Source organism: Duncaniella muris (assembly GCF_003024805.1).
Taxonomy (GTDB): domain Bacteria; phylum Bacteroidota; class Bacteroidia; order Bacteroidales; family Muribaculaceae; genus Duncaniella; species Duncaniella muris.
In genome coordinates, this window is sequence record NZ_PUEC01000026.1 from 1 (window position 1) to 48,611 (window position 48,611).

Below are 48,611 nucleotides of genomic sequence, written 5' to 3' on the forward strand. Positions count from 1 at the left end.
CACCACGGCACCGGTCCCAAGATCCGGAAAATAAGTTATATTTTTCGGAGTCGAGCAAGACCCCAACAGCAACGCAGCTGCAAGAAAACATGATGAGATGAATCGTATGCGCATATGTAAAGTTTTTTCATTCCGCCAGCTCCAAGCTGGAGCGGCATTAATTACTTGTCAACAAGTTCTATATCAACAGCCTCTATCACAACCTTCGCACAGCCAAGAATATCAATCCTGACTATCAGCTCGCTATGTCCGTCATCCGTAGTGACAACCTCACCCTCAAGACCGCAAAGCTTCCCGCGGGCCACTCTCACCCGATCGCCCTTCTGAAAAGAACGCTCGGAAATCGTAACCGGCACATCAGACTGACCAAGCATAAAGCGCAAAGTCTCGATCTGCCGGTCAGGAATGACAGCCAGCGGCTTGGCAGAGGAATTACCCGAAGCCTTGTTGGTCATAAACCTGTTGATATACGGCAGCGCCACAATCTGCATACGCTCCCGCTCCGAACATCTTACGAAGACCAGAGTAGGAAGCACAACATGCTCGATCTTAGCACGTCTGCCGTTTTTCCATACACGATAGAGGGTTTGTGTAGCGAGATAGCTCTCATAGCCGGCTTTCGCCAGCCGCTCATGAGCCATTTTTTCGGTATTATTCTTCACAATAGCCACAAACCAGCAACGTCGCTCCACGCCTACGGCGCCGCCAACGCCCGAAGGCACCGTCGTAACGCCCTTTGTCACTACATCAGCACTCATTGTAAAGAATTGTCAATAAAGGCTTATAGCGAAATCACTCTTAATAAGAGATGATTTATCGGGTGCAAAGTTAAGAAATAATTCTGAAATAGAGCGAATTAAAGAGCTTAAATCAAATCTGAAAATTACATAAAATTTCAATCTGTTTAAACGCGCATCGTCAACCATTAACGTAACATTTTGGATCACAATTAATTGGCGTAAATTATTATCTCTTATTAAGAGATAATTCCTCCCCCCTCTCCCCGCCCGTCCAAAACAGCCACAACGCAAAAAGAGCCGATCTTGCAACTGCAAAATCAGCTCTTCTCTTTTTGAACCGTGCGCATGAAGGGACTCGAACCCCCACGTCCTGAGACATTAGATCCTAAGTCTAACGCGGCTACCAATTACGCCACATGCGCATTCAGTTAAAGTTATGGCCAAACCGCCCGCAGAATTACACCTTTCAGACGATTTACCCCGCAAAGTTACAACATTCCCCCCAAATCTCCAAACAAACGCACTGCTAAGAAACAAAAATCGTCAAAATCCCCCTCCCCCTCACTCCACATACAAATCAGACCAGCGTCAGCCGCGAAAGCGAAGCCAGCGGAGCCGCAGCCTCACGCAGATCAGCCGCACTCACAGCCCGCAGCGCCTCAACAGTCTCATCAAACCCCACAGCACGGCCGCGATAAAGCACACTCCGCCCCATCGAAATCGCCACCTGCTCCGAATTCATCGACCCAACCGTCAGCTGACCTATCAGCTGCCTCCTCGCAGCCTCAAGCCGCCGCTCCGACATAAGACCGCCGGCAAGCGCATCGACCACACCGCCCACAACCCGCAGACAGCGGCTGACATCCGCCGGATCACACCCGAAATAAATAGTCAGCAAACCATTATCACTCATCAGCGACGTCGAAGCGTCAGTCGTATAGACCAGCCCGCGCCGCTCCCTCAGCGCCACATTCAGAAGCGAATTCATCCCCGGACCGCCGAGCACATTCACCAGCAGCGCCAGCGCCGTACGCCTCTCGTCAAGCATCCCCGGCACCCTCGCCCCCAGCAATGTATGCGCCTGATACGACCCCACCTTATCATTCACAACCTCAAAGCGCTCCACCGTCGGCGGCACCACCCTCTCAAGCGCCACACCAGCCCTGCTCAGCCCGCCTAACCGGCGCTCAGCCATCCTGAAAACCCTCTCGGCCTCCATCGGACCCGAATAAAACAACACCATTCGCCCAGGCGTAAACCGCTCCTCAAGCCAGCGCCGACACACCCCCTGATCAAACCCCGCCAGCGTCTCGCGCGTACCTAATATATTATGCGCCAACGGCGACCCCGCATAGATCAGATCCTCGAAATCATCAAACACCGCATCTGACGGCGTATCCAGATAAGTATCAATCTCCTCAGCCACCACCTGCTTCTCACGCCCTATCTCAGCCTCAGGAAACACAGCGTCATCCACCATCTCCCCCAGCAGCGCCATAGCCCGCGCCAGATTCCCCGCCGGAAAAGTCGAATAGACCACCGTCTCCTCCTTCGTAGTATAAGCATTCAGCTCACCCCCCACAAGCTCCATCCGATCCCTCACATAAGCCGCCCTATGGCTCGAAGTACCCTTGAAAATCGTATGCTCCACAAAATGCGCCAGCCCGTGCAGACCCGCCGCCTCATCACGGCTACCCGCATTCACCGCCACACCGCAATGCTCCACAGGCATCGCAACCCGCCGCGCCACAATCCGCAGCCCGTTGCCGAGCCTATGATATTGAATCATCTCGTCAGACATAAAAATAGAGAATATTTAAAAGGTAGTTTAAAAACAAATTCCGGCTGCAAAGATACACAATTGCCCCGACATCCCCCACCCCCGCCACACACCAAAAAATCCATGCCGCAAAACCAAAATTGCCAATTCACAAAAAAATTGTAATTTTGCACCTCTAAGAATAATAACAACCACACATCGACCAATCAATTATGGAAGAATTAGCAACCAAATATGACCCGCGTGCCGTCGAAGACAAATGGTATGCCTACTGGATGCAGCACCGCCTGTTCCACTCCGAAGCCGACGCCCGCGAGCCCTACACCATCGTAATCCCCCCGCCAAACGTCACCGGAATCCTCCACATGGGCCACATGCTCAACAACACCATCCAGGACATCCTCATCCGTCGCGCCCGACTCATGGGCAAAAACGCCCTCTGGGTACCCGGAACTGACCATGCAGCCATCGCCACTGAAGCCAAAGTCGTAGGCAAGCTCGCCGCCGAAGGCATCAAAAAAAGCGACCTCACACGAGAGGAATTCCTCGCCCACGCATGGGAATGGAAAGAAAAACACGGCGGAATCATCCTCGAACAGCTCAAAAAACTCGGAGCATCATGCGACTGGGAACGCACAGCATTCACAATGGACGACATCCGCTCCCGCTCAGTAATCAAAGTCTTCGTCGACCTCTACCGCAAAGGTCTCATCTACCGAGGAAAACGCATGGTCAACTGGGACCCAAAAGCCAAAACCGCACTCTCCGACATCGAAGTAGTCTACAAAGAAGAACACTCAAAACTCTACTACCTCCGCTACAAAATCGTCGGCGAAGAAGGCTATGCCATCGTGGCCACCACACGCCCTGAAACCATCATGGGCGACACCGCAATGTGCATCAACCCCAACGACCCCAAAAACCAGCACCTCCGCGGCAAACGCGTCATCGTACCCCTCGTAGGCCGTGAAATCCCCGTCATCGAAGACGACTACGTAGAGATCGACTTCGGCACAGGCTGCCTCAAAGTCACACCCGCCCATGACATGAACGACAACATGCTCGGCGAAAAACACAACCTGGAGACAATCGACATTTTCAATGACGACGCCACCATCAGCGAAGCCGCCGGAATGTACATCGGCATGGACCGCTTCGCCGTCCGCGAACAAATAGCCAAAGACCTCGCCGAAGCAGGACTCATCGAAAAAATCGAAGACTACGAAAACAAAGTCGGCTACTCCGAACGCAACCCCGACACCGCAACCGAACCCCGCCTCAGCGACCAATGGTTCCTCCGCATGGAATCCCTCGCCGCACCCGCCCTCAAAGCATCCGAAGACGGCGTCATCCGCTTCGTACCTGAGAAATTCAAGACCACCTACAACCGCTGGATGACCGAAATCCGCGACTGGTGCATCTCGCGTCAGCTCTGGTGGGGCCACCGCGTACCCGCATGGTACCTCCCCGGAAGCGAGACCTTCGTCGTAGCCGAAACCGCCGACGAAGCCCTCACACTCGCCCGCGAGATCAACCCCGACCTCACCGCCGACGACCTCCGTCAGGACGAAGACTGCCTCGACACATGGTTCTCATCTTGGCTCTGGCCCATCTCCCTCTTCAACGGCATCCTCGAACCAGACAACGAAGAAATCCGCTACTACTACCCCACATCCGACCTCGTCACAGGCCCCGACATCATCTTCTTCTGGGTAGCCCGAATGATCATGGCCGGCTACGAATTCCTCGGCAAACAACCCTTCAACAACATCTACTTCACAGGCATCGTCCGCGACGAAATCGGACGCAAGATGTCAAAACAGTTCGGCAACTCACCCGACCCCCTCGAACTCATAGCCGACTACGGAGCCGACGGAGTACGCATGGGCATCATGCTCGCCGCACCCGCAGGCAACGACATCTTCTTCGACAAAAAACTCTGCGAAAACGGCCGCAACTTCTGCAACAAGATCTGGAACGCCTTCCGCCTCGTCAAAGGCTGGGACGTAGACCCGGCCCTCGAACAGCCCGAAAGCTCACGCAAAGCCGTCGAATGGTTCAGCGCCAAACTCTCCGAAGCAATAGCCGAAATCAACGACTCCTTCGAGAAATTCCGCATCTCCGAAGCCCTCATGACAGCCTACCGCCTCTTCCGCGACGAATTCTCTTCATGGTACCTCGAAATGGTCAAGCCCGACTATCAGAAACCGATCGACCGCGCAGGCTACGAAGCCACAATCAGCTTCTTCGACAGCCTCCTGCGCCTGCTCCACCCCTTCATGCCCTTCATCACCGAAGAACTCTGGCAGCACCTCGCCACCCGTCGCGAAGGCGAATCAATCATGTACGCATCCATGCCCCAGGCATCCGCACCTGACACCGCCATCCTCGCCGACATGGAAACCGTCAAGGAAATCATCAACGGCATCCGCGGAGTCCGCGCACAGCGCAACATCCCCTCGCGCGACACCCTACAGCTCAACATCATCGGCGCCGACATCCCCATGCAGGCCGTAGCCATCCGCCTCGGCAACCTCTCAGGCATCGCCACCGTAAGCGAAAAAGACCCCGCAGCAGCCTCGTTCATGGTAGGCACAACCGAATTCAACATCCCCCTGCTCAACAACATGGACGTTGAAGCCGAGCTCGCCAAACTCACCAAAGAACTCGACTACCTCCGCGGCTTCAAAACCTCAGTCGAAAAGAAACTCTCAAACGAACGCTTCGTCAGCAACGCTCCCGCAGCCGTAGTCGAAGCCGAACGCAAAAAACTTTCCGACGCCACAACCAAAATCGAAGCCATCGAGCAGACAATCGCCGCACTCAAAGCCTGATAGCCACACAGGCCACGCCCCACACACCGCAACGCCAGGAGAGACAAGCCCCGCGCCTGTCACCCCTGGCGTTTCCTTCACCACTCCCACACCCTCCTCCAGACCCGATTTTATAATTATTAAGGAGAAAAATACCCGCATTATGCAGGAATTTTGCTACTTTCGCTTGTTTATTCAACGAGGCAACTCACTTTCGACTATCGCAACCGTCTACTTATGGAAAGAATCAAGGTAAAAATCATCAATGAATCAGGCCACGACCTCCCAGCCTATGAAACCCCATCCTCAGCAGGAATGGACGTCCGCGCCAAACTCGACACCCCCCTGACCCTCCAGCCCCTGCAGCGGGCACTCATACCAACCGGACTGCGCATACAGCTGCCTCACGGCTACGAATGCCAGGTGCGACCCCGCTCAGGCCTCGCCCTCAAACACGGCATCAGCCTCGTCAACACCCCCGGCACAATCGACGCCGACTATCGAGGCGAAATCGGCATCATAGCCATAAACCTCTCAGACACCCCCTACACCATCTCTGACGGCGAACGCATAGCCCAGCTCGTAATCAAAGAATACGTCCGTGCGGAATGGCAACCCGTCAGCACCCTCGACCACACCGAGCGAGGCGACGGAGGCTTCGGACACACCGGAGTAAACTGACAACTAATCTGACTAATTGGACTAATTAGCCCAATTGGCCTAATCCACCCAACCCCGCCCCAAATGAAAAAGCTACCACTGCTCATCCTTGCCATACTCGCCCTCGGCGCCCTCTCGGCCATCGCCGCCGGCCGCCAAAGGCAGGCGGGGTCTGAAACCGAAGACACCCGCAAGGCCGACTACATCTACCTCGAAGCCCTGCGAGCAAAATCGCAGAGCAACCACGACGCAGCCTTCGCCCTCCTCCAGCGCGCCCACGAGCTCAACCCCGCCGACCGCGAAATCGGAGTAGAACTCTCCACCTACCTCCTCAGCCTCTCCCAGACCGACTCAGCACTCCTCACAAGCTCAATGGCCCTCCTCCGCGACTACTGCGAAGCCAACCCCACCGACATCTACTACGGCGGACGCTACGCAATGCTCAACGAACAGCTCCTCAACCGCGATGAAGCCCTCCGTACCTGGAAGCGGCTCCACACCCTCTACCCCGACCGCCTCGAAGTCACCTACCGCTACGCAGGAGCCCTCGCCCAGGGAGGCACTCAGGCCGACCGCGACAAAGCCATAGCCGTCTATGACTCCGTCGAGATAGCCGAAGGCAAAAGCATACCACTCTCCTCAAAGAAAATACAGCTCTACTACTCCCTCCAGGACACAGCCTCGATCCTCGCCGAAGCCGACCGCCTCCGCAACTCCGCCCCGCGCAACGTCGACTTCCAGGTATTCTCAGGCGACATCTACTCCATGTTCGGCCTAAACGACCAGGCCAAACAGTTCTACGACAGCGCCTGCATCCTCGACCCCTCAAGCGGCCTCGCCTACTACTCGCGCGCTCAGTTCTACCACACCCTCGGCGACAGCGCAGCCTTCAACCGCGAAGTCTTCCAGGCACTCGAACAGAAAAACCTCGACGTGGAGACCAAGCTCGTCATCCTCCGCAGCTACATCCAGGAGATGTTCAACGACTCCGCAAACTTCCCCCGGATCGGACAGCTCTTCGACGTGCTCATCGACCAGCACCCCCACGAACATGACATCCACGACCTCTACTCACGCTACCTCATCGTAACCAAAGACTACTCCAAAGCCGCCGAGCAGACCGAACGCGCCCTCGACCTCGACCCCGCCGACAGCGAAGGCTGGGAAATGCTCACCTCGCTCTATCTGCAGGTCGACCGCCTCGACGACGCCCGCCAGGCCATCAAACGCTCCCTCCGCTACTACCCCGACAACAGCCGCCAGTATCTCGTGCTCGGCTCAATCTACGACCAGGAAGGCCAGCGCGACAAAGCAGCCGCGGAATACCGCCACGCACTCTCACTCACCGACTCGACTGACGTAAGCCAGCTCTCGCGCATCTACGGAGCGATGGGCGACAACCTCTACGCCAGCGAGCAAGCCGACAGCGCATTCGTCTACTATCAGAAATCACTCCTCTACGACCCCGACAACACCCTCGCCCTCAACAACTGCGCCTACTACCTCGCCTGCGAAGGCCGCGACCTCGACCGCGCCCTTGAGATGATCGAAAAAGCCGTAGGCGCAGAACCCGAAAACGCCACCTCGATGGACACCTACGCCTGGGTCCTCTTCAAACGCAAAGACTACGCCAAAGCCCGCGAGATCATTGACCGCACCCTCTCACTAACCGACGAGCGCAGCGAAGAGATCCTCGAACACGCCGGCGACATCTACTTCATGGACGGCGACCCCGACGGAGCACTACGCTTCTGGAAAGAAGCCCTCGAACTCGCCCCTGACAACCAGCTCCTCGCAAAGAAAGTCAAACACAAGACATACTTCTTCAAATGACCCACCAAAACCGCCGCCGCCTCCCGCGGCTCCAAACTCTCGGCCTCCTTCTGATAACACTCACAGCCCTCCTGGCCTCATCATGCCGCTCCGGCCGCAACGCAGCCGGAAGCAACACCGGCGACTACAGCCAAAACACAGGCAAAACCCTCTCGCAGAGCCAGCTGAAAACCATGCTCAACAGCCTCAGCGACAGCTACGGCACCTGGAGTGACGTAAAAATTCCACTAACCCTCCGCCTCAAAAGCCCCAAAAAGATCAGCATCGGAGGCACCCTCACCATGCAGCGCGACCGCAGCGTCCACCTCTCCCTCCGCTTCCTCGGCATGGAAGTAGCCTCACTCATGGTCACCCAGGACAGCATCTTCGCCCTCTACAAACTCGAAAGGCTCTACTTTGCCGAAAGCATCTCCGACCTGCTCGGAGGCTTCCCTGCCACAGTCGGCAACGTCCAGGACCTCCTGCTCGGACGCGCCTTCATCCTCGGCGACACCCCCCTGGCACCCTCACGCTGCACCCTCGCCGGCACCCCCGAAAACTGGACCATCACCCCATCAGGCACCCCCTCAGGCATAGCCTACACCTTCACCATCTCCACCCCCACAGGCAATCTTGAAAGCCTGACAGTCACCCCCGCCACCCGCAAACCGCTCACAGCCGAATACACCGACTTCGCCACCGGCCCCGTCGGCCCCTTCGCCGCCACCACCCTCCTCACCGCTGCCGGAGGCAAAACCACCCTCAGCGCCCAGCTTGAACTCAACGCCCGACGCGCCGAATGGAACACCGGAGCCACCAAAAACTGGTCCACACCCAAAGGCTACACCCGCATCAAAGCCGCCGACATCCTCAAAATAGTCACCAAAATGGCCAATTAGCCTAATCAGACCCATCTCAGTCTAATTAGCCCAATCCAATCAAAACCCGCCACCCAGTGCCCCATTCATCACCATCCGGAAACCTTCTGAAACTGTGCCGCAGCCTCGCGGTGCTCCTGCTTGTCGCCATCATAGGCGCAGGCAGCCCTGCCGACGCCCAGACCCGACACAAGAACACCAAAACCACCATTCGCAAAACCGCCACAAAACAGAAAACCGCCACCCGCACCCTCGAATCAGTCAGAAAAGACAAAAGCACCACCGAAAAAAAAATCTCCGAAACCGCCACCAGACTCAACACCAACACCAAAGAGCTCCAGCGGCAGATCAACCGCCTCAACTCCCTCAACGGCGACATAGAAGCCAACCGCAGCAAAGTCCGCGACCTCCGAAGCCACATCGACTCGCTCGGAACAGCTATCAGCACCACCGCCGACTCCATCAAGATCCTCGAAGACGACCTTGAAGCCATGCGCCTGGCCTACGCCAAAGCCCTCCGCGAACTCCAGCCCCACGCAGCCAGCACCGGAGAACTCAGCTTCATCTTCTCAGCAAAAAGCTTCTCCGAAGCCTACAGCCGCATCCGCTACCTGCGCCGCTTCTCCGCATGGCGCGAACGCAGAGCCGAAAACATCCGCCGGGGGATAGACCGCATAGCAGCCCAGCGCGCCCGCCTCACATCGCTGCGCCACTCCCAGGACCTGGCCTACCGCAAAGCCGAAGAAACCCAGACCACACTCTCACGCCAGCAGGCCGAATCTGAAAAAATGGTCACATCCCTGCGCAAAGAAGACTCAGCCCTGCGCGCCATGCTCAAAGAGCAGAAACGCAAATCGGCCGCTCTCGACCGTGAACTCGACCGCCTCATTGCCGCCGAACAGGCCCGCATAGCCCGCGAGGAAGCCGAAAGAGCACGCCGGGAGAAAGAGAAAAACAAAGCCAAAGGCACCAAAGCCTCTGATACCGGACGCTCGGCCAAAGACGTAGCCTCGGCCAACGCCCCGACCCGCACCGCAGCCTCCACCTCTGCCTCGGCACTGACAGGATCATTCGAAGCAAACAAAGGCCGGCTCCTCTTCCCCGTAGCCGGATCATACAAGATAGTACGCCGTTTCGGACGCCAGCCACACCCCACCCTGCGCCATGTCGAAACCGAAAACTCCGGCATCGACATCGAAGTCAGCCCCGGCACACAGGCCCGATCTATCTTCGCCGGAAAAGTCTCGGCCATCTTCAGGCAAGACGGCTTCAACTCCATAGTAATGATACGCCACGGACGCTACATCAGCATCTACGCCAACCTCTCGGCCGTCACCGTCAAGCAAGGAGACAGCGTCAAAGCCGGACAGAACATCGGCACCGTCTTCTCCGACCCCGACGACTCAAACCGCACCACCCTCCACTTCGAGATCCGCAACGAGCGCCAGAAACTCAACCCCTCGCAGTGGGTCAGATAACAGCCCCGCCGACCGGAGATCAGACTTCCGGCGGCATCTAACAGATTGTTTAAGAGTCCGTTTAAAAACCGGCTTTTAAAACAACGCCTCTAAACCAAACCTGTCTCTGACAGGTTATAATCACAAAACCGTATATATGACAACATTTGAAGAACTCGGCGTCAGCCAGCCGCTGCGCAAAGCCGTTGAAGAGCTCGGATTCGAATATCCTATGCCCGTTCAGGAACGCGTGATCCCGCGCCTGCTCGGCGACGCCAATGACATAATCGCCCTCGCCCAGACCGGCACCGGCAAAACCGCAGCCTTCGGACTGCCTCTGCTGCAGCGCATCGACCCCGCCGACCACACTCCCCAGGCCCTCATCCTCGCCCCCACACGCGAGCTTTGCCTCCAGATAGGCAGCGACCTGGCCGACTTCTCGAAATACATCCCCGATGTCAAAGTGCTCCCGGTCTACGGCGGCTCAAGCATCGAAAGCCAGATCCGCGGACTCAAAAAAGGGGTCCAGATCATAGTCGCCACCCCAGGCCGTCTGATCGACCTCATAAAGCGCGGAGTGGTCCGCCTCGACGGAGTACACACCGTAGTGCTCGACGAAGCCGACGAGATGCTCAACATGGGCTTCCTCGACAGCATCGAAGAAATCCTCTCCAACATCCCCGCCGACCGCAAGATGCTGCTCTTCTCCGCCACAATGCCGCCTGACATCCTCAAGATTGCCAAGCGCTACATGAAAGACTACGAGGAACTCGTGGTCGGAACCCGCAACGAAGGAGCTGAAAACGTGCGCCACATCTACTACATGGTCAACGCCCGCGACAAATATCTGGCCCTCAAGCGCGTGGTCGACAACTCGCCCAACATCTACGCCATAGTCTTCTGCCGCACCCGCCGCGACACCCAGGAGATAGCCGACAACCTCATCCGCGACGGCTACAACGCCGAAGCCCTCCACGGCGACCTCTCCCAGCAGCAGCGCGACATTGTGATGAAGAAATTCCGCGACCGCGTGGTCTCCATACTCGTGGCCACCGACGTGGCGGCCCGCGGACTCGACGTCGACAACCTCACCCACGTCATCAACTACGGCCTGCCCGACGACACCGCCGTCTACACCCACCGCTCAGGCCGCACAGGCCGAGCCGGCAAGTCAGGCGTCTCGATAGCCATCATCCACTCGCGCGAAAAAGGCAAAATGCGCGAGATAGAGCGCATCATAGGCAAGACCTTCGAACACAAAGACGTGCCCACTCCCGAACACATCATCGAAAAGCAGCTCTACAACCTCGCCGACCGCATAGAGCGCGTCAAAGTCAACGAAACCGAGATAGCACCCTACCTCTCAGGCATCTCGCGCAAACTCGAATGGCTCTCCGAGGAAGACCTGCTCAAGCGCGTCATCTCGCTCGAATTCAACCGCCTGCTCGACTACTACAAAGACGCACCGAAAATCGACTTCATCGACGCCAAGCCCTCTCGCTCGGAGCGCAAGGCCCGCAAGGCTGCCGCCGAGCGTGAGCACGAACGCCCCAAAAACGACCGCGAGAAAGACCGCCGAACAGCCGAACGCGGCTTCGAGAGAGTCTATGTCAACATAGGCAAGCGCGACGGCTTCTTCGCCGGAAACCTCATCGACATGCTCAACAGGCTCATCAACGGCAAGCGCGTCGACGTGGGCCGAATCGACCTCCTGCCAGGCTACACCCTCTTTGATGTCAAGAAATCCGATGCCCGCAAGGTGGTCGGAGCGCTCACCGGAGCCGAATTCTACGGAAAGCGCCTCCACAGCGAGATAGCCGATCCCGAACGCGACTACAGCCGCATAGCCGAAAAACGCAAAAACAAAGCCAAAAAGACCGCCAGCTGAGCCCCGCGGAACTCTTCACCGAAGCCAACTGAAACTCTCATTCAAAATTCCGTCACACAATGAAAAAACTCCTCCTTACAGCAACCCTGCTCCTTGCCGGAGCCTTGGGTGCGATGGCCCAGCTCACCGCTGCCGACGCCTTCACATCGGCTCCGCAGAACATATTCCCGCTGCTTGACCGCAACACACGCCTCGACATGGTCGACTACGTGAAGAGCGGCCTGTCAACCCCCTCGCAGAACAGCCTGCAGGGGCGCTCAGCCATAACCGAGATCTCGCCCGAATCACTGACCGTCAAGATGTCAGACTCATCGGCAGCCCAGGTCGCAGTGCTCAAAGGGCAGAAAGGCGACATCATAGCCCTGATAAGCACAGTGGCCACTCCCGGACTCGACTCATCCATACGCTTCTTTGACAGCAGCTGGCAGCCGCTCGACGGCGCCGCCATGTTCACCAAACCCGGATGGAAGGAATGGCTCACCGACGCCGGACGCGACAACAAGGAAGAAGTCACCATGCAGGTGCCCTTCATGCTCGCCTCCTACCGCATCGACCCGGCCACCTCAGAGCTGACGCTGACCAACAATCTGGCCCGCTTCCTCGACAAAGATGTCTACTCCATGATCGAAAGCTATCTCCGCCCCTCGCTGACCTACAGCTGGAACGGCAAGAAATTCACTGCCCGCTGACCCTCCGCCGCCGGAAGGCACAGCGCACAGCCCTGTCTCCACGGCAGACACATCCGCGACCGCAGCCACAACCGTAGCTGCGGCCGCGTCATTTTCTGCCATTTCCACAGCCTCAGGAGTAGCCGCAGTCCGCTCAGCCTCCGCGCGCTGCAGTTCCCTGACATGCCGGCGCCGTTCGGCAGCCGCACGCGCTCTTGCCGACCGCTCCTTGGCCTTGTCGAGCTCCGGCTGTATCATCTTGAAAATCAGAATCGAGTCCAGACCGTCGGCCAGCGTCGGCTCACGCCCCGCAGCAAGATAATCATCCACGTGCCGCAAGCTCTTGGCAGCCTGCTCCGACGGATCGTCCAGATAACTGACAGTCACCCCTATACGGCGTTCAATACCTGCATAAAACTCCTCTGACACCGGACGGCGCGCCCCGTTTTTCTTCCTGCGGCCCTTGCCGCCTGCAAATTTCTTGTTCATAGCGATAAAATGATAAAAGTTTTTTCTCTACGGCAAAGATACGCACCGCCACCACCCTTAAGGGTGCGATAATGCGGAAATGTTAAGATTTTTTATTGCCCTCCTTTAGAGGGTGTTCGCAATATTTTTTGTAATTTTGGGGCTGATATTCACTATTCTCACATCAATGAACACTAACAGCGTGAAAACCAAATCAATCATATTGCTTGCAGTACTCCTGCTCACCGGAGCCGCCTACGTTTCGGCAGGCACTGACAACGTGGCCGAGGAAGTAGCCTGGGTAGTAGGCGACCAGCCCATCTGGAAATCAGAAATCGAGGAAGCCTATCAGACCATGCTCTACGAAAAAATGCCCATTGCAGGCGACCCCTACTGCGTGATCCCCGAACAGCTCGCCATCGAGAAACTCTATCTCCACCAGGCCGAGCTCGACACCGTGGTAGCCCCTGACAGCTGGGTGATGAACCAGGTCGAAGCCTACCTCAACAACTACATAAACAACTTCGGATCAAAGGAAAAGGTCGAACAGTACTTCCACAAGTCCATCCCCGCCATGCGCGAATCGCTGCGCGAAATGATCAGCAACCGCTCACGTGTGCAGCAGGTGCAGCAGAACCTCACCTCCAAGATCAAGGCCACACCGGCCGACGTGCGCCGCTACTTCGAGAAACTGCCCGAAGACAGCGTGCCCTGGGTGCCCCTCCAGGTCGAAGTGCAGATCTTCTCGGTATCTCCCTCTGTCTCACGCGAAGCCGTTGAAGACGTCAAAGCCCGTCTGCGCTCCTTCAGCGACCAGGTCAACAAGGGTGAAAGCCCCTTCTCGACCCTCGCCATCCTCTACTCCGAAGACCCCGGCAGCGCCGTCCGCGGCGGTGAGCTCGGCTTCATGGGACGAGGAGAATTAGTGCCTGAATTCGCGGCAGTAGCCTTCAACCTCAACGACCCCAAGAAAGTATCAAAAGTAGTCGAGACCCAGTTCGGCTACCACATCATGCAGCTCATCGAGAAGCGCGGCGACCGCGTCAACGTGCGCCACATACTCCTGCGCCCCAAAGTGGCCGAGAAAGACCTCACCGAGGCCGTCAACCGTCTCGACTCGCTGCGCATGGATATCAACGACGGCAAATTCACCTTCGAGGAAGCCGTCACCGTGCTCTCGCAGGACAAAGACACCAGAAACAACCGAGGCCGCATGGTCAACCCCACCACCGGCTCCACCCGCTTCGAAATGGCCCAGCTGCCCCAGGAAATCTCACGCCTGGTCAACGACATGCAGCCCGGCGACATCTCTCAGCCCTTCATCATGACCGACCCCAAGACCAACCGCGAGAAAGTGGCCTTCGTGAAACTTACCTCACGCATCCCCGGCCACCGCGCCAACATCAGCGACGACTACCAGCTGGTCAAGGACATGTATGAAAACTCACGCCGCGAGGAAGTGCTCAACACCTGGCTGGCCAAAAAAATCAAAAACACCTACATCCGCATCGAAGACGGCTGGAAAAACTGCGACTTCAAACACGACTGGAACAAGCAGCAGTGATGAAACTCTCACCTTTACTGGCACTCGCGGCGCTCGGAATAGTCAGCCTGCCCGCCATGCTCGCACAGGCCCCGAAAGACGGCCCCTCGGCCAAGTCTCCGGCGCCTAAATCAGCCCCGGCGCCCAAGAAAAGCGTCGTAAGGCCGACCATACCCGCGGCTGACCGCCACGACCCCGGAAAAGTGTTTCTCGAAAAAGCTGACCGCCTGATGTTTGACCAGGCGCGCGACTCCGACGTGCAGGTGCTCGTGGGCAACGTCATGTTCCGCAAAGGCGACATGTTCATGTACTGCGACAGCGCCCGCTTCAACGAAGCCACATCGTCGCTCGACGCCTTCAACAACGTCCACATGGAGCAGGGCGACACCCTCTTCGTCTACGGCGACGAACTCTATTACAGCGGTGCCGACGAACTGGCCGAACTCCGCGCCTACCCCGGCAAAAAAGTCCGCCTCATCAACCGCGACGTCTCGCTGACAACCGACGTATTTTTCTACGATCTGGCCGAACACGTGGGCTACTACGAGACCGGCGGAACGCTGACCGACAAGCAGAACATACTCAAATCGCTCCAGGGCTACTACTACCCCGACTCGAAAGACGCCTTCTTCTATCTGAACGTAGACCTAACCGGCCCGCGCCCGAATGACACGCTCAGAATGTTTACCGACTCGCTCACCTACAACACCGGCACCAACATAGCCCAGCTCATGTGCGAGACACTCATTGTCAGCAAAGACGGCGAAATAACCTCCACATCAGGATTTTACGACACCAAATCCGGTCTGGCCGACCTCTATGACCGCTCCACGGTCCACACCCGCAGAGGCAACTATCTGACCGGCGACACCCTCTTCTATGACCGCAACAAGGGCTACGGCGAAGCCTTCGGCAACATGATTCTGACCGACTCCGCCAAGCAGTCGGAACTCCGCGGCGACTACGGCTTCTATGACGAGCTGAAAGACTCCGCCTTCATCACCGGCAACGCCCTCGCCCTCGAATATTCCCAGGCCGACACCCTCTACCTCCACGGCGACACCATCTGCGCCTACATGCTCACTGACTCCACGAAAGTCACTGACGTGTTCCACCGTGTGCGCTTCTTCCGCAATGACTGCCAGGGGCTCTGCGACTCGATAAGCGTGGTAGAGCGCGACTCCATATTATATATGTATTACAACCCGATCCTCTGGTATGGCGACAAGCAGATTGTAGGCAACGTCATCTATGCCCATTTCAACGACTCGACAGTCGACTGGGCGCGCCTGCCCGAATCGGGAGTGCTCGGTCAGCACATAGGCGAAGACTGCTATGACCAGCTCGCCGGCTCCGACATGACCGCCTGGTTCAATGACTCGACCATCCGCCGCCTATACGTGGAAGGCAACGTGCAGGTTATAATGTTCCCGATGGAAAACGACTCGACCTACAACAAGTTTGTCTTCACCGAAAGCAGCACAATGGATGCCTACTTCAACGGCAACGAGATCGAGAAAATCAACATGTGGCCCGAAACCACCGGCAAGGCCACCCCGCTCTATCTGGCCAAACGCTCGGCCTACTATCTGCCCATGTTCCGCTGGTACGCGCCTCTGCGGCCTATGGCACCCGCCGAAGTCTTCGACTACCCCGCAGAGATGGCCGATCTGAAAGCACAGAAACTCATGGGCAAGATACGCCCCGACGCATACACCGTCCGCGGCACTGCCACCGGACGCCCCAGGCCGCTTGAACCTGAGCACACAGCGGCTCCCGCGGCACTGCCCGCCGACTCTCTGCCCGCCGACTCCCTCTCGCCGGCCTCCAGCCTCCAGCTGCCTGACTCGCTTGGCATTTCAGTGCCTGTGACTCTGCCTGACTCGATTGAGATTCCGGAACCCGTAGCCCTGCCTGACTCAATAGAAATTCCGGAGCCCGCCGATCAGCCTGAGCCAAGCGCACCCGTTGATCCGGCACCCGAAGCACCCGAAACTCCCGATGTGCCCGAAGCACCGTCCGCTCCCACACCCGATGCCCCCGGCACCACTGACATCTACAGAAAGGAGGTGATCTCATGAGCGATATCATCCGCCTTCTCCCCGACTCCGTGGCCAACCAGATTGCCGCCGGAGAAGTGATCCAGCGCCCCGCATCAGTCATCAAAGAGCTTGTAGAGAACTCAATCGACGCCGGAGCCACCTCCGTCACCATCATTCTCAAAGATGCCGGACGCACACTCATCCAGGTGATCGACGACGGCTGCGGCATGAGCGACACCGACGCCCGTCTCGCCTTCGAACGCCACGCCACTTCGAAAATAAGCCGCGCCGACGACCTTTTCAGCCTCTCTACAATGGGTTTCCGAGGCGAAGCCCTGGCCTCGATCGCAGCCATAGCCCAGGTTGACCTGCGCACAATGCTCAAAGGCGAGAGCGTAGGCACCCGCCTGACCATCAGCGGATCAAAGGTAGAGAGCCAGAAGCCCGAAGCCTGCGCGCCGGGAAGCAACCTGATGGTCAAAAACCTGTTTTTCAACGTGCCCGCACGCCGCAAGTTTCTAAAGAAAGACTCCGTTGAACTCAGCAACATCATGCGCGAGTTCGAACGCCTCGCGCTTGTCAACATCGGCGTGGACTTCACCCTGATCAGCAACGACACTACCCTCCACGCCCTGCGCCGCGCATCGCTCAAACAACGCATCGCCGACCTTTTCGGCAAATCGCTCGGAAAGCAGATCATACCCGTAGAGACCGACACCTCGATTGTCCGCATCAACGGCTTCATCGGACTGCCCGAAAACGCCCGCAAGCGCAATCCGCTGCAATATTTCATGGTCAACGGCCGCAACATGCGCCACCCCTACTTCCACAAGGCCATCATGCAGTGCTACGAACGCCTGATTCCCGCCGACGAGCAGCCCAACTACTTCATAAATCTCACCGTCGATCCGGAGACTATCGACGTCAACATCCATCCGACCAAAAACGAAATCAAGTTCGAGAACGAACAGCCTATATGGCAGATACTCAGCGCCGCCGTGCGCGAGTCGCTCGGACGCTTCAACGCCGCGCCGGCCATTGACTTCGACGTGGAAGACGCTCCGGAGATACCGGCCTTCGTGCCAGACACAAGCGCTACCCACGAGGTGGAACTTGACGACAGCTACAACCCCTTCGCCCAGAGCTCAGGCGGAACTCGGAGAGTGTCGAAAATGTCGGCCATCGCCGATGACCAGGAGCCCTATTCCCCATTCGCCCCCTCAGGCGACACAGCTGACAGCCCGTCATTCCGGACCGCAGACCCGTCGGCCCCCCGGCAGCCGCAGACCCGCCGGCGGAGCTCCAACTTCCAGGACTGGGAAAAACTCTATGACGACTTCATCAAAAAACGCGATGACGGCTATGCCTCGATGGTCGAAAGCAAAGTCAATCTCCCGGAAGCCGAAAGCGAGCTTGAGATGGAGAGCGGAGAAGTGACATCGGCCACCCTGCAGCTCAAAAACTCCTACATTCTGACCCCCTCGCGCGACGGACTGATGGTGATCGACCAGCACCGCGCCCACAAACGCATACTCTACGAGACATATCTCTCCAAGGCCCGCGAACACAGCTTCGTCTGCCAGAACACCATGTTTCCGGAGACCGTAGAGCTGTCAGCCGCGCAGAACGCCGTGCTCGCCGGCATAGCCCCCGAACTCGAAAACCTCGGATTCAGCATATCGCCCCTCGGCGACAACACCTGGAGCATCATGGGCATACCCTCGATTCTCAAAGACGCCAATCCGCGCGACACCCTGCTCGGAATGATCGAAAACATCACCGACAGCGGCGAAGACCTTGCCACAGGACTTCAGGAACGTCTGGCCATGTCGATGGCCCGCAGCAGCGCCATCAAGCGCGGACAGGCTCTGAGCGCCGCCGAGATGGACAAGCTCATCAGCGACCTCTTCCGCCTGACCTCGCCCGGACTGACCCCCGAAGGCAACACAGTGTTCACCATCATCAAGCTCGATGACATCTCAAAACTCCTTGGCTGACAAGACTATGACTGACGCGCTGAAAAGAATGGCCATCATGATCGCAGCCATGCTCCTGAGCCTGGCCGCCTCGGCGCAGCTCCCCTCGGAGACTCCGCGCATCTCGCTGCTGACCGCCCATGCAGGCGCGGAGATCTACCAGCTCGAAGGCCACACGGCTCTGCGCATCGTCCACCCCGACCGCGGAGACTACGTGGTCAACTGGGGGCTTTTCGACTTCGCCGCCCCAAACTTCGTCTACCGCTTCGTCAAAGGCGAGACCGACTATCTGGCCGGAGCCGCATCCACCGACCGTTTTCTTGAAATCTACCGCCGCGAAGGGCGCAAGGTGGTGGAGCAGACGCTTGATCTCACCCCGGAGGAAGCTCTCAGAGTGGTAGAGCTTACCGACCTGAATCTCAGACCTGAAAACCGCGTCTACCGCTACAACTACGTGCTTGACAACTGCGCCACCCGTCCCCTGGCCGTCATAGAGAAGGCCATAGGCGACAGCCTGCGGTTCAGTTTCGACGGGCTCAGGCGCGAACCGTCGTTCCGCGAGGCCATGCGCTCGTATCACCGCGACTATCCCTGGTATCAGTTCGGCATAGACCTCGCCCTCGGAAGCGGCATAGACCGCCCCATAAGCCTGCGCGAGGAAGCTTTCGCCCCTGTGAAACTCGAACTTATGCTCGAACAGGCCACCCGGCCTGACGGACGGCGCATAGCCGCCCCGGCCGTCTGCCTTGTCAGGGAAAAAGACGGAAGAGTGCTGCTTCCCCCCACTCCGTGGTATCTCGGCCCGATGTTCTGGAGCCTCGTGGTGCTCGCACTGGCCCTCGTAGTCTCCGCCGGGCAGCTCAGAAGCCGCCGGCGCACCGCCGCAAGCCGCATTTTCGACAGCATCTACTTCACGCTGCTCGGTCTGACGGGCTGCGTCATAGCCTTTCTGGTCTTAGTCTCGGTCCATGAGGCCACCTCGCCCAACTGGCTGTTTCTCTGGATCAACCCCCTGTGTCTGACCGCCGCAGTGGCCGTCTGGTCAAAAAGACTTGAAAAGTTGTCGGTCTGCTATCAATTTGTTAACTTTGCACTCCTGATGGCACTCGCAGTAATTCTGCTCTGCGGAGTGCAGTCGCCCAACCCGGCCTTCATCCCCCTCATGGCGGCTGACGGCGTCAGGGCTCTGACCACCATATACACCTACTACCGAAACCGCCGATGTCAGCACGCAAAAGCCACCCGATAAGCACCCGGCTTGCCTCAGTGCTCGTTGTCTCACTCGCGACAATGGGCATTCTCGCCCACGCTCAGCAGACAGCACCCCGCCCCGCCACCGCCCAGCGCCCGCAGCTCGTGGTCGGCATCTTCGTGGAGGGCCTTTCTGCCGACTACATCAACCTGCTCCGCGACAACTTCGGCAAAGACGGCTTCAACCGTTTCATCCGTGACGGCGTCAGCATCGAGAACGTGGACTTCGGTCCCGGCATCGACGCCACGGCCGCCACAGCCATGCTGATGACAGGCGCCGCCCCTGGAGTCAACGGCATACCCGCCGCAAGGGTCTGGGACAACAACACGAAATCAGACTACCCGATACTGCTCGATCCGGCCAAGATAGGCAATTTCACCGACGAAACCTTCTCGCCGGGAGCGCTGAAAGTATCGACCGTCAGCGACGAGGTGCGCATCTCGGACGGCGGTCTGGGTCTGGTCCACTCGGTGGCACCCGACGCCCAGGTGGCCATCATCCTCGCCGGCCACGCCGGCAACAGCGGCTTTTGGCTCAACGACACGAACGGCAAATGGTGCACATCGACCTTCTACCGCGACGTGCCCGCCGCCATAGCCAAACGCAACTACGGAGTGACGCTGGCCTCGCGCCTCGACACCCTGGCCTGGACACCCTCTATGGCGCTTGACCGCTATCCTGACCTGCCCGACTACAAGAAACTATACCCCTTCCGCCATACCTTCCCCGCGCGTGAGACCGACCGCTTCAAAGCCTTCAAGACCTCGGCGCCGGGCAACCGCGAAGTGGCCGCCATAGGCCTCGACTACATCACGTCGCTGAAACTCGGCACCCGCGGAGTCACTGACATGCTCAACCTCGGCTTCAACGTGTCGCCCTATCAATACGGACGCGAGGCCGACAACCGCATCGAGACAATGGACGCCTATCTGCGTCTCGACTCCGACATAGCCCACATAGTCCGCGCCGTGGAGAAAGGTCCCGGCATGGCCAATTCGGTGATCTTCATAGCCGGCACCCCGGCCCCGACCGGCGGAAAGCGTGACGAAGAGCGCTGGAACATACCTTCAGGCCAGTTCTCGCCCCGCAAGGCCACATCGCTGCTCAACATGTATCTCATGGCCATCCACGGCAACGGAGACTACGTGAGCGGCTATCACAACGGCTACTTCTTCCTCAACCGCAAACTTCTGAAAGACCGCAATATAGACGAGAGCTCAATACGCCGGGAAGCGGCAGACTTCCTTGCGCGCATGAGCGGAGTCAGCGCAGTCTACACCCTCGACGATATCATGGCGCGCCGCGCGGGCGACGAACCCCTGGCCCTGCAGCGCAACACATCGCCCGTCCATGCCGGCGACCTCCTTGTGATGGTCAACCCCGGCTGGGAGATTTCCGATTCGGCGGACGATGAAGTGAACAAAACACAGAATCCGGTCGTTAGATGCGTGGCGACAACCTCGCCCGTCTATATTCTCGCGCCCGCGGTCAGCACGCAGAGCATCGACTCGACAGTCGACGCACGGGCCATAGCCCCGACTGTCACCCGCCTGCTCCGCATCAGGTCGCCCAACGCGGCCTCGGTGCCCCCGATCCGCCTTTCGGCCGTGCGCTGACCGCACACACGCCCCCATTCTCTCCCCCTCCTTTTTTTCATCACTCTTTCAGAAAACAAACTTCATCATCAATATGTCTTTACAATCATTTCTCACCAAGATTTTTGGCAACAAATCGACCCGCGACCTCAAGGAGATCGAGCCAATTGTAAAAAAAATCGAGGCTTTTGAGCCTGAGGTGAAACAACTTAGCATAGACCAGCTGCGCGAGCGCATCCAGAACGTGCGCGACGACATCCGCCAGGCCATAACCGCCGAGCAGGAGGAAAACGCCCGCCTCAAGGTTGAAGTGGAAGAACTTCCATTTGACGAGCGTCAGCCGGTCTGGGACAAGATCGACCGCAACGAGAAGACCATGCTCGACACGATCGAGGACAAGCTCAACCAGCATCTGCCCGAAGTCTTCGCAGTGGTCCGCGAGACAGCCGCCCGCTTTGCGGCCAACGAGACCATAGTGGTCAAGGCCACCGAGCTTGACCGCGAACTGGCCGCCCAGGGCAAGGACTTCGTAAGCATCGACGGCGACAACGCCATCTGGAAAAACCACTGGCTCGCCGGCGGCAACGAAATCATCTGGGACATGATCCACTACCGCGTGCAGCTCATAGGCGGTATAGTGCTCCATCAAGGCAAGATAGCCGAGATGGCTACCGGTGAAGGCAAGACCCTCGTGGCTACCCTCCCGGTGTTCCTGCGCTCGCTCTCAGGCCGCGGAGTCCACGTGGTGACCGTCAACGACTACCTCTCCAAGCGTGACTCGGAGTGGATGGGTCCGCTCTACATGTTCCACGGATCGACTGTGGACTGCATAGACAAGCACCAGCCCAACACCGCCGCGCGCCGCGCCGCCTACAACTGTGACATCACTTTCGGAACCAACAACGAGTTCGGTTTCGACTATCTGCGCGACAACATGGCCATGTCGCCCGCCGACATGGTGCAGCGCAAACACTACTATGCGATCGTCGACGAGGTCGACTCAGTGCTCATCGACGACGCCCGCACACCGCTCATCATCTCCGGTCCGGTTCCCAAGGGCGACGACCAGCTCTTCGACCAGTACCGCCCCAACGTTGAGAAGGTGGTCGAGGCCCAGCGCCGTCTGGTCACCAAAATCCTTGCCGAAGCCAAGACCAAGATCGCTTCAGACGACAAGGAGACCCGCAAGGAAGGCGCCCTGCTTCTCTACCGTGCGTTCAAGGGCCTGCCAAAGAACGGCGCCCTCATCAAATTCCTCTCTCAGGAAGGCATGAAGAACCTCATGCTTGAGACCGAGGCCTACTATCTGCAGGACAACAAGCGCGAGATGCCCAAGGTGACTGACCCGCTCTACTTCGTCATCGACGAGAAAAACCGCAGCGTGGAGCTGACCGACAAGGGTATCGACGAGCTGACCGGCAAGACTGACGACCCGCAATTCTTCGTGCTCCCCGACATAGCATCGCAGCTTTCGGAGACCGAGCATATCGAGAACGCCGCCGAGCGCCAGCAGCGCAAAGACGAGCTGATGCAGGACTATGCCGTGAAGGCCGAGCGCGTCCACACCGTCACCCAGCTTCTGAAGGCCTACACGCTCTTCGAGAAGGATGTGGAATACGTGATTGACGAAGGCAAGATCAAGATCGTCGACGAGCAGACAGGCCGTATCATGGAAGGCCGCCGCTACAGCGACGGTCTGCACCAGGCCATCGAGGCCAAGGAGCATGTGAAGGTCGAAGCCGCCACACAGACATTCGCCACCATCACTCTGCAGAACTACTTCCGCATGTATCACAAGCTTGCGGGCATGACCGGTACGGCCGAAACCGAAGCCGGCGAGTTCTGGGACATCTATAAGCTCGATGTTGTCACTATCCCGACCAACAAGCCGATAGCGCGCATCGACATGAACGACCGCGTCTACAAGACCAAGAAGGAGAAATATGCCGCCGTTATCGAGGAGATCCAGGATCTCGTGTCGAAAGGCCGTCCGGTGCTCGTGGGCACCACTTCGGTTGAAATTTCCGAGCTTCTGAGCCGAATGCTTACCATGCGCCACATCCCCCACAACGTGCTCAACGCCAAGCTCCACCAGAAGGAGGCCGAGATCGTGGCCCATGCCGGCAAGAAAGGCATGGTGACCATAGCCACCAACATGGCGGGCCGCGGTACCGACATTAAGCTCACCCCTGAGGTGAAGGCTGCGGGCGGTCTGGCCATCATCGGCACCGAGCGCCACGAATCGCGCCGCGTCGACCGCCAGCTGCGCGGCCGTTCAGGCCGTCAGGGCGACCCCGGATCATCGGTGTTCTACGTCTCGTTCGAAGACCAGCTGATGCGTCTCTTCGCCACTGACCGTGTGATGAAGATGCTTGACACTCTCGGTCTGGAAGAGGGCGAGCGCATTGAGAGCGGCATGGTGACCAACGCTATCGGCAACGCCCAGAAGCGTGTGGAGGAAAACAACTTCGGTATCCGCAAACGCCTGCTTGAGTATGACGACGTGATGAACAAGCAGCGTACCTATATCTATAACCGCCGCCACCATGCCCTGCTTGGCGAACGCATCGGCATCGACATCGCCAACATGATGTGGGATATCATCGAGAACCTCGTCAACAACTACAGCCCGGCTGAATATGAAGAGCTGAGCATGGAGCTGCTGCGGGTGCTCACCATCGAGGCTCCTTTCACCGAGGAGGAATACCGCAACATGTCGAAGGAAGACGCCATCGAGAAGATCCACACCGCTGCCCATGAGGCTTTTGACCGCAAGGGCCAGAGAATTCTCGACGTGGCTCAGCCGGTGATCACCGACTGCGTTGAAAACCGTGGTTTCAAGGGCCGCATCGCGGTTCCGATGACTGACGGCAAGCGATTCTTCAATCTGGTGGTAGATATCGACGAGGCTTACCGTACGGGCTGCAAGTCGATCGTCAAGGAATGGCACAAGGCTGTGCTGCTTGTGAGCATCGACGAGCTTTGGAAAGAGCATCTCCGCGAGCTCGACCAGCTGCGCCAGAGTGTGCAGAATGCGTCATACGAGCAGAAGGATCCGCTGGTGATCTATAAGGTAGAGTCGTTCCATCTCTTCGAGGCTATGCTCAACAATCTTAACGTTAAGGCTATGGCGACTCTGATGCGCGGCCAGATCTATGTGCAGCAGCCGGCTCCACAGCAGGCGGCTCCGGCGGAGAATGCCGAGGGTGAGGCAGCACAGGCCGAGGCCGAGGGCGCAGAGGCTCCCCGTCAGCAGACTGAGGCCCCCAGGCCGCAGCCTAAGGTTGAGCGCGCTATGCCTGAACGTGCGAACGATTATTCGAAATACCGCGCAAGCCGCGAGAATCTGCCAGGCGAGGCCGCTCAGCGTGCGGCAGCCCAGGGTGCCGGTCAGCAGCGTGTGGCGCCTCAGCCGGTGAAGGCCGGTCCGCGCATCAACCGCAATGATCCCTGTCCCTGCGGTTCGGGCAAGAAGTATAAGAACTGTCACGGCAAGGGTCTCTGACCCCGGTGCCGGCGGCTGCCATGCGGCGGCCCAGACTTAGAATAAACAAGTATTGCAGGGGCGCTTCTGAACTGATGCGCCCCTGCCTTATAAAATAAACCGCTAAACTATCCATGATGAAAAAACTTTTGTTTTCAGTGCTTATAGCCGCCAGTGTGGTTTCGGTCTCATGCACGAAGCGCGTGGAGGGTATTCTGCGCGAGGAGCCTGCCGAGATTTCAAAGAAGGAGGCTGTGAAGATCAGATCTTATTATGAGGAGCAGCTCGCTACGGCTGAGGCTCTGCTTAACGATGGCAAGACGGCTGAGCTTGAGGCTTACCTGAAGGGCCCGGATTGGGCTCTTGCCGAGCGCTGCCACAGCAAACTCACCCAACTCCCCCCGGAACTGGCTACAGAGATGAATATAGCCGGTCTGGAGATAAATTTCGTGGCCTTTGTCAATAAGGTTATCGAGAAGGGTATTCCTCTGAGGGAAGTGGAGGAGGAGTGAGAGGCTTGGGAGAGCTTTTTTGAGAGCTCTGGGAGGCCTTTTTGAGAGCTCTGGGAGAGCTGGGAGAACTGGGAGTTCTGAGAATCTTTTTTGAAAGCTCTGAGAGCTCCCAAAGCACCCAAAGCTCCCAGCTCTCCCAGAGCTCCCAAAGCTCCCAGAACTCCCAAAGCTCCCAGAACTCCCAAAAACTCCCAACTCTCCCCAAAAATAAAAACTTCAAACCTATCCTAAAAAATTCAATTATCATGCAATCTTCCTTTCTTCCTCAACGTGGTCATTACAAAAGCCTGATCGTCTATCAGAAGGCTGAGTGTATCTATGATGTCACTTATATGTTTGCCCACCGTTTTCTGTCAAGAGGTGACAGGACTGTCGATCAGATGATTCAGGCGGCGCGATCGGGCAAACAGAATATCGCTGAGGGCTGTGCGGCTTCGTCTACTTCACGCGAGACTGAAATCAAGCTTTATAATGTCGCCAAGGCGAGCCTCCAGGAGCTGTTGGCGGACTATGAGGACTTTCTGCGTGTCAGAAGCCTGTGCCAGTGGGAACTGTCTGACCCTCGAAGCATACGCACCAGAAAGGGATGCTCTGAGCACTGCGATTCCGCTTTCTATCGCAATTCACTGCAAAATTCAAGCGAGGAGACTATCGCAAATATAGCCATAACTCTGATTCATCAGGTGGATATTCTTCTCCACCGTCTCATCGAACGGGCCAAAAAGAATTTCCTTGAAGAAGGCGGTATCAGAGAACAAATGACCCGCCACAGACTGGAATATCGCAAAAACAATCCAAAATAAGAATTCAATACCGCTATAAATGACAAGAGGGAAAGCTCAGTTTTAAGCTTTCCCTCTTGTTTTCTATAATACTAATTCTATTTCTTAATCTACAAATTTTATAAACTTAGTATTCTTAAGACCTGATGCGCTGCAATAGTTCAGGATGTCACCTTGCAACAACACGCATTTACCCAAATTTGTCGGATTTGCATCCAATGCCAATGTCGCTCTTACAGCTGCCGGCAACTGTACGGGAATACAAAGGTTATAATCTTTGCAATCAGCCGTCGGAGCTAAAACAAGGTTTGTATTCACAGCGCCTTCTGCTGTAAATTGGGTATTTGAAAGCACTGTTTTGTTTGACGGCATAAAACCGACTATATAACCTTTTACATAGACACTTTTGCAACCTTCAGCAGGGGTGGTCTTATCAGTTGCGTTAAGGGCAATCACTTTGGCTACTGAATAGGGATCTGCTTCTGTTCCACTTCCATCAGCGGGGCCGGGGGTGGGGGTTGGATCTACGGGGCCGGGATTTTCACCGCCGCCGGCGTTGAGCTTGACGTTGGTCACACACCAGGTGGCGTACTGGGTGTCAGTTGTGGCATAGTAGCGGAAGCCGATGTAGACGATGCCGCTGAATGAGCTGAGGTCAAGCTCGCCGGAGTTGAGCCATGAAGAGTAGCCGCTGTCAGGTGCTGTAGGAAGCGCGGGGTTGAGCTTGGTCTTGGTGGCTGTGGCGGGATCGGCCGAGGTCATTACGTAGACTTCAAAGACGGTGGTTGTTGAGCCGTAGCCGTTGACCTGGGTGTCAAAGGAGAGTTTCTTGTCAGTGACTTTCGAGAGGTCTACAGCGGGGCTGATGAGCCATGAGTCGTAAGGCGGGGTGGTGCCTTTGTAACCGGTGCATGCCGCATAGGGAAGGTCGTTGAAGACGGTGGCATACCAGGCTTTGTCACCGGCGGCTTTGACGAGGGTCCAGTCAGCGGGGATCTGCTTGTTGGGGAAGGTTTCATCAAGCGAGGTCACGGCGTTGCCGGGGGTGGGGTCTACGGGGGTGTCACCTCCGGAGATGGTTCCATCGGTGAGGTTCCAGATAGCGATTCGGTCTTTGTTGACTGCTTGGCCTGAGGGGCATTCGTTGATGATTTCGAGGACGTAGGAGCCGGTGATATTGAAGTCGTGGCTGTAGACGCATTTCTCGAATTTAGTGATGCCTGACTTTTCAAGGATGTCGGAGGCTACTATGGTACCGTTCTGCTTGATGTTGATGGTCAGTTTGGCTTTGCCGTTGTCATTGAACACCTGGGTGTAGTAGAACGAGAGGGTCTTGAGACCTCCTGAGAGTGTGGGTGAGGTGAGTATGCCGGGCTTGGAGGTGTTGCCGTTGAGGCCTACGGCGAATACAGAGGCGTCGCCGAAGACTTTGAAGACGGGGCTTGAGTCTGAGTCACCGCCGCGGAGGAGCTGCGAGTTGGTTGCGGTCCAGCCGGTGGCCGAGGTGAGGTTGACGTAGTAGCCGGTGGCTTCGCCGTTGTTCATGGTGTTGAAGTCGGGGTCGAGGTTGCCGCCGGTGTCGGGGATGTCGAGCCCGTCGATGCGGAAGTTGGCGGCTGCGCCGTTGTTGCCGGTGAGGGCTGCCATGTCAAGAAGGGTTCCGAGGTTGCCTTTGAGCCAGATCTGCGCCTTGTAGTTGCCGGGGTTGTCGGCGAGGTTGCCGTACTGGCGGAGGGGCGAGTCCTGGGGAAGAGATACGACCATGCACTTGGTCCAGTCTTTGCATTCGGGGTCTGAGGCTATGACGAGGGTGTTGTCAAGGTCTACTTCGGCACCGAACTGGATGTCAGTATTGGAGGTCACAGACTGTACGCCTGGAGCTACGGCACCAACGATGTAGCCTGTGAGCCAGATGTTGTTGTCTGAGCCTCCGCCGTTGATTACCGATACGGCTTCATCTACGGTGTAGGGGTTGTCTTCGGCTCCAGGGCCCTGGGTGGGGTTGCCGACGTTCATGCAGCCCTTGCGGTCGATGAGGGTGAGCTGCCAGCCGCCATTTGAGTGATAGCCGAGGATGCCGACGATGTCGAAGTGGCCTTCGGGTAGGACGTCGGAGTAGAAGTTGGAGTAGCCGCTTGTGCGTACCACCATCGAGCTTCCGTCAGAGAGGGTGAGTGTGCGGTTGACAGTTTCCTTGCTTGTGGCGAAGGTTTCCTTGCCGCCGTCGGCGAAGTAGCAGTCGTTGAAACGCACGAGCTGGCTCTGCCATTTCACGAGAGTGGCCGCGCCGCCTCCTGAGATTTCAGAGAGCGAGCGGATGGTGATGGTGTCGAGATCGGCGGGAGCGGGCAGGCCCTGCATCTGGACATGCTGTTCGAAGAATTCGTAGGGCATGAAGGTGGTCTGTGCGCCGTATGACTCGGAGTCTTCGGGGAAGCCGAGCTGCTGGAGACCTGCGTATTTGCCGACTGTCATGCCGGTTACGTCGATGACGAGTTCCTGTCCGCGACGATATTTGTTGTTCATCGAGTTGGCGTTGATGCTCATTGCGAGCGCGCCGGTTGCGTCCTGGATGATGAGCGACTTGTAGATGTTGCCTGAAGCGTCAGAGGAGATCACGCGGCCTTTGACGAGCACACGCTTGCCGTCAGCCGCGGCACCTACGGTGGCGTAGTAGTTTTCAGCATCCTGCCAGTATTCGGTCTTGAAGTCGTTGATCGACATGAGCTGATAGTTCTCGCTGTCGGCAAGCCAGGCCGAGGAGGGAGAGGACATTGCGGGATCGTCGAAATCGTCCTGGCAAGCGGTGAAGCCCAGGGTCGCGGCGAAGAGGAGTCCTATGTATTTATTGAATATTCTCATAATTTTCAGAGTATCTTTGGATTATTACTCGGTAATCTTAAGGTTTTTGACTCTCCAGGTGTCAGCTCCTTCAGCAGAAGAGCCGTATTTGAATCCAACCTGGATCTTCTTGCCGGCATAGGCCGAGAGGTCGATCTCACCGGCTGAGACGAAGTCCCAGCTTCCGGCCGCGGGCCATGCGGGAACTGTCAGTTCAGTCCAGTCCGAGGCACCTTCCTCGCGGACAACCACCGAGCAGAGAGTGCGGAGTGTGGTCTGGAATTTGGCGGTCTGATCGAAGGTCATTTTGGCCGAAGTGACGGCTGTAAGGTCGATGACGGGTGAGCAGGCGTAGGCAGTGGCGGGATAGGCCACGCCGCCTACAAAGGCGCTTGCGTTGAGATAGTAGAGACCGTTGTAGCTTTTCCAGGCCCAGATTTCGTTGACGTTTTCAGCCGAGTTGTTTTCAAAGGTCCAGTCGATGGAGGTGGCGTTTTCAGAGAGGCCGCTGTAGATTGCATCGTCTGCCACCGGGGGATTGACGGGGGTGTCAGGGGTGACGGGATGGTTTGCGGTGGTCTCGATGAGCACGTTTCTGATCTGCCATGTTCCGGCCTTGGAGGCTGTGGAGGTGTAGTGGAAGCCGATCTCGACTTTCTTGCCGATGAAGGCCGCAAGGTCAATGTCGCCTGAGTTGGCGAAGTTCCATGACATTGAGGCGGGATAGGCGGGAACCGAGAGGACGGTCCATGCGGTTGTTCCGGCTTCACGGATGCAGACGGAGGTCTCGGTCTTGGCAGTTTCGATGCTGGCGAAGAAGTTGAGGGCCTGGTCGAAGCTCAGGAAGGCTGCTGACTGGGCCGAGAGGTCGATTTCGGGCGACACGAGCCATGAGTCAGAAGCGTAGTTGGCTTTGTTGATGTAGGCTGTGGCGATAGCGTATTTGTGGGAGTCGTATTTCCAGATTTCAGACACACCTTCAGGGAGGAGGTCATTGACGGCTTTGAATTTGCCGAGGCCTGTAGCGAAGGTTTCAGAGAAGATTGCATCGCCTGAAGGGCCTGAGGGGGCATCCACGAATTCAAATCCGTCGATACAGCCTGACTGGGGGTCCATGACGGTGAGCTGCCAGGTGCCGTTGTAGTAGCCGAGGATAGCCACAACAGATCCGGTGCCTTTGGGTAGGATCTGTGAGGCGAATTTTGATTTGTCGCTTGTGCGGACGGTGATTGAATTGCCTTCAGCGTCCTTGAGAGTGCGGTTGGTTGATCCGGTCTGGCCGGGGTTGTTACACCAAGCCTCCTGGCCGCCGCCGTCAAAGCTTACGTTTTCGATCTTGACGAGCTGACACTGCCACTGGATGAGTTTTTCCTTGTCGTTTTTCCAGGCTTCGAGGTCGGAGATCTTGACGGTGTATGGCTCGGCGTCTGTCGCAGCGGGTAGACCCTGGCGCTGTGCGCGGCGGATGAATTCTTCCTTGTCCATGCCGCCAAGGCTTGTCGATCCGGTGTTGGGGTTGGTGTACCAGACGCCGATCTGCATCTGGGTTCCGTAGCCGCCCACGAGGAGTCCGGTGACGTTGATGCGCACTTCCTGGCCCATGTGGTAGCTCTCATTGAGATCGTAGCCGTAGATGCGGAAGTCCATCGCGCCGCTTTCGTCGCGGACGTAGATGCGCTGGTAGACGTTGCCGCTCTGGTCTGATGATATGACACGTCCGGCGAGGATGATGCTGTCACCGTCGGCGTTGACGGGGATGGTCTCCGGAGTGTTGTTCTGAGCCGCATTCCAGAAAAGTTCCTTGAATTCGGCGATCGAAGTGTTGGCCTCGTAGGTGGCCACGGGTACAATCACCGGCGGACGGTCGAGGTCGTCGTCGCAGCTGACGAGAGCGCCAGATGTGGCGGCGACGGCGAGCACGGCGAATATTGATTTATATAGCTTCATATATATTTATGATCTTTTTGGGGATTGATGTTGTGACAGAAATCAGAAGCGGATGCCTACGTTGAGATAGACCTTGATGCCCTGGGCGTAGAAATACTTGTTGGGGTATTTGGTAGAGTCGTAGTTGGTGTAGTCGAAGCGGCCCTGCTGGTAGGCGTAGGTCTGGATGTTTTTGTTGTTGAGGATGTTTTCAACGTTGAGGTTGAAGTTCATCGAGATCTTGCGGTTGATGTAGACGAGCTTGCCGACAGATGCGTTAAGAACGAAGGCGTCTTTGAGCTTGTCCTGCTCGGCGAGCTGGCCCATCTTGGCTTCGAGTTCCTCAAGAGTGGGATATTTCTCCCAGAGGTCGGGAAGAGCCTCGTGGCGGATCGGCGAGAGGTTTACGTAGGCGTCGCCCATCCATGAAGCGTTCACGTTGAAGAACCATGATTTGGGGGCAGCCCAGTCGATGCCGATGTTGGCTGCGGTCTGGGGAGTTCCGCCGATGTAGAAGTTCTTGAGATAAACGGTCTGGTTGATGTCGTCCATCATGCCGTTTTCATATGAGCGTGTGCCTTCGGGGCGGTTCTTGTACTGATAACGTGCGAAGGTTGCGGCTGCCGAGAGGGTGAGCGAGGGAGTGATCTTGTAGGCTGCGCCGATCTCGATGCCTTTGTAGCGGGTGTGTACGCCCTTGAGCACGTAGTTCATGAATGTTGAGTACTGGTCGTCATAGAATGATGAGCGTTCGGTCTGGTCGAACATTTCGGTCCAGAATCCGGTGATGGCACCGCGGAAACGGCGGTAGTTCCAGGAGTATGATATGTCGCCGGAAAGGATGCGTTCGTTCTGGAGGCCGTCAATCGCAGTGTCTTTGATACGGGGCGAGATGTAGGCATATTCGAAGAGGGGTGCTACGGTCTCATATCCGGCGTGGGCCGAGATGAAGTTGCGCCCGTCGATCTTGTAGGTCGCGCCTGCTTTGAGAGCGCCTGTGTCGAAGCGGTGGGTAGCGCCCTTGCCGTAGGAGTTTTCGGGAGCGCGGCCGTTCTGCATCTGGCCGTCACGGAAGAACTGGGTGTAGCCGATCTTGAGGCCGTAGTTGATGTCCCACTGGGGAAGGGTGATGATGTTCTGGAGCCAGAAGTCACCGTGGAGGGCGTTGATGTAGTAGTCATAACCGAAGGTGTCGCCCTTGCCTACGCGGCGGCTGGGGTTGCGGAGGTCGTTCTGGAGCATCTGCGGGTCGCTGGGGAAGTCGCGTTCGCTGTACTGGTCGATGTCGAGCCAGTATTCACCGCCGAGGAGGTCGCGGATGGTCTTGTAGTAGTGGGCGCGGGTGTAGTTGAAGCTTACGCCGGCCTGGAGGGTCATGTGGTCGTTGAGACGGTGGTTGAGCAGAGAGTTGAACATGAAGTTCAGCTGATTGCTGTGGCGGTTCTCAAGGATGTAGCTCGATGAGTGGTTGTCGGGGTTTCCACCGCGTCCGAACTGATTGTTGAGGTAGTTGGCCTGGTAGAGCTTGTCCCAGTTGATCTGACGGAAGCTGTCGTCGTGACGCCAGAGGTCGGTGTAGAGGTCGAAAGCTTCCTGATTGTCGGCGAAGTAGCTGGGGAGGTAGCGGTAGTAGTCGGGACGGGGGTCGGCGGCGTTGTACCAGTTGAGAGCCGAGGTAGAGTAGTTGACGGCGCGGAAAGCGGCTCCGGTGTTGAGAGTGGTTCCGTTTTTGGGTTTCCAGATCCAGTTGAGCACGGCGGTGGGGTCAAATGTCTCAACAATCTTTGAAGAGCGCTTCTCGCCGTTCTGCCAGCCCCAGTTGGGGTTGTAGAGGTTGTTGCCGGTGAGCTGGTAGGCTTCTTCGTAGGTTGCGGAGTTGGTGGCGCGCTGGGTGGGGGCTCCCCAGACTGTGAGGTTCAGGGAGTGCTTGTCATTGAACACTTTTTCAAGCGAGGCGAAGAGGCCGAAGGAGTTGTAGAAAGTTCCGTCGATCACACCTTCATTGGCATAGCGTCCGATTGCTGAGACTGTGAATGCCCAGCCGTTCTTGTTGAGACCGGTCGAGTACATAGCCATAGCGCGGAGCATGTAGTTTGAGTTGGTGTAGGCAAGCGATCCGTTGAAGCCGGGAGCGTAGTGCGAGGCGCGGGTGTTGATGTCAGTTGCGCCGCCGATGTTGCCGAAGCCGAATGCGGCTGCTCCGAGTCCGAGAGCCGCAGTGCGGTCACGGAAAGCGCGGTTCATGCCGCCGAGGGTGGAGTAGTTAAAACGTCCGCGGGCCATGTCATTGAAGTTCACACCGTTGATGTAGGTTTCGGAGTATTTGGAGTCGTAGCCGCGAATGCGGAAGCGCATGGGCTGGAAGTCGTAGCTGGCGGAGTTGTAGTAGACGTCGTCGCTGGCGCCGGTGAGGGCTGCTATCGACTGTGCCGATCCTTCTTCGTCTTCAAGGAGGTTCTGGTCGAAGAGCATGTCATTCTGATCTTCATAGAAGACGTTGTTGAGGTTCGAATCGAGCATCTTGATGATGCCGAGGTTGTCAATGACTCCGTTGACGATGTTGACGTTCATCGTGACGTCCTGATAGCCGTAGGCCACGATGACAAGCATGTCATCTCCGGCTTTGGCGGTGGAAATTCGGAACTCGCCCGAAGGGTCGGTCGTTGCCTGGAGTCCCTGGTTGTCGAGCATCACAGTTGCGCCCGAAACGGGAACGCCGGTGTTGGAGTCGACAACGGTACCGGCTACGCCTGTGGTCTGTGCAAGCGACGGTATTACGGCCGTCAGCAGCAGTAGCAGAAACAGTTTCAGTCTCATAAATTATTGATAATATGATTTTTGATGTTTTGATGTCGTTTTTTTTTCAATCCGGTTATGTCCGGTGTCAGTCGATGAATCCGCGCAGGCGGAGGTAGGCTTTGACGAGTTCTACGTTGTCTTTCATCTGCAGGCGTGAGGAGTCGAGCGTGAGGTCGTAGCTTTTGGCATCGCCCCAGGTCTTGTCAGTGAAGAAGTTGTAGTAGTCGGCGCGCCATTTGTTGGTCTTGCGGGCCATTGCTTCGGCTTTGTCTGCAGCGAGGGCGTCGTTTCGTCCCATGATGCGGCGCACACAGTCGGCCATCGGAGCGTGGACAAAGATGTTGACGCAGCGGGGATGGTCGCGCAGGATGTAGTCGGAGCTTCGGCCTACCACCACAAACGATTTTTCCTGGGCAACGGACCGCAGGAAGTCGCTGATGCTTTTGTAGAGTCCGTCATCGGAGATTGATGATGCTCCGGTGTAGTAACACATCGGTGTCACGCCCATCGAGAAGCTGAAAAGACCCTGAAGGAAGGTTGGGAAGCGCTCGTCTTTCTTCTGGAAGAATTCTGGGTTGACTCCGGCGAGTTTGGCCGATTCGACAAGCAGTTCCTTGTCGTAGTAGGCTATGCCGAGAGCGTCGGCGAGGGCTTTGCCCAATTCACGGCCTCCGCTGCCGAACTGTCGTCCGACGGTGATGACAAACGGAGGGCGGTGAGAGATGCGTGGGCTGGAATCGTTGTCCATCCTGTACAATTATATTAAGGTGGTTAAACAAGAATCCCTGTTGGACGGGCGCTTACCGGCGTGTTACCTGCAGAAAGATTTCAGTCGGGAAGTGATCGGAGTATCCGTTGAGCCATGCGCCGGCTGCAAATGTGCGTTTGGGGTAGCCCTGACGCTGGCCTTCGGTGTCAAAGAGGAAGTCGAAGTTGTTGACTTTGCAGGTTCTGTAGCAGAGGCGCGCGCCGTTTTTGTTGAGGAGTGTTCCGGAGACGATTATCTGGTCAAAGAGGTTCCACTGGCCTTTGTAGGCGAGGGTGCCGATGCCGCGGTCGAGGATTTTCCACCAGGGATTGTAGAACTGGTGAGGTCCGACGTTTTTCTCGTCGCGCTGCGCGCCGAGGCTTACGGCACATGATTTGTCCTGTGGGTCGTCATTGAGGTCGCCCATGATTATCACACCCTGGTTGGGACGGATGGCCCAGAGGGAGTCGGCGATCTGCTTTGACAAAGATGCCGCTGCTTCGCGCAGGTAGCTCGAACGCTCCTGTCCGCCAAGACGCGAGGGCCAGTGGTTGACGATGACGCTGACGGTGTCTCCGCCAAGGATACCTGTAACACACATCTGGTCACGTGTGCGGAAGCTTTCGTAGCCCGGAATCACAAGGCGGTGGTTTGTGACATCGAGGACTTTGAATAGGCGGGGGTTGTAGAGGAGGCCTACGTCAACGCCGCGGCGGTCGGGCGAGTCGTGGTGCACGACCTGCAGACGCCATTGACGTATGTCTTTTGCCCTCACGAGGTCGTCGAGACAGCTTTTGTTTTCAATTTCAGAGACACCGATGATTGCCGGGCCCATCGGAGTGTTTTTGGTCACCATCTTGGAGATGCAGTAGGCCAGATTGTTGATTTTGCTCCAGTATTTGGAACCGTTCCACTGACGGGCACCGTTGGGAGAGAATTCAAGGTCATACTGGCCGTTGTTGTTGATGGTGTCAAACAGATTCTCAAGGTTGTAAAAAGCCACCCCGTAGACGAGGGGCTGCTTCGGGTCAGACTGGGCCGACGCACCAAACGCCATCAGCACAGCCAACAGCGGGAGTAGAAAAATCCTCTTCATAAGATTGATAAACAGTATTTTACGAGAAGTTTTTAAAAGACAATAATACAAGCCGGACACAACAGATATGCGCCACGGCTCTTTATCACGGTGTAAAAATAGTAATTATTTCACATCTATCCCAATATTAGCGGCTAAAAAATTATCACTGCAGACTGAAAATTGCTGAACGGTCTGTGCTGACAATCAGAAGATAAGCCTCGGCGAGAGGCTCCGTTAAACTTTATTGATTAAATTATTGTTAAACGTCAGCTTTATTATTGTCGGCAGAATGACTCTCTTAACAGATTTTTGTTAACTTTGCGAGTGATTTGGCAACGATTTGTCAGAAAACTATTATTCTATAAGGTTGTTTTAGAATATACTGATCATCAACATACACACACCATACCAATTAACATGGCAAAAGTCACAAAAGAAATGGCGCTGGACTATCACCGTTATCCGCGCCCCGGAAAAATCGAAGTAATCCCCACCAAACCCTATGCCACCCAGGCCGACCTGGCCCTGGCCTACTCTCCCGGCGTGGCCTATCCCTGCCTTGAGATCAAAGACAATCCTGACGATGTTTACAAATATACCGACAAGGGCAATCTTGTGGCCGTGATCTCCAACGGCACGGCAGTGCTCGGCCTGGGCAATATCGGCGCTCTGGCCGGCAAGCCCGTGATGGAAGGCAAGGGTCTGCTTTTCAAAATATTCGCGGGTCTCGACTGCTTTGACATTGAAGTCGACGAGACCGACCCCGACAAGTTTATAGATATCGTCAAGGCTCTCGGCCCGACTTTCGGCGGCATCAACCTCGAAGACATCAAGGCGCCTGAGTGTTTCAAGATCGAAGAGCGCCTGAAGGCCGAAATGAACATCCCCGTGATGCACGACGACCAGCACGGCACGGCCATCATCTCGGCCGCCGCTCTGCTCAACGCCATCGAGATCCAGGGCAAGAAGATAGAAGAGATCCGTCTGGTGGTCAACGGCGCCGGCGCGGCAGCCGTGTCATGCACCAAGCTCTACTGCGCTCTTGGCGTGAAGATGGAAAACGTGGTGATGTGTGACAGCAAGGGTGTCATCAGCCACAAGCGCACAGACCTTAACCCGCAGAAGGCACAGTTTGCCACCTCGCGCGAGATCACGACCCTGGCCGAGGCTATGGTTGACGCCGATGTGTTCCTCGGCCTCTCGGTCAAGGATGTGGTGACCCCTGAAATGGTCAAGAGCATGGCACCGAAGCCTATCGTGTTCGCTCTGGCCAATCCCGATCCGGAGATCGCCTACGATACAGCAATGGCCGCCCGCCCCGACATCATCATGGGCACAGGCCGTTCGGACTACCCCAACCAGATCAACAATGTGCTGGGCTTCCCCTACATCTTCCGCGGCGCTCTTGACTGCGGCGCGTCGGAGATCAACGAGACGATGAAGATCTATGCCGTAAGGGCCATCGCCGAGCTCGCCAAGAAGCCCGTGCCGCCGGTGGTGAGCGCTGCCTACAACCGCTCTGACATCCACTTCGGCCGCGACTACATCATCCCCACCCCCTTTGACCCGCGCCTGCTCACATCAGTGGCTCCCGCTGTGGCCAGAGGCGCAATGGACAGCGGAGTGTCACGCCGCCCGATCACCGACTGGGACGAATATGACGAAAAACTCCGCCTGCTCAAAGGCAATGACCGCAAGTTTACCCGCCGCCTGAACGAGGCAGCGCGCACCAACCCGAAGCGAGTGGCCTTCGGCGAGGCCAATACCGACAATATGCTCCGCGCCGCCGCCATCGCTGCTGCCGACGGTCTGTGCATCCCCATCCTGCTCGGCAACGAGGAGATGATCGAGAAACGCGCCCAGCGCCTCGGCCTCAACATAGATGGAATCGAGATCGTCAACCTGCGCCACGACCGCGAGGCTCCGCGCCGCGAACGCTATGCGGCCATGCTGACCACCAAGCGCCAGCGCCAGGGCGAGAATTTCGAAAGCGCTCTCGACAAGATGTTTGACCGCAACTATTTCGGCATGATGATGGTGGAGACCGGCGATGCCGATGCCTTCATTGCCGGAACCCGCTCGGCCAACAATCCTACCGCGGACATAGCCCGCGAGGTGATAGGTCTGCGCGACGGGTTCAAGCACTTCGCAGCCATGCATGTGCTCGAAACCTCGAAGGGCACATACTTCCTGGCCGACACCATGATCAACGGCACCGCCGACGAGGAAACCCTGACAGACATCACCCGTCTGGCCCACGACGCGGTGAAGTTCTTCGCCCACGAGCCCGTCATGGCCCTCGTCTCATACTCGAACTTCGGCACCAATTCTGAAACCGAGCCGAAGACGGTGCACAACGTTGTCAGCAAACTCCATGAGGAGAATCCGGATATGATCGTAGACGGCGAAATGCAGGTCAACTATGCCCTGAACCGCGCCGTGCGCGACAAGGCCTATCCCTTCACCCGTCTCTACGGCAAGGATGTCAACACGCTTGTGTTCCCCAACCTCAGCGCGGCCAATGCGGCTTACCGCATCATGCTTGAAATGGGTGTCGGCGAGTCGATCGGCCCGATCCAGATGGGTCTGAAGAAGCCTATCCACTTCATGAACGTCGACGCGGAGGTGCGTGACATCATCAATGTCATAGCCATCGCCGGCCTCGACGCCGCTACCCTCGAAAATATGAAGTAAGATACCCCGTCCGGGGCGGTAAATCGGTGTCCTGCCGGACACCACATACAGAGGAAAATCGCAAACCCGTGACACCTGCGCGCAAAGCGCTGCGGTGTCACGGGCTACGAGTAAATCTGCGTCCTCCGGACGCCCATCCGGACCGGCAGCGTAACACAAACTCGGACAGATCCGCAGACATCCGGCATCTGCAAGGCGGCCTCCGAATGGGATCGTAGTTTTCCTAAATATCTTGAAGAGACTGAGTTTCCGAGGCAGCCTCGTCCGGATTCCCCGACTGAGCAGTCTCAAAAACCTAAACCCGGAAGAGCGTTTGTTACGGATGCTCTTCCGGGTTTCTTTATAAAACTAATTTATCTTGGCCGATATCTGACTGCATGAGTGACACGGACGAGGCTGCGATGCGTGGCCGGCCCAGGGCTCATGGCACCAAGAGGCGATCAGTCATCGTCATCATCGTGATGATGATGGTGCTTCTTGTGCTTCTTATGTTTCTTATGCTTTTTATGATGGTGATGGTCGCCTCCGTCAGGGAAGTCATATTTATATTCATGCTCCATGCCCCAATGGGTTCTCACGGTTCCGCAAGAACTTGTCAGGCCTGACCCGACAAAGGCTAACAGAAGCCCGATAATATAAGCGAAAAATCTCTTGCGTCTCATAATCAGCAGGTAAACGTGAGTTAATCTATATAAGGTTGTTTTTAAACCACCTCTTAAGTATGATCAGGCGTTGAACACCTTCATGATTTCTAACGTTAGTTATGATAAAAATGTTTATCCCCGTTTAATTTTTTCTCATGTATTTTGCGTAATTTTGTGGCTAATGCCCGGTTAAACCATTTCGGCCGGGAGGTGTCATATCCAGAAATGACCGACTGTCGTTTCATCTGTAATTCAAGATATCAAAAACCACTGACCAGGTATAGATTATGAAAAAAATATTCCTCGTACTGTTGCTGGCAGTCACTGCCATCATAAGCGCAAGCGCCAAAGACAAAGCCGAAATGACATTTGTCAAAACCGCCCACGATTTCGGCACCATCAAGGCCGACGGAGGCGCCGTAACTGCCGTCTATGAGTTCACCAACACCGGATCGGCTCCGCTGACCATCATCAATGTGAGCAACGGCGGCTGCGGCTGCACCAAGCCCTCTTTCCCAAAAAAGCCAATAGCTCCGGGAAAAAAAGGCGAGATCAAGATTACTTTCCAGCCCAAGGGACGCGCCGGAGAGTTCAACCGCACGGTCAAGGTGAAGTCAAACGCAACGAAATCACGCATCAACCTCACGTTTAACGGCGTAATCATTCCAGAAAGCAAATGATGAGACTGCGCACTATCGCCGCCATGCTCTTAGGTTCGGCGGCTTTCATGGCCCATGCCGACGGCCGGGGCATATGGCTTGAACAGAAGCACGATTTCGGGGCTTTTGACGAGGATCTGGGCACTGTCTACTGTGACTTCCGCCTGGTCAACGCCTCTGACGAGCCTATGGCCATAATCAGCGCGCGCGCCAACTGCGGATGCACCAAGCCGGAGTATTCGCGCGATCCGATAGCGCCGGGCGACACGGCCGTGATCCGCGTGGGCTTCGATCCAAAGGGGCGTCCGGGACGCTTCGTGAAGTATGTCAACGTTGATCTCGATTCTGACCCCAAGCGCACGTCGCTGACCATACAGGGCACTGTGATCGGTGCGTCAAACACTCTTAAATCGCGTTTTCCGCTGACGCTCGGCCCGATGAAACTGCGCGGCGACATGATAAGCTACGGAAATATCTACAGCGGCCATACCGGCGGGCAGTATCTCGAATGCTACAATGCGTCGGCCGATACGATCCGCCCGCAGGTGATCAGCAAGCCGTCATATATAAATGTGATCATGCAGCCGGCCGAAGTGCCGCCGGGCGACAGATTCGTGATCTCGACCGTGTTTCACGGTGACCGGGTCAAGACCTGGGGCATAGTGACCGACTCGATGACGATAGCGCCCGATGCCGGTTCGGCCGAACGGATGAAGATAGAGACCGTGGCCATCATAGGCGAGGATTTCTCGAAGCTCACAGCCAAGGAGCGCGCCAACGCTCCGGTGATCGACACTGACGAGACTGCCATTGACCTGCGGCGCATCAGCCGTGGCGATGCTCCGATGAAGCGCACTTTTACCATCGTCAACAAAGGTAAGTCGAATCTGCTGATCCGCCGCATCCACTGTCCGGAAAAGGCTGTGGATGTCAGACTGAAATCCGACAAGATCAAACCGGGTAAGAGCGAGAAGGTGGAGGTGACGGTCAATCCGGCCCTCATCGGCGACACCGAACTGCTCAACGCCCGCATCAATATCATAGCCAATGATCCGGACCATCCCTCGACTATGGTCCGCGTAGTTGCCGAAGTAAAATAAGAGGTTGTCAGAAAACAGTCTCCAAGCATTCACTCATAGACCCACACACAGTCAAGCATCACATCAGTTATGGAACATATTGAAAACGACGATCAGTTCGGCGGCCTCACCGTCAACAAGGGCGTGAGCCAGCCTCCGGTAGTCAACCCCTATCTCAAACGCCGCAAGCGCAAGGCGCTGCCGAGCGCGGGCGAACTCGTGGAAGGAATACTCAAGGGCGACATCACCACCCTCGCCCGCGCCGTGACCCTCGTGGAAAGCCTTTCGCCCGACCATCAGGCCATAGCCCAGGAGGTGATAGAGAAATGTCTGCCCCACTCCGGGAAGTCGCGCCGCATCGGCATCACGGGAGTGCCCGGAGCCGGCAAAAGTACCTCTATAGACGTTTTCGGGCTCCACGTGCTCAAGGGGGGCGGCAAACTTGCCGTGCTTGCCATCGATCCGTCAAGCGAACGCACCAAAGGGAGTATTCTCGGCGACAAGACCCGCATGGAGAAACTTTCGGTGCACCCTGACGCCTTTATCCGCCCCAGCCCTTCGGCAGGATCGCTCGGCGGCGTGGCCCGCAAGACGCGAGAGACCATAGTGCTCTGCGAGGCGGCAGGCTTCAACAATATCTTTGTGGAGACCGTAGGCGTGGGCCAGAGCGAGACAGCCGTGCACTCGATGGTAGACTTCTTCCTTCTGATCCAGCTTGCCGGTACGGGCGATGAGCTTCAGGGCATCAAGCGCGGCATCATGGAGATGGCTGACGGTATAGTGATCAATAAGGCCGACGGCGACAACATTCAGCGCGCACAGCTCGCGCAGGCACAGTTCCGCAGTGCTCTCCACCTCTTTCCGCCTACGGAATCAGGCTGGAGCCCGGAGGTGCTGACCTATTCGGGTTATTTCGAACTGGGAATTCCTGAGGTGTGGGACATGATAGACCGCTATTTCGCCTTTGTGGACGCAAACGGCTATTTCGAGCGCAAGCGCAGTCAGCAGGCCCGCTACTGGATGTATGAGACGATCGATGAGCAGCTCCGCGCCCATTTCTACAATAATCCTGAAATCGAGCAGATGCTTGCCGCCAAGGAGATCCGCGTGCTGAACAATCAGCAAAGCTCGTTTACTGCCGCCCGCGATATTCTCGACCGCTATTTCAACCGCTCGCTCTGAATGGGTCTGTTCTGAGCCGGACTGTTCAAAGTCCGGGATGAAAGGCTCTCTCAGCGATGGCTGAGAACCCTGCGCAGACGGCGGACAAGCGCCATAGTATAACGATAGAGCTGGTTCGGGGCCGACACGATATCGGTGGCCATAGTCTCGGCCATAGTCATCGGAGCTTCGGTGCCGAACTGGCCCGGATAGAGCACTATGAGATTTGTATTGGCAAAGTATTTCTGCAGATATTCCGGCACGGCGTCCATGTCACTGTCAAACGATACCGATGAGCGGCGCGCACTCACCACTATGAGCAGATCATCGTCATTGACTTCCGCTGATTTCAACACGAAATCGTCATAACTTCTAACCTCGGCAAACGACATCCGTATGCCGAGGTTGCTTTGTCTTACGACCGTGCGGATCAGCGGCACTGTCGACTCCTCGCACCAGAATTCAATGCGACAGCCTATCTGGCGGCAGAGGTTGCCTACGGCCTGCACCCAGCGGCGGAATCCGGTTTCGAACTGGGCTTTCTTCGGCACGGCCACAAGGATGCGGGTGACAGTGTTGAGCGGGATGAAGCAGCGCGACATTACCACCATGCGGTTGGTGGAGCGCAGAAGCTGCTCCACTTTCTCGCCAAGGAAAGAGTCGATGATGCTTGTGCGACGGTGGAGGCCTACGATCAGTTCGGTTATATCACGCTCCTCCATTGTGTTGAGCACTCCGGTTATGAAGTTGAGATCGAAGCGCTCTATAGGAGTTAGCGTGGTCTCGACGGCTGCAGCGGCTCTTTCGGCCACGTCAAGGGAGTTGCGGCCGATGGCACGTGCCGAGGCAGAATTGTCGTTGCGCACATGCAGCGCATAAAGATCGCCCGCCACAGAGCTGTCAGGGAAGCGCATCGAGAGGGCGAGGTCTACAATTCCGGGGGCTGTCAGCGGATTCGAGATGGCTATCAGGGTGCGCGGATGGGCGGCGGAGTCATCTTTGGAGTTTTCTTCCTCTTCCTGCTCAAGCATCTGGACCTTGATGCGCGAGGCTGCCCGCTCGGTTCCGAATGATGAGACTGTGCAGGTGACAAGGATCATGACCACCGTGCCGTTGAGCACCTGGATGTCAAAGAGGTGCATCTCATAACCGATCATGACCACGGCGAGGGCCACGGCGGTGTGGGCGTTGGAGAGCTGATACATCATGGAGCGGTCAACCGGTGTCAGCCCGTAGACTTTCTGAGTGACAAGGGCGGCGAGCCATTTCGAGGCCATAGCCACGGCGCTCATCACGGCGGCGGTGTAGAGGGTGCCCCAGCCGTCAAGCACGACACGCAGGTCGATCAGCATACCGACTCCTATAAGGAAGTAAGGGATGAAAAGAGCGTTGCCCACAAACTCAAGGCGCCCCATCAGAGTGGACCGCGCCGGGATGAAGCGGTTGAGCACCAGCCCGGCGAAGAAGGCGCCGAACACCCCCTCAATGCCTATGAACGAGGCGAGGGCGGCGGCTCCGAACACAGCCACCATCACGTAGATGAACTGGCTGATGCCGTCGCTGTAGTGCTTGAAGAAGTAGCGCGTTATGCGTGGGTAGAGATATGTGATGCCCAAGCAGTAGAGGGCGAGATAGAAGAGCACCGGAACCAAGGAGCCCAAGGAGCCGTCGCGGTAGACACCGAGAACACCTGCAAGCACTATCAGCGATCCGAGCACGGTCATGATGGTGCCGGCTATGGCTATGATTACGGCCGGCGATTTGGTGACTCCGAATCGGTTTACAATAGGATAGGCTATGAGGGTGTGGGCTGCGAACATCGAGGCAAGCAGCACGGCCTCAAGTAGGTGCATGCCGAGCGCGGCCATCGCGGTGAGCGTTCCTAAAAGCAGTGGTATTATAAAGGTGAAGGCTCCGAAAGCCATGCCTTTGCGCAGGTTCTTGCGCAGGTGGTACATGTCAATTTCGATTCCGGCCAGAAACATGAGGTAGAGTATGCCTACCTGGCCGAAGACTTCGAAGCTCATGTCGCGGGCAAGCAGATTGAGCCCGTAGGGGCCTACGGCAACCCCGGCGATGATCAGTCCGATGACCTGCGGAATCTTCAGCCTGCTGAGCACGAGAGGTGTCAGCAATATAATGGCCATCACCGTCAGAAATATGGGTACGGGGGCGGTGATCAGAGGCGCAGTGGAGGGTATGGCAAATGACAGTAACATCGCAGTGCAAAATTACTCAAAAGTGCCCGAATTCCGCAAGTGCTGAAATGAAATTTTCACTGAAAAGACTGATTGAATGAACAAAGAGCTGCTAAAAAAGCGGGTCCCCCGCTCTGAGTGCATTGCGCACCCTGAGCGGGGGACGGTATGGTCAGTGAGCCGGATCTGAGGCGCGGGCTTGGCGGAATTCAGCGGATGGCTTCGATCACATAAGTGGCTCCCGGCTCAGTGGGGAGATCATAGAGAGAGGTGGCGGGAAGTTCGAGCGCCGGGAGCTTCGAGCTGTCTTTTATAACGGGTTTCGGGATGTAGTAGACGCTGTTGAGCGCGTTGGTGTTGGCTCCTTCAGCCGCTTTCAGAGCCTCGCCTCCGGCAAGACGGAGAGCCGAGGCGGAACGCAGGCGGAGGTTGCCGCCGAGAGTCGAGCGGACGGTGGCCGACACGAGTTTTCCGTCAGCCCATTTCATGTCGGTTATCTCGAACCCGCCACGGGTGCGGAGGCCTTTGACAGAACCCTGTGGCCAGGCATCGGGCAGAGCCGGGAGCAGGTGGACGGCTCCGTCGTGGCTCTGGACAAGCATTTCGGCTATGCCGGCGGTGCAGCCGAAGTTGCCGTCGATCTGGAACGGCGGGTGGGCGTCAAACATGTTGGCATACGTGCCGCCGTCCTGATCCTTGATGGTGACGTTGGGATCTTTGAGGCGGAGCTGGTTGCGGATGAGCTTCATGGCGTGGTTGCCGTCGAGCAGTCGGGCCCAGAGGCAGACTTTCCAACCCATAGCCCAGCCACGGCTGGCGTCGCCGCGTCCGATGAGCGATTTTTTGGCCGCCTGGAAGAGTTCGGGGTTGGTGTAGGGCGAGATCTGGTTGCCGGGATAGAGCCCCCAGAGGTGCGAGACGTGTCGGTGGCTGCTGCGCTCCTTGTCCCAGTCTTCAAGCCATTCCTGGAGCTGGCCGTATTTGCCGACATGCATCGGGGGAAGCTGAGCTTTGAGCGAGTCGAGGCAGGCGGCAAATTCGCTGTCCACTCCGAGGACTCCGGCAGCAAGAGCGGTGTTGTTGAGCAGGTCGTAGACCATCTGGTTGTCCATAGTCACGCCGCTGAACACTGCAAGGCTCCGTTTCTTGCCTCCGGCATCCTCATAGGAACCGAGTCCGGGGTGGTTTTCAGGAGAATTTGAGGGGGAGACCACCTTGTAGCCGCTCTTGGGGTCGGTGACAAGGAAATCCTGATAGAATTCGCAGGCACCTTTGAGCACGGGATAGACCGATGCAAGCCAGGCCTTGTCGCCGGTGTAGAGATAGCGTTCCCACAGGTGAGAGGCGAACCAGGCGTTGCAGGTAGGCCAGATGCTGCACGAGGCATTGTCGACCGATCCGGTAGAGCGCCAGAGGTCGGTGTTGTGGTGGAGAGTCCAGCCGCGGCATCCATACATTTTTTCAGCCGATTCGCGTCCGGTGACGCTGACATCTTTCACAAGCTGAAGGAAGGGATCGTGACACTCGCTGAGATTAGTGACCTCGGCAGGCCAGTAGTTCATCTCGACGTTGATGTTGGTGGTGTATTTGCTGTCCCATGCGGGATACTGTCCGGCATCGGGGTTCCAGATACCTTGCAGATTGGCAGGCTGTGTGCCGGGCTGTGAGGAGCAGATGAGCAGGTAGCGGCCAAACTGGAAGTACATGGCGGCAAGACCGGGGTCGTCAGACGAGGCAAATTCGGCTATACGGGTGTCGGCCGGCTTGGCCTCCTGCACGGGGTTGTGGCCGAGATCGAGGCTGACGCGGTTGAACATCGAGGCATAACGCGCGCTGTGGTCTGCCTTGGCGCGGGCATAGTCGCGGTCAAAGGCCGAGAGTGCGGCCATAGCCTTGGCATCGCTGTCGCCTGAAATGTCTTTATAGTTTTCAAAGTTGGTGGCGGAGGCCACGATGATCAGTGCGCTGTCGGCATTTTTGACCGTCAGCGTGCCTTTTGAGCGGTCGGCGCTCTGCTTTCCGCCGTCGGCTATGATCTGTATATAGGTGGTGGCATGAAGAAGGTTGGGGATATTCTCCATTTCCGTCTGTCCGGGGAAGGAGCTGACCCGCAGTAGATTGTCGCTGCCTTTGACCACTTCGGCCGAGGCTTTGACGCGCTTTTCCTTTTCAGGGCCTTTGAATGAGGTAGTGAAGCTGATCTTGCCGCCTTTTGAGGCTGTCAGACGCATGACAAGCACGTTGTCGGCAAGTGAGGTGAAGATTTCGCGGTTGTAGCCCACACCGTCGGCGGTGTAGCTCACGCGGGCCACGGCGTCGGTCAGGTCGAGGGTGCGCGAATAGGCTGTCGGGGCTGCCTTCGGGGTCTTGAAGTCGAGCACGATGTTGCCGAGCGATTCATAGGCCATGCCGTGGGCGGTCACATTGATGTCAGCGGTGATGTTTTTCATGGCCAGGCGCTGAGCCTGTTCGTAGTCTCCTCGGTTGATGCAGTCACGTATTTCCTGCAGGTGGGCTTTGGCGTTGGGATTGACGTTGTTGTAGGGACTTCCGGCCCAGAAGGTGTCTTCGTTGATCTGGATGGTGTCACTTGTCACACCTCCGTAGACCATCGCTCCGAGGCGACCGTTGCCGAGCGGAAGGGCCTCAAGCCAGTAATCGGCCGGGCGGTCATAACGCAGAGTCAGATAGTTCTGAGCCACAAGGGGAATGGCCGTCACGGCCATCATCATGTACATAAAAAGTTTTTTCATTCGGTATAGTTACTTTAGGTATAATTGTTTTATACAGGTTTCATGGGTTCAATCAGAAGGATGCTCAGTTTTTTGTCAGGGCGGTCTCTTCCCAGATGTAGAGGCGGTCGGAGGGACGGATTTTGCGCGGCACCTTGATGGAGAAGCTCTGGCCTTTCTTCACCACGGGCACGGGGTCGTATTCCAGACGCAGTTCCTCGACAGTCATGATGATTGCTCCGGTGTCTGTTCCGGTGATTACCACCTCGTCGCCCACATGGAGCTCGCCGGCTTCCATCAGGAACTCCCCTACTCCGAGTTTCGGGAAATAGCGTACACCTTTGGCCAGATAGCGCTTGACGCGGGTGGCCGAGGAGCCGTATTTGGCCGACCATTCGCCGAGGCGCTGGCCGAGATAGTAGCCGTTCCAGAAACCGCGGTTGAAGATCTTGGAGAGTTCTTCGTCCCAGCGGGCTATGCGCTCTTCGGTGAACTCGCCGCGGCAGATGGCCTCAATGGCTTCCGAGTAGGCCTGAACGGCGATTTTGACATACTCCGGACCGCGGGCGCGGCCTTCGATCTTGAACACTCTGACTCCCGCGTCGATCATCTTGTTGAGGAAGTGAATGGTCTTCAGATCCTTAGGCGACATGATGTATTTGTTTTCCACGGCAAGTTCGTCGCCGGTCTCGCGGTCGGTGACGGTGTAGCCGCGACGGCATATCTGAGTACAGGCTCCGCGGTTGGCGCTTGAGTTCATCTCGTGGAGGCTGAGATAGCATTTGCCTGAAACGGCCATGCAGAGCGCTCCGTGGCAGAACATTTCGATGCGCACTCTCTGCCCGTGGGGTCCGCGGATGTCCTCGCGCCCGATGGCGTCATGGATGGCCTTGACCTGGTCGAGATTAAGTTCGCGGGCAAGCACCACCACGTCGGCATATTGCGCGAAGAAGCGTACGGCTTCGATGTTTGTGACATTGAGCTGTGTGGAGATGTGGACCTCCACTCCGATGCTTCGGGCATAGCTGATGGCGGCGATGTCACTGGCTATGATGGCTGAGATTCCGCTGTCGCGCACGGCCTCGATGACGGCGCGCATCTTGTCGAGTTCGTTGTCATAGATGATCGTATTGACCGTGAGATAGGTCTTGACTCCGGCCCGGTCACAGATGGAGGCAATGTTGCGCAGGTCGTCAAGCGTGAAGTTGACCGATGAGCGTGAGCGCATGTTCAGCCCTTCGACACCGAAATATATGGCATCGGCTCCGGCCTCGATAGCGGCGTGGAGCGACTCGTAGCTCCCGACGGGAGCCATTATTTCAAAATCCTTTCTGTTCATATTCTGCAAAGGTACTACAAAACGCAAAAAAATACAAACTGCATAGCACAGCAAACAGGGCAACCGCATCAAAATTTTAGGCGATAAGCAGCGATGGCGTTGCGTCAACGATGATAGATGTAGGGAAATTCTTTGAATACACCATATCCGAAGTCATGAATTCTTAGTAATTTTATAGTGCTAAAATCTCGGCAACAGTCTGATTTTTAGCGCCATAAAGCTTGCATATCTCGTGTTTTTTTAGTATCTTTGTAGCTGACAATCAACAATATAGATACTAAAATCATGCTAAACGAAATCTTTATGACAGTACCCGATCATCGGGTTACAGGTCGTTGCACATACGCGCTTTCCGACCTTCTG

Annotated in this window: 30 protein-coding genes and 1 tRNA gene; 19 read left to right on the forward strand and 12 right to left on the reverse strand. The window is 56.8% G+C overall.

Annotation, left to right across the window (positions count from 1 at the left end; all coding sequences use genetic code 11):
- Window positions 1-161: 161 nt before the first annotated feature.
- From C5O23_RS10685 to C5O23_RS10695, 3 genes are all read right to left on the reverse strand, one after another.
- Complete coding sequence (locus tag C5O23_RS10685) at window positions 162-758, reverse strand: UpxY family transcription antiterminator (RefSeq protein WP_107032936.1); 597 nt, start codon at window positions 756-758, stop codon at window positions 162-164.
- Window positions 759-1,080: 322 nt separating this feature from the next.
- A tRNA-Leu gene (locus C5O23_RS10690) sits at window positions 1,081-1,162 on the reverse strand.
- Window positions 1,163-1,317: 155 nt separating this feature from the next.
- Complete coding sequence (locus C5O23_RS10695; protein WP_107032937.1) at window positions 1,318-2,541, reverse strand: M16 family metallopeptidase; 1,224 nt, start codon at window positions 2,539-2,541, stop codon at window positions 1,318-1,320.
- A gap of 191 nt (window positions 2,542-2,732) precedes the next feature.
- Between C5O23_RS10695 and C5O23_RS10700 the strand changes: the two genes are divergently transcribed.
- From C5O23_RS10700 to C5O23_RS10775, 15 genes are all read left to right on the forward strand, one after another.
- On the forward strand, window positions 2,733-5,354 hold the full coding sequence (locus C5O23_RS10700) for a valine--tRNA ligase (protein ID WP_107032938.1): 2,622 nt from the start codon (window positions 2,733-2,735) through the stop codon (window positions 5,352-5,354).
- A 225-nt stretch (window positions 5,355-5,579) separates the two neighbouring features.
- Window positions 5,580-6,014 carry a dUTP diphosphatase gene (gene dut / locus C5O23_RS10705; protein WP_107032966.1) on the forward strand — a complete coding sequence of 145 codons (435 nt, stop codon included), beginning with the start codon at window positions 5,580-5,582 and terminating at the stop codon, window positions 6,012-6,014.
- A 63-nt stretch (window positions 6,015-6,077) separates the two neighbouring features.
- Window positions 6,078-7,826 (forward strand): tetratricopeptide repeat protein, encoded by a 1,749-nt coding sequence (locus C5O23_RS10710; protein ID WP_107032939.1) that lies wholly within the window; start codon window positions 6,078-6,080, stop codon window positions 7,824-7,826.
- On the forward strand, window positions 7,823-8,704 hold the full coding sequence (locus C5O23_RS10715) for a DUF4292 domain-containing protein (RefSeq protein ID WP_107032940.1): 882 nt from the start codon (window positions 7,823-7,825) through the stop codon (window positions 8,702-8,704). Before C5O23_RS10710 ends, C5O23_RS10715 begins: the two co-directional genes overlap by 4 nt.
- Window positions 8,705-8,760: 56 nt before the next feature.
- Entirely contained in the window at window positions 8,761-10,161 is a 1,401-nt protein-coding gene (locus tag C5O23_RS10720) for a murein hydrolase activator EnvC family protein (RefSeq protein WP_107032941.1), read from the forward strand.
- A 136-nt stretch (window positions 10,162-10,297) separates the two neighbouring features.
- The gene (locus tag C5O23_RS10725; protein WP_107032942.1) at window positions 10,298-12,028 is read left to right on the forward strand and encodes a DEAD/DEAH box helicase; all 1,731 of its coding nucleotides are present in this window, start codon (window positions 10,298-10,300) and stop codon (window positions 12,026-12,028) included.
- Window positions 12,029-12,087: 59 nt separating this feature from the next.
- The gene (locus C5O23_RS10730) at window positions 12,088-12,717 is read left to right on the forward strand and encodes a DUF3256 family protein (protein WP_107032943.1); all 630 of its coding nucleotides are present in this window, start codon (window positions 12,088-12,090) and stop codon (window positions 12,715-12,717) included.
- A gap of 634 nt (window positions 12,718-13,351) precedes the next feature.
- Window positions 13,352-14,728 (forward strand): peptidylprolyl isomerase, encoded by a 1,377-nt coding sequence (locus C5O23_RS10740; protein ID WP_107032945.1) that lies wholly within the window; start codon window positions 13,352-13,354, stop codon window positions 14,726-14,728.
- Window positions 14,728-16,788 (forward strand): OstA-like protein, encoded by a 2,061-nt coding sequence (locus C5O23_RS14465; RefSeq protein ID WP_107032946.1) that lies wholly within the window; start codon window positions 14,728-14,730, stop codon window positions 16,786-16,788. Before C5O23_RS10740 ends, C5O23_RS14465 begins: the two co-directional genes overlap by 1 nt.
- The gene (gene mutL / locus C5O23_RS10750; protein WP_107032947.1) at window positions 16,785-18,746 is read left to right on the forward strand and encodes a DNA mismatch repair endonuclease MutL; all 1,962 of its coding nucleotides are present in this window, start codon (window positions 16,785-16,787) and stop codon (window positions 18,744-18,746) included. The genes C5O23_RS14465 and mutL overlap by 4 nt, the downstream gene beginning before the upstream one ends.
- Window positions 18,739-19,974, forward strand: coding sequence for a lipoprotein N-acyltransferase Lnb domain-containing protein (locus C5O23_RS10755; RefSeq protein ID WP_161553599.1), 1,236 nt, complete (start codon window positions 18,739-18,741; stop codon window positions 19,972-19,974). Before mutL ends, C5O23_RS10755 begins: the two co-directional genes overlap by 8 nt.
- Window positions 19,947-21,593: an alkaline phosphatase family protein gene (locus C5O23_RS10760; RefSeq protein WP_107032949.1), complete on the forward strand. Its 1,647-nt coding sequence runs from the start codon at window positions 19,947-19,949 to the stop codon at window positions 21,591-21,593. Before C5O23_RS10755 ends, C5O23_RS10760 begins: the two co-directional genes overlap by 28 nt.
- Window positions 21,594-21,666: 73 nt before the next feature.
- Window positions 21,667-25,077, forward strand: coding sequence for a preprotein translocase subunit SecA (secA, locus tag C5O23_RS10765; RefSeq protein ID WP_107032950.1), 3,411 nt, complete (start codon window positions 21,667-21,669; stop codon window positions 25,075-25,077).
- A gap of 113 nt (window positions 25,078-25,190) precedes the next feature.
- Window positions 25,191-25,568, forward strand: coding sequence for a hypothetical protein (locus C5O23_RS10770; RefSeq protein ID WP_107032951.1), 378 nt, complete (start codon window positions 25,191-25,193; stop codon window positions 25,566-25,568).
- 245 nt (window positions 25,569-25,813) lie between these two features.
- On the forward strand, window positions 25,814-26,371 hold the full coding sequence (locus C5O23_RS10775; RefSeq protein ID WP_107032952.1) for a four helix bundle suffix domain-containing protein: 558 nt from the start codon (window positions 25,814-25,816) through the stop codon (window positions 26,369-26,371).
- Between the two features lie 84 nt (window positions 26,372-26,455).
- Here the strand turns inward: C5O23_RS10775 and C5O23_RS10780 are convergent, their stop codons facing one another.
- The 5 genes from C5O23_RS10780 to C5O23_RS10800 all read right to left on the reverse strand — a co-directional run bounded on the left by C5O23_RS10780 (window position 26,456) and on the right by C5O23_RS10800 (window position 35,760).
- Complete coding sequence (locus C5O23_RS10780) at window positions 26,456-29,212, reverse strand: DUF5689 domain-containing protein (protein WP_107032953.1); 2,757 nt, start codon at window positions 29,210-29,212, stop codon at window positions 26,456-26,458.
- 24 nt (window positions 29,213-29,236) lie between these two features.
- The gene (locus C5O23_RS10785; protein WP_107032954.1) at window positions 29,237-31,138 is read right to left on the reverse strand and encodes a DUF5689 domain-containing protein; all 1,902 of its coding nucleotides are present in this window, start codon (window positions 31,136-31,138) and stop codon (window positions 29,237-29,239) included.
- 42 nt (window positions 31,139-31,180) lie between these two features.
- On the reverse strand, window positions 31,181-33,934 hold the full coding sequence (locus C5O23_RS10790) for a carboxypeptidase-like regulatory domain-containing protein (protein ID WP_107032955.1): 2,754 nt from the start codon (window positions 33,932-33,934) through the stop codon (window positions 31,181-31,183).
- A 67-nt stretch (window positions 33,935-34,001) separates the two neighbouring features.
- Complete coding sequence (locus tag C5O23_RS10795; RefSeq protein ID WP_107032956.1) at window positions 34,002-34,664, reverse strand: cytidylate kinase-like family protein; 663 nt, start codon at window positions 34,662-34,664, stop codon at window positions 34,002-34,004.
- A 52-nt stretch (window positions 34,665-34,716) separates the two neighbouring features.
- Entirely contained in the window at window positions 34,717-35,760 is a 1,044-nt protein-coding gene (locus C5O23_RS10800) for an endonuclease/exonuclease/phosphatase family protein (protein ID WP_107032957.1), read from the reverse strand.
- A gap of 399 nt (window positions 35,761-36,159) precedes the next feature.
- Between C5O23_RS10800 and C5O23_RS10805 the strand changes: the two genes are divergently transcribed.
- Window positions 36,160-38,436 carry an NADP-dependent malic enzyme gene (locus C5O23_RS10805; RefSeq protein WP_107032958.1) on the forward strand — a complete coding sequence of 759 codons (2,277 nt, stop codon included), beginning with the start codon at window positions 36,160-36,162 and terminating at the stop codon, window positions 38,434-38,436.
- Between the two features lie 440 nt (window positions 38,437-38,876).
- Here C5O23_RS10805 and C5O23_RS14195 read toward each other — a convergent pair whose 3' ends face one another.
- Window positions 38,877-39,098: a hypothetical protein gene (locus tag C5O23_RS14195; RefSeq protein WP_133166551.1), complete on the reverse strand. Its 222-nt coding sequence runs from the start codon at window positions 39,096-39,098 to the stop codon at window positions 38,877-38,879.
- A 269-nt stretch (window positions 39,099-39,367) separates the two neighbouring features.
- On the opposite strand from C5O23_RS14195, the gene C5O23_RS10815 reads away from it, so the two are divergent.
- The 3 genes from C5O23_RS10815 (at window position 39,368) to meaB (ending at window position 42,000) form a co-directional block, all read left to right on the forward strand.
- Window positions 39,368-39,760 (forward strand): DUF1573 domain-containing protein, encoded by a 393-nt coding sequence (locus C5O23_RS10815; RefSeq protein WP_240597795.1) that lies wholly within the window; start codon window positions 39,368-39,370, stop codon window positions 39,758-39,760.
- Window positions 39,757-40,839, forward strand: a complete 1,083-nt coding sequence (locus C5O23_RS10820) for a DUF1573 domain-containing protein (protein ID WP_107032961.1) — start codon at window positions 39,757-39,759, stop codon at window positions 40,837-40,839. The genes C5O23_RS10815 and C5O23_RS10820 overlap by 4 nt, the downstream gene beginning before the upstream one ends.
- Before the next feature lie 69 nt (window positions 40,840-40,908).
- Window positions 40,909-42,000 (forward strand): methylmalonyl Co-A mutase-associated GTPase MeaB, encoded by a 1,092-nt coding sequence (gene meaB / locus C5O23_RS10825; RefSeq protein WP_107032962.1) that lies wholly within the window; start codon window positions 40,909-40,911, stop codon window positions 41,998-42,000.
- A gap of 50 nt (window positions 42,001-42,050) precedes the next feature.
- Here meaB and C5O23_RS10830 read toward each other — a convergent pair whose 3' ends face one another.
- From C5O23_RS10830 to C5O23_RS10840, 3 genes are all read right to left on the reverse strand, one after another.
- The gene (locus C5O23_RS10830) at window positions 42,051-44,198 is read right to left on the reverse strand and encodes a cation:proton antiporter (RefSeq protein ID WP_107032963.1); all 2,148 of its coding nucleotides are present in this window, start codon (window positions 44,196-44,198) and stop codon (window positions 42,051-42,053) included.
- 188 nt (window positions 44,199-44,386) lie between these two features.
- Window positions 44,387-46,930: a glycosyl hydrolase family 95 catalytic domain-containing protein gene (locus tag C5O23_RS10835; RefSeq protein ID WP_107032964.1), complete on the reverse strand. Its 2,544-nt coding sequence runs from the start codon at window positions 46,928-46,930 to the stop codon at window positions 44,387-44,389.
- A 64-nt stretch (window positions 46,931-46,994) separates the two neighbouring features.
- Window positions 46,995-48,248 (reverse strand): peptidase U32 family protein, encoded by a 1,254-nt coding sequence (locus C5O23_RS10840; RefSeq protein WP_107032965.1) that lies wholly within the window; start codon window positions 48,246-48,248, stop codon window positions 46,995-46,997.
- Window positions 48,249-48,611 lie beyond the last annotated feature (363 nt).

Coding starts and splice junctions, on each gene's coding strand:
- C5O23_RS10685 (WP_107032936.1), bottom strand. CDS start 758: ATGAGTGCTGATGTAGTGACAAAGGGCGTTACGACGGTGCCTTCGGGC.
- C5O23_RS10695 (WP_107032937.1), bottom strand. CDS start 2,541: ATGTCTGACGAGATGATTCAATATCATAGGCTCGGCAACGGGCTGCGG.
- C5O23_RS10700 (WP_107032938.1), top strand. CDS start 2,733: ATGGAAGAATTAGCAACCAAATATGACCCGCGTGCCGTCGAAGACAAA.
- C5O23_RS10710 (WP_107032939.1), top strand. CDS start 6,078: ATGAAAAAGCTACCACTGCTCATCCTTGCCATACTCGCCCTCGGCGCC.
- C5O23_RS10715 (WP_107032940.1), top strand. CDS start 7,823: ATGACCCACCAAAACCGCCGCCGCCTCCCGCGGCTCCAAACTCTCGGC.
- C5O23_RS10725 (WP_107032942.1), top strand. CDS start 10,298: ATGACAACATTTGAAGAACTCGGCGTCAGCCAGCCGCTGCGCAAAGCC.
- C5O23_RS10730 (WP_107032943.1), top strand. CDS start 12,088: ATGAAAAAACTCCTCCTTACAGCAACCCTGCTCCTTGCCGGAGCCTTG.
- C5O23_RS10740 (WP_107032945.1), top strand. CDS start 13,352: ATGAACACTAACAGCGTGAAAACCAAATCAATCATATTGCTTGCAGTA.
- C5O23_RS14465 (WP_107032946.1), top strand. CDS start 14,728: ATGAAACTCTCACCTTTACTGGCACTCGCGGCGCTCGGAATAGTCAGC.
- mutL (WP_107032947.1), top strand. CDS start 16,785: ATGAGCGATATCATCCGCCTTCTCCCCGACTCCGTGGCCAACCAGATT.
- C5O23_RS10760 (WP_107032949.1), top strand. CDS start 19,947: ATGTCAGCACGCAAAAGCCACCCGATAAGCACCCGGCTTGCCTCAGTG.
- secA (WP_107032950.1), top strand. CDS start 21,667: ATGTCTTTACAATCATTTCTCACCAAGATTTTTGGCAACAAATCGACC.
- C5O23_RS10770 (WP_107032951.1), top strand. CDS start 25,191: ATGATGAAAAAACTTTTGTTTTCAGTGCTTATAGCCGCCAGTGTGGTT.
- C5O23_RS10775 (WP_107032952.1), top strand. CDS start 25,814: ATGCAATCTTCCTTTCTTCCTCAACGTGGTCATTACAAAAGCCTGATC.
- C5O23_RS10780 (WP_107032953.1), bottom strand. CDS start 29,212: ATGAGAATATTCAATAAATACATAGGACTCCTCTTCGCCGCGACCCTG.
- C5O23_RS10785 (WP_107032954.1), bottom strand. CDS start 31,138: ATGAAGCTATATAAATCAATATTCGCCGTGCTCGCCGTCGCCGCCACA.
- C5O23_RS10790 (WP_107032955.1), bottom strand. CDS start 33,934: ATGAGACTGAAACTGTTTCTGCTACTGCTGCTGACGGCCGTAATACCG.
- C5O23_RS10795 (WP_107032956.1), bottom strand. CDS start 34,664: ATGGACAACGATTCCAGCCCACGCATCTCTCACCGCCCTCCGTTTGTC.
- C5O23_RS10800 (WP_107032957.1), bottom strand. CDS start 35,760: ATGAAGAGGATTTTTCTACTCCCGCTGTTGGCTGTGCTGATGGCGTTT.
- C5O23_RS10805 (WP_107032958.1), top strand. CDS start 36,160: ATGGCAAAAGTCACAAAAGAAATGGCGCTGGACTATCACCGTTATCCG.
- C5O23_RS14195 (WP_133166551.1), bottom strand. CDS start 39,098: ATGAGACGCAAGAGATTTTTCGCTTATATTATCGGGCTTCTGTTAGCC.
- C5O23_RS10815 (WP_240597795.1), top strand. CDS start 39,368: ATGAAAAAAATATTCCTCGTACTGTTGCTGGCAGTCACTGCCATCATA.
- C5O23_RS10820 (WP_107032961.1), top strand. CDS start 39,757: ATGATGAGACTGCGCACTATCGCCGCCATGCTCTTAGGTTCGGCGGCT.
- meaB (WP_107032962.1), top strand. CDS start 40,909: ATGGAACATATTGAAAACGACGATCAGTTCGGCGGCCTCACCGTCAAC.
- C5O23_RS10830 (WP_107032963.1), bottom strand. CDS start 44,198: ATGTTACTGTCATTTGCCATACCCTCCACTGCGCCTCTGATCACCGCC.
- C5O23_RS10835 (WP_107032964.1), bottom strand. CDS start 46,930: ATGAAAAAACTTTTTATGTACATGATGATGGCCGTGACGGCCATTCCC.
- C5O23_RS10840 (WP_107032965.1), bottom strand. CDS start 48,248: ATGAACAGAAAGGATTTTGAAATAATGGCTCCCGTCGGGAGCTACGAG.